Raw genomic sequence first — 57671 nt, 5'->3', positions numbered from 1 at the left:
TGGGTTGCCAGCTTGGCACGGTGCCAGCGGCGCGCTTCGGTCAACTGGCCTTCGGCGGCCCACATGCCAAACAACGTGTCGCAGGCGGTCGGTTGCGACTTGCCGACGTTCCAGAGCTTTTCGGCGGAGGCGAAACCTTCGGCGCGCAGGCCATGGCTGATCTGGTACTGGCCGTTCAGGCAATCGAGTTCGGTGAAGTTGAGCTTGGGATCGTAATATTTGACGAACGTTTCCCATTCGCCACGCTCGGCGAGCCAGCGCAACCAGCGCAGCTTCATCCAGTTGGCCTGGGGCAGGTCGCCATGGGCCGCGAGAAAACGCTCGATCTCCTGATTGCTTGCGCTTTTGAGACGGGCGGTCAACTCGTCGTACGCCAGGTAGGGCGTCAACGGGTAGTCGCTCAGGGCCTGGGCGTAACGCAGGTACGGGCCCTTGTCGCCCTTGGCCAGTGCACGCTTGGCTTCGTCGTAGTACTGGCGTTGCTGGCTGAGGTCGAGCGCTTGTGCCGAGCTGGCGGTAGCCGCGCTGAGCAACAGGCATGAAACAATTTGGAACAGGCGGCTGCGCATGATACGTCCGGGCAGTGGAATCATGAAAAGTGACGGCGAAGCCAGCACTGATGAGGTGGCATTGCCCTAGCTTAGCCGTTTGCCAGGCATGGATGAAGCGTTGTGCTTGTGTCGAGTTGTAATGTCATCGCGACAGGCGCAAAGCCTCAATGGGACAGTCGGCATAATGTGCTGGCCGGTCAAGTCGGGTAGAATGCGCCCCCGGTTTTTGGAGAAGATCATGACCCTGCTCAAATTAAGCGATGTGTCCCTTGCGTTCGGCGCGATGCCGCTGCTGGACAAGGTTTCCTGGCAGATCGCCCGTGGTGAGCGGGTGTGCATCATCGGCCGCAACGGTACTGGCAAGTCGAGCATGCTGCGCCTGGTCAAGGGTGAGCAGAAACCCGACGACGGCGAGATCTGGCGAGCCCCGGGCCTGAAGATTGGCGAGTTGCCGCAGGAACTCCCGGTGGCCGACGATCGCAGTGTCTTCGACGTCGTGGCCGAGGGCCTGGAGGGTGTAGGCGCGCTGCTTGCCGAATACCATCACCTGAGCCAGAACATCCAGGGCGATGAAGACCTGGACAAGCTCATGCACGTGCAGAGCGAACTCGAGGCCCGTGACGGCTGGCGCCTGCAGCAATTGGTCGACAGCACTCTCAGCCGTCTGCAGCTGCCTGCCGACAAGACCCTGGCCGAGCTTTCCGGAGGCTGGCGTCGCCGCGTGCTGCTGGCGCAGGCCTTGGTGTCCGAACCCGACCTGCTGCTGCTCGACGAGCCGACCAACCACCTGGACATCGGTGCCATCGCCTGGCTGGAAGACGCATTGAGCGGCTTCAATGGCGCCGTGCTGTTCATCACTCACGACCGCTCTTTCCTGCAGAACCTGGCGACGCGCATCCTCGAACTGGACCGTGGTGGCCTGATCGACTGGAACGGCGACTACGCCAGCTTCCTGGTGCACAAGGAAGCCATGCTGGCCGCCGAGGAAACCGCCAACGCGCTGTTCGACAAGCGCCTGGCCCAGGAAGAGGTCTGGATTCGCCAGGGCATCAAGGCCCGACGCACCCGTAACGAAGGCCGCGTTCGCGCCCTCAAGGCGTTGCGTGTGGAGCGTGGCGAGCGCCGCGAGCGCCAGGGCAAGGCGACCATCCAGCTGGATGTCGCGGAAAAGTCCGGCAAGCAGGTGATGCTGCTCGAGAACGTCAGTTTCGCCCACCCTGGTGGCCCGATGCTGGTCAAGGATTTTTCCATGGTCCTGCAGCGTCAGGACCGTATCGGCCTGCTGGGCGCGAACGGCACGGGCAAGACCACGCTGCTGAAGCTGATGCTGGGCGGTCTGCAACCGACCAGTGGTACCGTCGAAAGCGGTACCAAGCTGGAAGTCGCCTATTTCGACCAGTTGCGCCACCAGTTGGACCTGGAAAAGACGGTAATCGACAACATGGCCGAAGGCCGCGATTTCATCGAGATCGATGGCCAGAGCCGTCATGTCCTGAGCTACCTGGGTGATTTCCTGTTCAGTCCGCAGCGCGCTCGGACGCCGGTCAAGGCTCTTTCCGGGGGTGAGCGCGCGCGTCTGCTGCTGGCCAAGCTGTTCAGCAAGCCGGCCAACCTGCTGGTGCTCGACGAACCGACCAACGACCTTGATGTCGAGACCCTCGAATTGCTCGAGGAAGTGCTGTCTAACTTCAAGGGCACGGTGCTGATGGTCAGCCACGACCGGGCATTCCTCGACAACGTGGTCACCAGCACGCTGGTCTTCGAAGGGGAAGGCAAGGTCCGCGAGTACGTCGGTGGCTATCAGGACTGGATCCGCCAAGGCGGCTCGCCGAAGCTGCTGGGCGTGACCGAGAGCAAGTCCGGCAAATCGGGACTAAACAGTGCCGTGGTCGAGGCCGTCGAGCCGGTCGCGCCCGCGCCGACGGCAGCGGAACCCGCGAAGAAGAAACTCAGCTACAAGCTGCAGCGCGAGCTCGAGGCCTTGCCAGGCGAGATCGATGCCGTGGAGCAGAAGATGGCGGCCGTTCAGCAAGAGATTGCCGGTGCCGGGTTCTACCAGCGACCGATCGGCGAAACCTCGGCCGTGCTGGCGCAACTGGAAGCGCTGCAAGCCGAGCTGGACAAGCTGGTCGAGCGCTGGGCCGAACTGGAAGCGTAAGGCGACGCGGCCCGGCACCCAGGGTGACGGGCCGCCCGCTGTCATTCCTTCTTCTGCAGGCGCACGGCCAATACGTCGCAGGGCGCGCCATGCAGCACGTCATTGGCCGTGGAGCCCAGGAGCAGTGCTAGGCCGTGGCGTCCGTGGCTGCCCACCACGATCAGGTCGCAGCCTTGTTCTTTCGCCAGTTGGTGAATTTCCTGCCGAGGTTGCCCGTAGGTCAGGTGCGAGTCGCCACGCACGATATCCGGGTACTTGTTGAACAGTCGATCCATGCGCTCCTTGGCCTGGTCGAACTGCTGCTGTTGCAGTTGCGAAAGGTCCATGGGGACATCGCCTCCGAAGGCCATGGCCATGGGCTCGACGATGTGCACCAGGGACACCTTGGCGCCGTTGGGCGCGGCGATCTTCATCGCTCGCTTGATCACCGGGTCGCATTCTTCGGTCAGATCGACGGCGACCAGTAAATGTTCGTAGGACATGGGATGTACTCCTGACAATCGCAATGGTTCAAGTATGGTCGGTTTCCGGCTGGTCGCTGGGGAGCTCGGCTAACCCGCTCATTCGCAACGCTTTATGGGATTACAGATATGACGGTATGGCTAGTGGTGTCAATCCTTGCGCTGATTCTCAGCCCTCTCGCGTGGCTGCGTCCCTCGCGTCGACAGAGCGAGCAGATGAGCCTGAGGCTGGAAGGACGACGCATCGGTCTGGCCATGCAGCTGGCACCACAGGAGTGGCCGCACTGGCTGCCCAAGGAACCGCCCAGCCCCTGTCCACAGTATCACCAGGCACGCCGCAAGGGCCGCGAGGACAGCTGGTCGTATTGGCAGGTAACGCCGGGTATCTGGTGGAATCAGTGGCGTGAGCCTTGCGAAGACGAGCGTCTGGTCAAAGCTTTCGCACAGCTTCCGGAAACCGTCTACAAGGTCGAGGCCGATGGCCGGATGATAGCGCTGTACTGGAGCGAACGGGGCGATAGCGCAGTATTGCAGGATATTGCCAACGTGTTGAATGCCTTGGCCTGAATAAAAAAACCGCGGGGCAATCCCGCGGTTCAGGCAAAGCCGCAATCTGCCCGGACAGGCCTTTCAACGGTCTGATGCGGGCTGGTATCGAGTACCGACCACACCCTCCCGTGTTCGAACTTGCCGTGCAGTTGCGTTACAGGCCAGGCAGGCCGGGTAATTCAACTGCTCCGCAGTGTAGCTGTCTTTTGCCAGGGCGAGCATATTCATGCAGCTCTTCCTCTTCCCACAGTGTCTATCGCTGACATGAATGGCGGGCGATCCCCGTCATTGAAGTCATGGCCTTCGGCGCATCCGTGACTGGATAGTCGGATTTTTTCGGCGTATTTGCCTATTTGACAACGCCCGGCATTTCGGAGAATGTGTGCAGACCCAAATCAAACGGGCGTATGAATTGAGCGTTTGTTTGTCATCGCCTTCATACAAAATCCCGACTACCGTGTCGATGGGTGTGCCTGACGCAAGGCTCGACCAGCAACGGCCACATGGCCGTCCCGGGCTTGCGTCAGCGATCGGCGCGTACAGTTCAGCTTCCATATCGTGGAGATCAGTTGATGATTTACGAAGGTAAAGCCATCACGGTTAAGGCTCTTGAAAGCGGCATCGTCGAACTCGTCTTCGACCTCAAGGGTGAGTCCGTCAACAAATTCAACCGCCTCACCCTGAGCGAACTTCGGCAGGCCGTGGACATCCTCAAGGCCGACGCCTCTATCAAGGGCGTGATCGTCAGTAGCGGCAAGAGTGTGTTCATCGTCGGTGCGGATATCACCGAGTTTGTCGACAACTTCAAGCTGCCCGAGGCCGAACTGGTCGCCGGTAACCTGGAAGCCAATCGTATCTTCAGCGATTTCGAGGATCTTCCGGTACCGACCGTGGTCGCCATCAATGGCATCGCCCTGGGCGGCGGGCTGGAGATGTGCCTGGCCGCCGACTATCGCGTGATGTCCAGTACCGCCAAGATCGGCCTGCCGGAAGTCAAGCTGGGTATTTATCCGGGCTTCGGCGGCACCGTGCGCCTGCCGCGCCTGATCGGTGCCGACAACGCGATCGAATGGATCGCGGCCGGCAAGGAAAATCGCGCCGAAGAGGCCCTCAAGGTGAGCGCGGTGGACGCGGTGGTCGCCCCTGAGCTGCTGCGCGACGCGGCCCTGGACCTGATCAAGCACGCCATCGGCGGCGAGCTTGACTACAAGGCCAAGCGTCAGCCCAAGCTGGAAAAGCTCAAGCTCAATGCCATCGAGCAGATGATGGCGTTCGAGACCGCCAAAGGATTCGTCGCCGGTCAGGCAGGGCCTAACTACCCAGCCCCGGTCGAAGCCATCAAGACCATCCAGAAAGCCGCCAACTTCGGTCGTGACAAGGCCATCGAAGTAGAGGCCGCGGGATTCGCCAAGCTTGCCAGGACCTCGGTCGCCGAAAGCCTGATCGGTCTGTTCCTCAACGACCAGGAACTCAAGCGCAAGGCCAAGGCGCATGACGAGATCGCTCGTGACGTGAAGCAGGCCGCCGTGCTCGGCGCTGGCATCATGGGTGGCGGCATCGCCTACCAGTCGGCGGTCAAAGGCACTCCGATCCTGATGAAGGACATCCGCGAGGATGCCATCCAGCTGGGTCTGAACGAGGCGTCGAAGCTGCTGGGCAGCCGTGTCGAGAAGGGGCGCCTGACGCCGGCCAAGATGGCCGAAGCGCTCAATGCCATTCGCCCGACCCTGTCCTATGGCGATTTCGCCCATGTCGACATCGTCGTCGAAGCCGTGGTCGAAAACCCCAAGGTGAAGCAGGCCGTGCTGGCCGAGGTCGAAGGGCAGGTCAAGGACGATGCGATCCTGGCCTCCAATACCTCGACCATTTCCATCAACCTGTTGGCCAAGGCGCTCAAGCGTCCTGAAAACTTCGTCGGCATGCATTTCTTCAACCCGGTGCACATGATGCCGCTGGTGGAAGTGATTCGTGGCGAGAAGTCCAGCGAAGTTGCAGTCGCCACGACCGTGGCCTATGCCAAAAAGATGGGCAAGAACCCGATCGTGGTCAACGATTGCCCGGGCTTCCTCGTCAACCGTGTGCTGTTCCCGTACTTCGGCGGCTTTGCCAAGCTGATCGGCGCCGGCGTCGATTTTGTCCGGATCGACAAGGTCATGGAGCGCTTCGGCTGGCCGATGGGTCCGGCCTATCTGATGGATGTGGTCGGCATCGACACGGGCCACCATGGTCGCGACGTCATGGCCGAGGGCTTCCCGGACCGCATGAAGGATGACCGCCGCTCCGCGATCGACGCGCTCTACGAGGCCAAGCGTCTGGGCCAGAAGAACGGCAAGGGTTTCTATGCCTATGAAACCGACAAGCGCGGCAAACCGAAAAAGGTCGCCGATCCTTCGGTGCTCGATGTGCTCAAGCCGATCGTTTACGAACAGCGTGAAGTCACTGATGAAGACATCATCAACTGGATGATGATCCCGCTGTGCCTGGAGACCGTTCGTTGCCTCGAGGACGGTATCGTCGAGACCGCCGCCGAAGCCGACATGGGTCTGGTCTATGGCATCGGCTTCCCTCCCTTCCGTGGCGGGGCGCTGCGCTACATCGATTCGATCGGGGTAGCCGAGTTCGTTGCCCTGGCAGACCAGTATGCCGATCTGGGGCCGCTGTACCAGCCGACCGCGAAATTGCGTGAAATGGCCGCCAAGGGCGAGCGTTTCTTCGGTTGAGCGACCCAACGAGATAGAGCGAGAGAACAGTTATGAGCCTGAATCCAAGAGACGTGGTGATTGTCGACTTCGGTCGCACGCCCATGGGCCGCTCCAAAGGTGGCATGCACCGTAATACCCGTGCCGAGGACATGTCGGCACACCTGATCAGCAAGCTGCTGGAGCGCAATGCCAAGCTCGATCCGAAGGAAGTCGAGGACGTGATCTGGGGCTGCGTCAACCAGACCATGGAGCAGGGCTGGAACATCGCTCGCATGGCCTCGCTGATGACCCAGATCCCGCACACGGCGGCCGGCCAGACCGTCAGTCGTCTGTGCGGCTCGTCGATGAGCGCGTTGCACACCGCCGCCCAGGCGATCATGACCGGCAACGGTGATGTCTTCGTCGTTGGCGGAGTCGAGCACATGGGGCACGTGAGCATGATGCACGGCGTCGATCCCAACCCGCACATGTCCCTGCACGCCGCCAAGGCCTCCGGCATGATGGGCCTGACCGCGGAAATGCTGGGCAAGATGCACGGCATCACCCGTGAACAGCAGGATCTTTTCGCCTTGCGCTCGCACCAGCTTGCCCACAAGGCCACGGTCGAAGGCAAGTTCAAGGACGAGATCATTCCGATGCAAGGCTATGACGAGAATGGTTTCCTCAAGGTGTTCGGGCATGACGAAACCATTCGTCCGGAAACCACCCTGGAAGGCCTGGCGGCACTCAAGCCAGCGTTCAACCCCAAGGGTGGCACCGTGACCGCCGGCAGTTCGTCTCAGATCACCGACGGTGCTTCGTGCATGATCGTGATGTCGGCGCAGCGTGCCAAGGACCTGGGCATCCAGCCCATGGCCGTGATTCGCTCCATGGCCGTGGCCGGCGTGGACCCCGCGATCATGGGCTACGGTCCGGTGCCCGCCACGCACAAAGCGCTCAAGCGGGCAGGCCTGAACATCGCCGATATCGACTTCTTCGAGCTCAATGAAGCCTTCGCCGCGCAGGCCTTGCCAGTGCTGAAAGATCTGAAAGTGCTCGACAAGATGGATGAGAAGGTTAACCTGCACGGCGGCGCCATCGCCCTGGGTCATCCTTTCGGTTGCTCGGGCGCACGGATTTCCGGCACTCTGCTCAATGTCATGAAACAGAACGGCGGTACATTGGGGGTGTCTACCATGTGCGTCGGCCTGGGTCAGGGCATTACTACTGTCTTCGAACGCGTCTGATCGCATCGACGACAGCAGCCGGGGCCAAGTGCCCCGGTTTTTGTTTTTTCAGGATTCGTCAAAGAGGTAAGCGACATGCACATACAGCCAGGCGTATACCGGCATTACAAGGGGCCTGAGTATCGTGTGTTCGGTGTGGCACGACACTCCGAGACAGAGGAGTGGGTCGTGTTCTACCAGGCTCTCTACGGTGAATTCGGGCTCTGGGTACGGCCGCTGTCGATGTTCCTCGAGTCGATCGAGGTGGACGGCGAACAGGTGCCTCGCTTTGCCTTGGCCAGGGCCGAGGACGGGCTGTTCGGGCGCCCCGGTGAGGCCAGCGACTAGACAGCCGCCCTTGACCTCACCCTGTTGCCACTATATATAGCGGTGCCGCGTCAGGCACTGACGTATTTTTATCTTCAGATTCAGGAATACTCCGATCCATGGGCAAATCGCTGGTCATTGTGGAATCCCCGGCCAAGGCCAAGACCATCAACAAGTACCTGGGCAACCAGTACGTGGTGAAGTCGAGTATCGGCCATATCCGTGACCTCCCCACCAGCGGTTCCGCCAGCGGAACCAAGGAGCCGGTGGCCAAGCGTGGCAAGGCCGCGGGTGAGGCACCGGCCCTGTCGCCGAAAGAGAAGGCGCGCCGTCAGCTGGTGTCACGCATGGGTGTCGATCCGGACCATGGCTGGAAGGCCAAGTACGAGATCCTGCCCGGCAAGGAAAAGGTCATCGAAGAGCTTCGCCGCTTGGCGAAAGATGCCGATACCATCTATCTCGCAACCGACTTGGACCGCGAAGGGGAGGCCATTGCCTGGCACCTGCGCGAAGCCATCGGTGGTGACGATACCCGCTACAAGCGCGTGGTGTTCAACGAGATCACCAAGAAGGCGATCCAGGAGGCGTTCTCGCAACCGGGCGAACTGGATATCGATCGGGTCAATGCCCAGCAGGCCCGTCGCTTCCTCGACCGTGTCGTGGGCTACATGGTTTCGCCATTGCTGTGGTCCAAGATCGCCCGTGGGTTGTCCGCCGGTCGCGTGCAGTCGGTGGCCGTGAAGCTGGTTGTCGAGCGTGAGCGCGAGATCCGTGCTTTCGTTCCCGAAGAGTACTGGGAAGTCCACGCCGACCTGGGTACCGCCAAGAACGCCAAGGTGCGCTTCGAGGTGGCCCGTGAAAACGGTCAGGCGTTCAAGCCGCTGAACGAAGCCCAGGCCATGGCGGCGCTGGAAAAACTCAAGGCATCGAGCTACAGCGTTGCCAAGCGCGAGGACCGTCCGACCAGCAGCAAGCCGTCGGCGCCTTTCATCACTTCGACCTTGCAGCAGGCCGCCAGCAACCGCCTGGGCTTCGGCGTGAAAAAGACCATGATGATGGCCCAGCGCTTATACGAAGCGGGCTACATCACTTACATGCGTACCGACTCGACCAACCTGTCGACCGATGCCGTGGACATGGCCCGCAGCTATATCGAGAGCGAGTTCGGCAAGCAGTACCTACCGCCGGCGCCGATCGTGTATGGCAGCAAGGAAGGCGCGCAGGAGGCTCACGAAGCCATCCGCCCCTCCGACGTCAATACTCATCCGAGCAAGCTGGCCGGCATGGAACGCGATGCCGAGCGGCTGTACGAGCTCATCTGGCGCCAGTTCCTGGCTTGCCAGATGCCGCCTGCGCAGTATCTGTCCACCAGCGTCACCGTGACCGCCGGTGACTTCGAGCTGCGTGCCAAGGGCCGCATCCTGAAGTTCGACGGTTATACCCGAGTGCTGCCCCAGCAGAGCAAGCCGGGTGACGACGATGTGCTTCCGGAAATGGTCCAGGGCGAAGTGCTCAAGCTGATCCAGATCGATCCCAGCCAACATTTCACCAAGCCACCACCGCGCTTCACCGAAGCGAGCTTGGTCAAGGAAATGGAAAAGCGTGGCATCGGTCGCCCGTCGACCTATGCGGCGATCATTTCCACCATCCAGGACCGCGGTTACGTCACCTTGCACAATCGCCGGTTCTACTCCGAGAAGATGGGCGATATCGTCACCGAGCGGTTGTCCGAGAGTTTTTCCAATCTGATGGACTACGGTTTCACCGCGGGGATGGAAGAGAATCTCGATGACGTGGCTCACGGCGAGCGTGACTGGAAGAACGTGCTCGACGAGTTCTACGGCGATTTCAGCAAGAAACTGCAGCATGCCGAGTCTGCAGAAAACGGTATGCGTGCCAACCAGCCGACCCTGACCAGCATTGCCTGCAAGGAATGTGGTCGCCCGATGATGATCCGTACCGCATCCACGGGTGTGTTCCTGGGGTGCTCGGGCTACAGCCTGCCGCCCAAGGAGCGTTGTAAAGCCACGGTCAACCTGGTTCCGGGCGATGAGATCGCCGCCGACGACGAGGGCGAGTCCGAATCCCGGGTGCTGCGCGGCAAGCATCGTTGCCCGATCTGCTCGACGGCGATGGATGCCTATCTACTGGATGAGAAGCACAAGCTGCACATCTGCGGTAACAACCCGGATTGCGTCGGCTACGAGATCGAAGAGGGCAGCTATCGCATCAAGGGCTATGAAGGACCGAGCCTGGAGTGTGACAAGTGTGGCAGCGAGATGCAGCTCAAGACAGGTCGCTTCGGCAAGTTCTTCGGTTGTACCAATCCGGCGTGCAAGAACACCCGCAAGCTGCTCAAGAGCGGCGAAGCGGCGCCGCCGAAGATGGATGCGGTGAAGATGCCAGAGCTCAAGTGCGAGAAGGTCGATGACACCTACGTGCTGCGTGATGGCGCCTCGGGGCTGTTCCTGGCGGCCAGCCAGTTCCCCAAGAACCGTGAGACACGTGCGCCCCTGGTGATGGAGATCGTTCCACACAAGCACGAGATCGATCCTAAGTACCACTTCCTGTGTGACGCGCCGCAGAAAGACCCGGATGGTCGTCCGACCGTCATCCGCTACAGCCGCAAGACCAAGGAGCAGTACGTGCAATCCGAGGTCGAGGGCAAGCCGACGGGTTGGAAAGCGTTCTACGACGGCGGCAGCTGGAAGGTCGAAGACAAGCGCTGATCGAGCGCTGCCCAAGCCTGGTTTCGCGAATGCTCGCTCGACCAGTCTAGCGACCTGGCAATTGGCAAAGAGGGCAAGCTTCGGCTTGCCCTCTTTGCATTTGGCGATTGGGCTTGCGGGGAGCGAGGACTATCCGTGAAACTGACGTATCGCCTCGCAGCCGTTGGGAGGGCTCACACATGGCCCAGGAACTGTATACCCGCACCAACCAGAAACTTTTTTTCGCCGGCCTGGCCTTGGAGTCCATGGCGCAAGCCACGACCAGTCGAGCAATGAACGCCCAGGGCCTTATCCAGGCGGAGCGCGAATCTGCCCTGTTCCACCTGTATGGGGCTCTACTGGGGTTGTGCCACGAGATTGCCGGATTCTATCGACTGCCGCAGGCCAATGCCTCGCGCCCTGAACTGCTCTTCGGTAATGAAATGCAGGAAAGCATCGCTATTCCTGAAATGGCCGAGATGTTGGAATTGGCGCGCAACTCGGAGACCTGGCTAGCCAGGCTGTTAAGTGCTTATGCCGATTTGTTCCGACCGCCGGTCGTCAAGAAGGCTGCAAAAACCGACGTTACCCAGCCTCTGATTCAGGCGATAAGCCTTGATGAGCCCACGGTCGAGCCTCTATCTCGGCAGGAGTTGGAGAGCTGGCGGAGCGAATTGAAGGGGCTCGTGCGTCGTTTCCGTGAAGCGTTGAGTGAGTGCTGACAGCCGCCATGGCTGGTACAATGCCAGCCTTTCGTGGAGAACAGCCCCTTATGCCAACGTCCTTTCTTGAAATTGTCGAGTTGCCTGATGGCCGGATCGAGCTGCGCCGCGCCGAGGATGAAGGATCCCTGGTGACCCTGGATTTCTCCGAGGACGCCAAGGTTTTCCTGCAAGGACAGCATGTCGAAGTGGCCAAGGCCATGTTGAGCGTGGGCGTGCAAATGGCGGGTAAGCTTGTAGAAGGCGAGCTCGAGCGCGATGAAGGACCGCGCGTACTGCATTGATCGGCAGGTTCGCCTGCACAGTGGGCGGCAGGCGTTTACGCTATCAGGTATTCCAGGCAAAGCCTGAACGTCAGCCGAGGCGGACGTTCAGGCTTTGTGCGTTTCCGATCCCCGCGGCGCGAATCAATTGCTGGCGTGCGCTGGCATTCAAGCTCCCAAGCCAACTCACCACGGTATGACTGCGCCCCAGGCGCAGGGCTTCGCAGGCAAGCTGCAAGTTGCTTTGGCTGCCACGTGGATGCAACAGGAGAATACGCTCGCGGTTGAGTCCGGCGTCTCTCAACCAGGTCTGGGTAAGGCTGGTCGGCGGAGCGATGAGTGTCAGCCACCGAGCATCCTGCTCTTCGCTGAGGTTGCGCAGGACCGGCGCCAGCAGGCTTTGACAATGAAGCGGTGCCCCACGCAGGGACAGCTCGCTCAGAAGCTCGTGCTCGCCGAAGTGGCCGATGGCTTCACTGGCCTTGAGGCCAGGCAGAACAGGCAGGACAGGCTGGGCCAGAAAAGCTTCGAACAGAGGAAGCTGAGCTTGTTGAGGTGCGTGGGTGAACGGCTGCATTGGGGCCTCTCCTGTTAGCGGCGGATAACGCCGACACTCAAGCCTTCGATGATCAGATCCTGCGCTTTCAGGTCGACTTCGATCGGGGCGAATTCGGGGTTCTCTGCGATCAGCCAGACCTTGCTGCCTTCGCGCTTGAATCGCTTGACGGTCACCTCGTCGCCGATGCGGGCAACCACGATCTGACCGTTACGTGCTTCGCGACAGGTATGGATCGCCAGCAGGTCGCCGTCGAGAATGCCGACATCCTTCATGCTCATGCCGTGTACCCGGAGCAGGTAGTCGGCGCGGGGGCTGAAGAAGGCGGGATTGATGTTGCACGACTCCTCGATGTGCTGCTGGGCGAGGATAGGCGCGCCAGCGGCCACGCGACCGATGATCGGCAGGCTGCCGCTCTGCGGCTTGGTCTCGAGGCCGGGGATGCGGATCCCCCGGGAGGCGCCCGGAGTCATCTCGATGGCGCCCTTGCGTGCCAGGGCCTTGAGATGCTCTTCGGCGGCGTTCGGGGACTTGAAGCCCAGCTCTTGAGCGATTTCCGCCCGGGTCGGCGGGAAGCCGTTGTCTTCGAGGCAGCGTTTGATGAAGGCCAGAATTTCGGCTTGGCGTGGCGTCAGTTTCAACATGGCGGTCGCTCTGTCTTTTTGTACAGTGACTGGGATTATATACAGTAGTTGGCTGGCTGCAAGCATCATGCTGAACGAATGCATCGTTCCAGGAGGAGGAAAGCCTGCGATACGGCTTTTCTGGCGGACAGAATCGGCCTCTTGCCGCGCTGATGAACGTACCATTGCGGGTATGGTTTAATGCGACCGACCAGTCACAGGATCTTGACATATACAACCCTAAAACGTATGTTTCAAACAACTGTTTGTCAGGCGGAAAGGTCATGGCCCAATCGGAAACCGTTGAACGCATTCTCGATGCAGCCGAGCAGCTGTTCGCCGATCGGGGGTTCGCGGAAACGTCCCTGCGGCTCATTACCAGCAAGGCCGGGGTCAATCTGGCAGCCGTCAACTACCATTTCGGTTCCAAGAAGGCACTGATACAGGCAGTCTTCTCGCGTTTCCTCGGTCCCTTCTGCGCCAGCCTCGAACGTGAGCTCGAGCGTCGTCAGGCGCGTCCCGAGCACAAGCCGAGCCTGGAAGAACTGCTCGAAATGCTGGTGGAGCAGGCCCTCGTCGTACAGCCGCGCAGCAACAACGACCTGTCCATCTTCATGCGCCTCCTGGGCCTTGCCTTCAGCGAAAGCCAGGGGCATCTGCGTCGGTACCTCGAAGACATGTACGGCAAGGTATTCCGACGCTACATGCTGCTGGTCAACGAAGCCGCGCCACGCGTGCCGCCACTCGAGCTGTTCTGGCGCGTGCATTTCATGCTCGGTGCCGCCGCGTTCAGCATGTCGGGCATCAAGGCCTTGCGCGCCATCTCCGAAACCGATTTCGGCATCGACACCTCGATCGAGCAGGTGATGCGCCTGATGGTGCCATTCCTCGCGGCCGGCATGCGTGCCGACAGCGGTATCACCGATCAGGCCATGGCGTCAGCGCAACTGCGCCCGCGCGTCAAGACAGCCGGCTCGGCCATCCCGGCCAAGGCCTGAAGGCTGGGCGCGGCAGGCCGCTTCGGCTAAGCTAGCGCCCCATGCCACACCTCCATCCCCCTGCACGTTCTTCCATCGAAACGATTCCTTGCCGCCTCGACCTGGCAACAGGCCGGTTGGCCGTACGCATTGCCGTCGGCAGGGTCGGAAGGTGTGCAGATGCAATCGATCAAGCGGCCTGCTGCTGGCAGGCCTCAATACGCCATGAATGAAGGATTTTCCATGACCGCCAGCCTGCAAGGCTCCCTGATGGTGGATATCGCCGGTACCTGGCTGACCGCTGAAGACCGTCAACTCCTGCGCCAGCCGGAAGTGGCCGGCTTGATCCTTTTCGCCCGCAACATCCATACCCCTCGCCAGGTCCGTGAGCTCTGTGCGTCGATCCGGGCACTGCGACCGGACCTGATTCTCGCGGTCGATCAGGAGGGCGGGCGGGTCCAGCGCCTGCGCCAGGGCTTCGTGCGTCTGCCGGCCATGCGCGCGATCGCCGACAGCGCCGATGCCGATTACCTTGCCGAGCAGTGCGGCTGGTTGATGGCCACCGAGGTACTGGCGGTGGGCCTCGATCTGAGCTTCGCCCCTGTGCTGGATCTGGACCACCAGCGCAGCGCCGTGGTGGGCAGCCGCGCCTTCGAGGGCGATCCCGAGCGCGCCACGCAACTGGCCGGTGCATTCATACGTGGCATGAACGCCGCGGGCATGGCCGCTTGTGGCAAACATTTCCCGGGTCATGGTTGGGCCGAGGCCGACTCCCATGTGGCCATCCCCGTTGACGAACGCTCCCTGGATCAACTGCGCCAGGCGGATCTGCTGCCCTTCAGTCGTCTTGGCGGCCAGTTGGCGGCAGTGATGCCGGCCCATGTCATCTATCCGCAGGTGGACAACCAGCCGGCTGGTTTTTCCCGTCGCTGGCTGCAGGAAATCCTGCGCGGCGAGTTGGGCTTCAAGGGCGTGATCTTCAGTGATGATCTTTCCATGGCAGGCGCCCATGTGGTGGGCGATGCCGCCAGCCGGATCGAGGCGGCATTGACCGCCGGTTGCGACATGGGCCTGGTATGTAACGACCGTGCCGCCGCGGAACTGGCGCTGAGTGCGGCGCAACGTTTGAACGTCACCCCCTCGCCGCGGATCGCGCAGATGCGCGGCAAAGGATTCGCGCGAACCGATTATCGCCAGCAGCCACGGTGGCTGGCAGCCTTGGGAGCGCTGAGGGATGCGCAGCTGATCGACTGACCCGGCGCACGGCGCGCGCTTGATCGAAGTGTCGCCGCGCCAGTCCGCCTTCAGCTCGAGCGTAGTCGTTAGTCCCCGCTAGCGGCTACGCTTTCCAGGCAATGGCGCGAACAAGGCATCGATGTCTTCGTCGGTCATCCGCCATTGCCCAGTCTGTCCGCCGTCCAGCAGGCCCGCCGCCAAGGTCGCCTTTTTCTGCTGCAGTTGCTGGATCTTCTCTTCCACCGTACCGCGGGTGATCAGCTTGAAGACGAACACCGGCTTGTCCTGACCGATACGGTAGGCACGATCGGTAGCCTGGCTTTCGCTGGCTGGATTCCACCAGGGGTCGTAGTGGATTACCGTATCGGCGGCTGTCAGGTTGAGACCGGTACCGCCCGCCTTGAGACTGATCAGGAATACTTCGCTGTCACCGTTCTGGAACTGCTGCACCGGCGCGCGTCGATCGCGCGTATCGCCCGTCAGGACGCTATAGCGGATGCCGCGTTTCTCCAGTTCGCTCTCGATCAGGCTCAGCATCGACGTGAACTGCGAGAACAGCAGCACCCGGCGGCCCTCGCTGAGCAATTCCTCGAGCATTTCCAGCAGGCTTCCCAACTTGCCCTTGTCGCTCTGCGCGGTCTTGACGTCGGAGCCCTTGACCAGGCGCAGGTCGCAACATACCTGGCGTAGCTTGAGCAGGGCATCGAGGATGACGACTTGGCTGCGCGCGGCACCGTTGCGAGCGATTTCGTCGCGGACCTTCTGGTCCATGGCGATTCGCACGGTTTCATAAGTGTCACGTTGAGCGTCGCTGAGGTCGACCCAGTGGATCATCTCGGTCTTGGCGGGCAACTCGTGGGCAACTTGTTCCTTGGTGCGCCTGAGCAGGAAGGGCCGGATGCGGCTGACCAGGTGCGCCAAGCGCTCGCTGTCGCCATGGCGCTCGATCGGTGTGCGGTAATCCTGGGTGAAGCGCTTGCTGTCGCCGAGCCAGCCAGGCATCAGGAAGTGGAAGATCGACCACAGCTCGCCGAGGTTGTTTTCCATCGGCGTGCCCGTCAGGCACAAGCGCTGGCTTGCGCGCAGCTGGCGAACCGCGCCCGCGGCCTTGCTCCCGGCATTCTTGATGTTCTGCGCTTCGTCCAGGATCATCACATGCCAGGTCTGTGCCTGCAGGTGCTCAAGGTCGCGGGAAACCAGAGCGTAGGTGGTAAGCACCAGGTCGTAATCGCGCAGTGAGGCGAAATGTTTGCTGCGTCCGCTGCCGTGCAGGGCCAGCACGCGCAATTGCGGGGCAAATCGCTGCGCCTCGTCGAGCCAGTTGGGCACCAGGCTGGTAGGCATTACTGCCAGCGAAGGGTGCTGCGAGCGTCCAGCTTCTTTTTCATAGAGTAGGTGGGCCAAGGTCTGCAGGGTCTTGCCCAGGCCCATATCGTCACCGAGGATGCCGCCCACGCCCAGTTCGCGCATCGCCTGCAGCCAGTTCAAGCCTTGCTGCTGGTAGGGTCGCAGGGTGGCACCGAGGCCGGGCGGCGGGGTAACTTGCAGGTCGCGGCCATCGCGCAGCCGGCGAGCAAGATCGCGCACCTGTTCGCCGCCCTGCCAATGCAGAGGCACATCTTCGAGCTCGTTGAGGCGCGCCGCATCGGCGCGTTCCAGGCGTAGGGTGGGGCCCTCGGTATCGGCATGCAGGTACAGCCCGCCCAAGGTACCCATCACCGACTTGATGCGGCCGTAGGGCAGGGCCACGCGCAGGGCGGGGGCGTCGTGACGACCGCGCTCGAGCTCGATCAGCAGATGTTCCTCGTCATCGCGACGCGCCAGTTCGCTGGGTCGCAGGAGTTGCGGACTGTTGCGCAGCAGCTGCAGGACGATCGGCAGCAAGCTGTAGCGTTGGCCGTTGACGGTGATACCGAGCTCCAGGTCGAACCACTCATGGCCTGGAGCTTCCTCGATGTCTGCGTACCAACCTTCCACATCTTGCAGATTGAAGGCGAAATCGCGATGGATCTCGATGTCCCAGCCTGCCTCGCGAAGGCGCGGCAGGCCATCGCGAGCGAACTGCAGCCAGGCTTCGTCATCGACGAGCTGGAACATCTCGCCAGCGCTGTCCGGCAGCGCCTTGCTTTGCCGGGTTGCAGGCTTGAACCCCAGTTCGCGCAGCGTGTCACGCAGGGCCTGCTCCGCACGGGGTTGGCGGCGGATGCGCTGGCTGGTCTTGCCGGAGAGCCGGCTCAGGGGCTTGTCGTCCTTGCCGCTGGCGCGCAGGCCGTCATAGTCGAAGCTCAGCCCGGCGCGGTGCTGCATCTGGCGTTGCATGCGACCGGTCTTGGGCATGTAGGCACTGAACGCGAGGCTGCCCAGGGCCAGTCGCGCCGTGGGAAGGATGTCGTCGATCTCTTCGGTGCGCACCTGGGTGGGCGTCGGCACCTGGCGATTCAGGGCGTTGAGGCGATGACTCAATTGCACCACCAGATGTTCCGGCACGGTAGGGGCGCGTGCCAGCTGGCTGGCTATGAATGGGTCGAGATCGTGGCGCAGGTTACCGACCTGGCACGTCAAGCCGTCGACATAGCACAGAGGCTCCAGGGGCAACACCAGGGCCACCAGGCCATCATCGCTGTGCCAGGTGCCTCGGTAGCTGCCATTGTCCAGTCGGACCCAGCGGAATTCGGCGTGCCGATCCGCTCCTGCCTGCAGCGGGCTGTCATGCTCGCTGTACAGAAGTCGACCGCTGGCCAGCGCGTAGCCGAGCATTTCCGCGCCGGTCTTGCCTTCGATGAAGATGGTACCCGCGGGGCCTTTTCTCTCCTGGGCATCCATCAGTCGAAGCAGGCGCCCGTCTTCGGGGGTCACGTATCTGGGGGGATAGTAGATCAGCTCTGGCAGCGAGTTGACACGCGCCAGCGCTAGTTCGCCATCGTTCTGTAGGCTGCCTTTCAAAACTTTCAGGAAGCACAGGTCGGCGTCCATGCCGACTTGGTAGTAAAGCGCCCGGCCCTTGCGGTCCTGCCTGCCGGGGCTCTCCACAGCCAGTGGCGCTTCGAGTGTCTCGACCCAATTGTTCAGCTCGACCGAGAGCGCGTCGCCGCTCGCAGCCGGTGCGCCCGCTCCGGGCGCCTGCTGATCGCCCTCGGGATAGTCCCGGCCTCGCTGCAGCTCGTAGAGAACGGCAGCGCAGTGCTTGCAGTTTCGACCAACCGGGCACGTGCACCAGCCTGTCGCCTCGAGACCGTCTTCGGTAGGCTCGAGCTCGATCCGCTGGTTGTACCGCTCGCCTGCAGAGCCGACACAGGTGGCCTCGATGGCCAAATCATGAATCGAGACGATTTCGACCCGGCCGTCCAGGGCATAGGCCAGGCCCCGGTTCAGCGTTCGACCATCGAAAGCGAACGTCCAATGGTCCACCTCTCGGACGTACAGTTGGGCGGCATTCTCGCTCACGTCACTGCCCCATCATCTCTGGATCGAGCGTCGGCATCTTGCGAGCGCCTACGGGCGCGACCTTGAGCAGCAGGGCCAGATGCCCACCATCGAGGAACGTCAGCTGGCCATGCTTGACAGTACGGTTCTCCTGCTTGAACTGCTCGCTCTGCAGCAGGCTGCCATTGGCATCGAGCCGATTGATCCAGAAGTTGGCCTCGACCGCGACGAAGCGGTCTTGCATCAGGCCGATGCTGCCTTCGATCGGAAAGTGACCGAACTGCTCGTCACCCTCGGTCAGGGCCACGCGCGCCGGCTCGTTGCCTACCTGCTGTTCCCAGGCCTTGTGCATCAGCACGGTATAGCTTGGCGTCGCGCGTAGCCGCGTGACCACTTCCTCCAGCCTGGTCGGACGCAGCGCATCCTCGCTCAGCATCGGCACTGCGCCCCGCCAGTCCTCGGGAGCCCGCGGGCTGGTGGCGGGCGTCACGTCGTTCTGCTGCAGCAGGATCATTTCCACCTGATACAGGCCTTCAGCGAAGGCAACTGGCGTGAACAGCGCCAGCAACAGGGTCAGGCAACGAATGGCACGCATGGATCTTCCTTCAGGCAGGCGTTGGGGTAAGGCGCTCGAACAGCGCTTCAAGGGTATTGAAACGTTCATCGGCGCGCTCCATCGGCACCATGAAGCGGAACTGGGTCGCGCCTTCGAACTTGTAGCGCTTGGGTTGGCCCTGGATCAGCTTGATCAGCGTCAACGGGTCGACCGGCGTCTCGGCTTCGAAGTCGATCTTGCCGCCATTGGGGCCGGCGTCGACCTTCTTGATACCGAGCTTTTCCGCCTGAAGCTTCAGCAGGGTCAGGCGAACCAGGTTCTTGGTGGGCTCGGGCAGCAGGCCGAAGCGGTCGATCATTTCCACCTGCAAGTCCTTCAGGCCGTCCTCGTCCACCGCCGAGGCTATGCGCTTGTAGAGGATCAGGCGAGCATGGACATCGGGAAGGTAGTCTTCGGGAATCAGTGCCGGCAGGCGCAGGTTGATCTCCGGGCCGCCACCGAGGGGTTGGTCGAGGTTCGGCTGGGTACCCTTGCGAATCGCCTTGACCGCGCGTTCGAGCATCTCCATGTACAGGGTGAAGCCGACCGCCTGGATCTGCCCGCTCTGACCTTCGCCAAGCAGTTCGCCGGCACCGCGGATCTCAAGGTCGTTGGTGGCGAGCACGAAGCCTGCCCCCAGGTCCTGGGTGTTGGCGATGGCCTCCAGGCGCTTTTCCGCGTCCGCGCTGATCTGCTGACGCGGCGGCGTGAGCAGGTACGCGTAGGCCTGGTGGTGGCTGCGGCCGACCCGCCCACGCAACTGGTGCAGCTGGGCGAGGCCGAACTTGTCGGCGCGCTCGATGACGATGGTATTGGCGCTCGGCACGTCGATGCCGGTCTCGATGATGGTCGAGGCGATCAGCACGTTGAAGCGCTTGTGATAGAAGTCGCTCATCACCTGTTCCAGCTCGCGCTCGCGCATCTGCCCGTGACCGATGCCGATACGCGCTTCGGGAACCAGTTCGGCCAGGTCGGCGGCGCACTTCTCGATGCTCTTGACGTCATTGTGCAGGTAGTACACCTGGCCGCCGCGCAGCAGTTCGCGCAGCAGCGCTTCCTTGACGGTGCTCTTGTTCTGCTCCATGACGAAGGTGCGCACCGACAGTCGTCGCGCTGGCGGGGTGGCGATGATCGACAGGTCGCGCATGCCGGCCACCGCCATGTTCAAGGTGCGCGGGATCGGTGTCGCGGTCAGGGTCAGGATGTCCACTTCGCTGCGCAGCGCCTTGAGCTGTTCCTTCTGACGCACGCCGAAGCGGTGCTCCTCATCGATGATGACCAGGCCGAGGTCCTTGAAGCGCACGTCATCCTGCAGCAGCTTGTGGGTGCCGATGAGAATGTCGATCTTGCCTTCGGCGAGGTCCGCGGTCGCCGCGTTGATTTCCTTGGCCGACTTGAAGCGGCTCATTACCTCGACCGTCACCGGCCAGTCGGCGAAGCGGTCGCGGAAACTGTTGTAGTGCTGCTGGGCGAGCAGGGTGGTGGGCACCAGCAGGCCTACCTGACGCCCGCTGTGCACGGCGATGAAGGCGGCGCGCATGGCCACTTCGGTCTTGCCGAAGCCCACGTCGCCGCAGACCAGGCGATCCATCGGCTTGGCCGCGAGCATGTCTTCGCGCACCGCCTCGATGGCGGTCTGCTGGTCCGGCGTCTCCTCGAAGGGGAAGCCCGCGCTGAAGGTGGCATAGTCGGCGGCCGGATCGGCAAAGGCATAGCCCTTGCGCGCCGCTCGGCGAGCATAGATGTCGAGCAGTTCGGCGGCGACGTCCCGGACCTGCTCGGCAGCCTTGCGCTTGGCCTTCTGCCAGGCTTCCGAGCCAAGGCGGTGCAGCGGTGCCAGAGCATCGTCGCTCCCGGTGTAGCGGGCGATCAGATGCAGGTTGGCGACCGGGACGTAGAGCTTGGCGCCCTCGGCATATTCCAGGGTCAGGAATTCGGCCGCCTGGTTGTCGATTTCCAGGGTCGCCAGACCCAGGTAGCGCCCGACGCCATGGTCGATATGCACCACTGGTGCGCCTTCGCGCAGCTCGGTGAGGTTCTTGATCACGGCGTCGTTGGCCGCGTCGCCGCGTTTCTCGCGACGGCGACGTTGCATGACCCGCTGGCCGAACAGCGGGCTCTCGGCAATCAGGGCGATGGCCGGATCATCGAGCAGCAGGCCATCGTCCAGCGGGGCGATGGTGATCGCCAACCGATCCTTGCCGGTGATGAAGTCGGCCCATCCCTCGACGGTGCGCGGGCGCAGCTTCAGGCGCTCGAGCAGCTCCAGCAGTACCTCGCGCCGACCCGCCGACTCGGCGGTGAAGAGTACGCGCCCGGAGAACTGGTCAAGGAAGTTCGACAGCTCGGCCAGCGGCTGGTTGGCCTTGGCTTCGATGGCCAGGTTGGGCAGGGCGCGGGCAGGGAAGCGCTCGCGTCCGACGCCCGGGTCGACCGGTTCGCTGCTGACCACGACGCGCGGCCATTGCTTGAGCTTGGCGAAGCAGTCCTCGACCGGCAGGAACAGTTCGGCTGGCGGCAGTAGTGGACGCGTCAGGTCGCCGCGGCGCTCTTCGTAGCGGCCACGCACGTCGCTCCAGAAGTGCTCGGCGGCCTGCTCGACACCCGGCAGGGAAAATACCTGGGTGTCCTGGGGCAGGTAGTCGAACAAGGTCGAGGTTTCTTCGAAGAACAGCGGCAGGTAGTACTCGATACCCGCGGGAATGATGCCGCTGGCCAGGTCCTGGAAAATCGCGCTGCGACGGAAGTCGACGTCGAAGCGCTCGCGAAAGCGGGCCTTGAAGCGCGTGACCGCGTCTTTCTGCAAGGGGAACTCGCGCGCTGGCAGGAGGCGGACCGAGTCGACCTTGTCGATCGAGCGCTGGGTCTCCGGGTCGAAGGTGCGCAGGGTCTCGATCTCGTCGTCGAACAGGTCGATGCGGTAGGGCTGCTTGCTGCCCATGGGGTAGAGATCGATCAGCGCCCCGCGCACGGCGAATTCGCCGTGTTCGTAGACCGTATCGACGCAGCGGTAGCCGCTGGCCTCCAGGCGCGTGCGCATCTGCTCGACATCGATCTTCTGACCGATGTCCAGCACCAGGCTGCCGCCCAGCAGAAAGCGGGTGGGCGCCAGGCGGTGCAGGGCGGTGGTGATCGGTACCACGAGGATGCCGTGGTCCAGCTCGGGCAGTCGGTAGAGACTGGCGATACGCTGGGAGATGATGTCCTGGTGCGGCGAGAAAAGGTCGTAGGGCAATGTCTCCCAATCGGGAAACGGCAGCACCGGCAGGTCCGGCGCGAAGAAGCGCAGCTCCTGCTCGAGGCGATCCGCTGCCTGGCTGTCGGCGGTCAGCAGCAGGGTGAAGCGGCGGGCGCTGCTGGCAGCTTCGGCGATGGCCAGGCTGAGTGCGGCGCCGGGCAGGTTGCCCCAGGTTTGTTTGCCGGCGGTGGCCGGTAGATGCGGTAGGCGCAGAACAGACACGGGAGGTAGGACTCCAAGCGTTGCGGCAAAGCGCCAATTGTACCGGGGAGGGCGCGTGCTGTCAGGTTCGCGACAGGGTCTGGACGGTCGTTGTGCGTCGGCGATAGGCGCGCATTGCTCCAAGCGCCGTGGGAAGTCATAATGTAGCCCCTTTTTTCTGTCCCTACATGTGGAAGGTTCCCGTGACTCAGAAGCCCGACCAGTGTCTTGGTGAGTGGATTGACCGTGAAGCCCTTGCTGAAGCGATGATCCCGCTTATCGGTCAGCTCTACCGCAACAACAATGTGGTGAGCTCGATCTATGGCCGCAGCCTGATCAACCGTTCGGTGATCTCGATCCTCAAGGCGCACCGCTTTGCCCGTCACCGTCAGAGCGACGAGACCGAACTGTCCGTCCACGAGACGTTCCCTCTGCTCAAGGCCATGAGCGAACTGAAACTGGGCGCAGCTTCCGTCGACCTCGGCAAGCTGGCCAACAAGTTCAAGCAGGAAGGCAGTGGCCGTAGCGCCGAGCAGTTCGTGCGTGAAGAGCTGGCTGACGTGGTTGGTCAACAGAATGCCTCGCCGCGCAAGGGCACCGATGTCGTCCTTTACGGCTTCGGCCGTATCGGCCGTCTGCTGGCCCGCATCCTGATCGAGAAGACCGGTGGTGGCGACGGCCTGCGCCTGCGCGCCATCGTCGTGCGCAAGGGTGCCAGCAACGACCTGGTCAAGCGCGCCAGCCTGCTGCGTCGCGATTCGGTGCACGGTCCGTTCGATGGCACCATCACCATCGATGAAGAAAACAGCACCATCACCGCCAACGGCAACCTGATCCAGGTGATCTATGCCAAGGCGCCGAGCGAAGTCGACTACACCCAGTACGGCATCGACAACGCCCTGATCGTCGACAACACCGGTGTGTGGCGTGACGCCGAGGGCCTGGGGCAGCACCTGGCCTGCCCGGGCGCCGCCCGCGTGATCCTCACCGCGCCTGGCAAGGGCGCGCTGAAGAACATCGTCCATGGCATCAACCACCGGGACATCACCGAAGACGACAGGATCATCTCGGCCGCCTCCTGCACCACCAACGCCATCGTGCCGGTGCTCAAGGCGGTCAATGACAAGTACGGCATCATCAACGGCCATGTCGAAACCGTTCACTCGTTCACCAACGACCAGAACCTGATCGACAACTTCCACAAGGGCAGCCGTCGTGGTCGTGCCGCGCCGCTGAACATGGTCATCACCGAGACCGGTGCCGCCACTGCCGCTGCCAAGGCGCTGCCCGTGCTCAAGGGCAAGCTGACCGGCAACGCCATTCGCGTACCGACGCCGAACGTCTCGATGGCTATCCTGAACCTGAACCTGGACAAGGCCACGACTCGCGAGGAAATCAACGAGTACCTGCGCCAGACCGCCATGCATTCGGAACTGCACAAGCAGATCGACTATGTGAGCTCCCAGGAAGTGGTCTCCACCGACTTCGTCGGTTCGCGCCACGCTGGTGTGGTCGATGCCGAGGCCACCATCTGCAACGACAACCGCGTCGTTCTGTACGTCTGGTACGACAACGAGTTCGGTTATAGCTGCCAGGTAGTCCGCGTGATGGAAGACGTGGCCGGGGTCAACCCGCCTGCATTCCCACGCTGATTCATTGGCAGGGCGTTGTATGAACGGGGGCCTTCGGGTCCCCGTTTTTTGTTGGGCCAGTAGGTGCCTGTCGTTGGATTTTCAACGCCCTTGGGATCGAGCGCTGCCCGTGCGGCGCTTCGCGCTGTGCAGGTCATGGCATTTGTAGCGCTCTTGAGATCGAGCGCTGGCGGTGCGGCGCTTCGCGGGGTGCATGCCTTTGGATTTTTAGCGCCCTTGAGATCGAGCGCCGCCCGCGCGGCGCTTCGCGAGTGAACTCGCTCCCACATTTGTTGCACCGTGCCATGGCCTGTGAGAGAGGAGTTGTCAGTCTTTGGGGCTTGGCTGAAGATTGCATAAAGGCTGTTGCTACCCTCTCGATATCTTTGTCGTACACACAAGGCTAAGAACTCGGTCTATCAGGCCATGGCACGTTGCAACAAATGTGGGAGCGGCGGTTCGCCGATGCGATTTACCCGCGAAGCGCCGCGCGGGCGGCGCTCGATCTCAAGAGTGCTACAAAAGCCATGACCTGCACAGCGCGCAGCGCTCGATCTCAAGAGCGCTGAAGACTTAACGACATGCGCCTGCTAGCTATCTGCTATCCCACTCCCGGGTGACGAATGCCGTTGTTTCAGGGAGAATGACCGGCACCGTTCGCAAACCTCGGTCACTTGCAACGCCCGCCGCACCTGAAGGTGCACCGTGACATGTAGTGCACGCGAAAATAGCCTACGACGCGACCAAGGGTTAATGTGCGCGGCGTTCACGCTTGATTAGACTGCACCCGAATTTTTCATGGCGCTTCGGCGACATGATCGCCCCGCGGCCGCTGTGGTCCGTGGGCCAGTTCTGAAGGAGTACGCATGGCTGTCTACAACTACGACGTAGTGGTGCTGGGTTCCGGCCCGGCCGGAGAAGGTGCGGCAATGAATGCCGCCAAAGCAGGGCGCAAGGTCGCGATGGTCGACAGCCGCCGCCAGGTCGGCGGTAACTGCACCCACTTGGGCACCATCCCGTCAAAGGCGCTGCGTCACTCGGTGCGGCAGATCATGCAGTTCAACACCAACCCGATGTTCCGTGCCATCGGCGAGCCGCGCTGGTTCTCCTTCCCCGACGTACTCCAGAGCGCCGAAAAGGTGATCGCCAAGCAGGTCGCTTCGCGCACCGGCTACTACGCCCGCAATCGCGTGGATGTCTTCATCGGCACCGGCAGCTTCGCCGACGAGCAGACGGTCGAGGTGGTCTGTGCCAACGGCGTGGTCGAGAAGTTGGTGGCCAAGCACATCATCATCGCCACCGGTTCGCGTCCGTACCGTCCGGCCGACATCGACTTCAATCACCCGCGTATCTACGATAGCGACACCATCCTCAGCCTCGGCCACACCCCGCGCAAGCTGATCGTCTATGGTGCCGGCGTGATCGGTTGCGAATACGCTTCCATCTTCAGCGGCCTGGGCGTGCTGATCGAACTGGTGGACAACCGTGGCCAGCTGTTGAGCTTCCTCGACTCGGAAATCTCCCAGGCGCTGAGCTACCACTTCAGCAACAACAACATCACCGTGCGCCACAACGAAGAATACGAACGTGTCGAGGGCGTGGACAACGGTGTGATCCTGCACCTGAAGTCGGGCAAGAAGATCAAGGCCGATGCCTTGCTGTGGTGCAACGGCCGTACGGGCAACACCGACAAGCTGGGCCTGGAGAACATCGGCATCAAGGTCAACAGCCGTGGCCAGATCGAGGTCGACGAGGCCTACCGCACCGTGGTGCCGAACGTCTATGGCGCGGGTGACGTGATCGGCTGGCCGAGCCTGGCCAGCGCCGCCCACGACCAGGGCCGCTCCGCTGCCGGCAGCATCGTCGACAATGGCAGCTGGCGCTTCGTCAACGATGTGCCGACCGGGATCTACACCATTCCCGAGATCAGCTCCATCGGCAAGAACGAGCAGGAGCTGACCCAGGCCAAGGTCCCGTACGAAGTGGGCAAGGCGTTCTTCAAGAGCATGGCTCGCGCGCAGATCGCCGGCGAGCCACAAGGCATGCTGAAGATCCTGTTCCATCGCGAGACGTTGCAGATCCTGGGCGTGCACTGCTTCGGCTACCAGGCCTCGGAAATCGTCCACATCGGTCAGGCGATCATGGATCAGCCGGGTGAGCGCAATACCTTGAAGTATTTCGTCAACACCACCTTCAACTACCCGACCATGGCCGAAGCCTATCGGGTAGCGGCCTACGATGGTCTCAACCGGCTTTTTTGAGCGGCTCCGGCCGGTGGCCTGAGCCGGTCGGAGAGAGCGGTTTCAGCCCTTCCCAAGGGTGGTTCTGGCCAAACCGGGAAAGTCTGTAATCAGGCTGTCTACGCCAAAATCGGCGAGTCGGCGCATCAGCGCTGGCTCGTTGACCGTCCACACCGACACATGCAGACCCTGGCGCTGGGCCTTGGCCAGGCGTTCGGGCGTGCACAGCGTCCAGTTCAGCGCGAGCAGTTCGCACTGGTAGTTCTGCGCCACCTTCAACGGATCGAGCCAGGCGTATTCGGCCACCAGGCCCCGGGCGATATCCGGGGTCAGCTCGAGCGCGGCCCCCAATACTTCCCGTGAACTGGAAGTGATCATGACCTTGTCCAGCAGGCCGAAGCGTTGCGCCATCTCGCGAATGGCCAGCACGGTGGAAGCGGCGCGGGTGCGCGAAGCGCTCTTGACCTCAAGCTGCCAGTGCTCGAAAGGGCATTTCTCGAACAGTTCCTCCAGTCGCGGGATAGGGCAGGGCTGGACCCACTCGGGGCAGTTCTTGCGCGCGTCGTAGGTCGTCAGGTCGGCGGCGCTGTGCTCCCCCACCTTGCCGCGTCGGCCGGTAGTGCGCTTGAGCGTCGGGTCATGGATCACCATCAGCTCGTTGTCGGCCGACAGGTGCAGGTCGAGCTCGCACCGGTTGACGCCGTGCGACAGGCACTGCCTGAAGCTGTTGAGGGTATTCTCGGGGGCTTCGCCCTTGGCGCCGCGGTGGCCGTAGATCAGGGTCACGTTCGTTCCTTCAAGTGGGAGGACAGCTCAGGAGTCAGGGTCATTGCGTTCCAGTGCCTGGCGCCGTTGCTGTTGCTGGCGCTGCAGGATGTAACGGGCCAGTAGCTGGCGTTGGGCATCCGTCATGTCGACGAATTCCGTACCCACGTCATGCTCGCCGCTGGCAAGGCGATCGCAATGAATGACGCGACCGCGCAACATCAGCCCCAGGGCCTGTGGCGCCAGGACCATCTTCAAGGCGATCCGCGAGCCTGGGGCGATGGCCTGCGCCTGGGTGAATTCGATGCCACCTTCCGAGAGGATGACTCGACGTGGCGCGCCGATATGGCCGGTCAAGGTATGGGCGACTACCGCGCTGAGCAGATCGATCCGCTTGTTCTGCGCCTTGAGAAAGGCGGTCAGGGTGCGGTCCTTGTCGCTCAACTGGCGCAGCAGATGTTGCGATTCGAATTCGCACAGGTGCAATTCGCTGAGCAGGGTGAACAGTGGCGACGCATCTTGCAACACCTCTCCCTCAAGCGCTTCGGCCGCGCTCAAGGGGCTGATTTCCAGTGCGATGCGGTCTTCGATGCGGTAGTATTCGCGCCGATCTTCTTCGTCTAGTGTCGTCATGGCGAACCCATGGTAGCGGCGATGGTCTGAGTGTAAAGCTGCTGCTCAGGCCCCGCCATAAGCACGTTCCCTTTCATCCGAACAAGCCCCGACATGTTCAGACCTCTTTTCGTATTCATCGGTACGCGCTACACCCGTGCCAAGCGTCGCAACCATTTCGTCTCGTTCATTTCCCTGACCTCGATGATTGGCCTCGCCCTCGGCGTGGTCGTGATGATTGTGGTGCTCTCGGTCATGAACGGTTTCGACCATGAGATGCGCACCCGCGTGCTCGGCATGGTCCCCCACGCCACGCTGGAAACCGGTCAGCCGATCGATGACTGGTCCGCCCTTGCCCAGCAAGTAAAGCAGAATCCCCAGGTCGAGGCGGTCGCGCCCTTCACCCAGATGCAAGGCTTGCTGACCCATGACGGCAAGGTCTCGAAGGTGTTGCTCAACGGCATCGATCCGGCCCAGGAGCGCAAGGTGTCGATCATCGACAATTTCGTTCGCGAAGGTCGGCTCGATCAGCTCGCGCCAGGCGAGTGGGGCATCATGATCGGCGACAAGGCAGCGGCCAAGCTGGGGGTCGGAGTCGGTGACAAGGTCACCTTCGTCGCGCCCGAGGTCAGCGTGACGCCGGCCGGCATGTTCCCGCGAATGAAGCGCTTCACCGTGGTCGGTACCTTTCATGTCGGCGCAGGCGAGATCGACGGCTTCCTGGGCCTGACAAATCTCTCCGACCTGTCCCGCCTGCACCGCTGGAAGACCGACCAGGTCCAGGGCCTGCGTCTGAAGTTCGACGACCTCTTCCAGGCACCGCGCGCGGCATGGGACATCGCTCAGCGCCTCGGCGAGCAGGAGTTCTATGCGCGTGATTGGACCCGCACCCACGGCAACCTTTACCAGGCGATCCGCATGGAGAAGGCCATGATCGGCCTGCTCCTGTTGCTCATCGTCGCCGTGGCGGCGTTCAACATCATTTCGACGTTGGTCATGGTGGTCAACGACAAGAAGGGCGACATTGCCATCCTGCGTACCTTGGGCGCGACGCCTGGCCAGATCATGGCCATCTTCATGGTCCAGGGCACGGTGATCGGCGTGTTCGGCACCCTGATCGGTGCGGTGGTCGGTATTCTGGCGGCGCTCAATGTGAGTGCCGCGATCGCCGGTCTCGAGAAGCTGATCGGGCACAAGTTCCTCAACGCGGACGTGTACTTCATCGATTACCTGCCGTCGCAGATCATGGCCGAGGATGTCTGGATGGTCTGTGGCGCGGCGCTGGTCCTTAGTTTCTTCGCCACCCTGTATCCGGCCTGGCGTGCGGCACGCACCCAGCCTGCGGAAGCGTTACGTTATGAGTGAGTCGCGCATGAGTGATAAAGCCGTACTGAGTTGCCGCAACCTGGGCAAGTCCTACGAGGAAGGGCCGGAGTCGGTGCAGGTGCTTGCCAACCTGCAGCTGGAGCTGCTCCCCGGTGAGCGGGTGGCGATCGTAGGCAGCTCCGGCTCCGGCAAGAGCACCTTGCTCAACCTGCTGGGTGGGCTGGATACGCCGTCCCAGGGCAGTGTCTGGCTGGCGGGCGAAGAGTTGTCCGCGCTGGGCGAGCGTGCCCGTGGGTTGCTGCGCAACCGTGCGCTGGGTTTCGTCTATCAGTTCCACCATCTGCTACCCGAATTCACCGCCCTGGAGAACGTGTGCATGCCTCTGCTGATCGGCCGTACAGCCATCAGCGAGGCCCGCGAGCGTGCCGAGGCGCTGCTCAAGCGTGTCGGCCTGGGGCATCGGTTGAGCCACAAGCCGTCGGAGCTGTCCGGTGGCGAACGTCAGCGGGTGGCCATCGCGCGCGCGCTGGTCAATCGCCCTGGCCTGGTCATGCTCGACGAGCCGACCGGCAACCTCGATCACCACACCGCCCAAGGCATCCAGGAGTTGATGCGCGAGCTTTCCAGCGCCTCGCAGACCGCATTCCTGGTGGTGACGCATGACCTCAATCTGGCCCGCCAGATGGACCGCGTGCTGCGCCTGGAAGACGGTCATCTGGTCGCGATCTGAGTCGATTGCAGGGGGCGGTTCGCGCTGCCCCGATCCACTTCTTCATTGGGTGTCCCGTACATGTTCAGACCCTTGCCCTTGTTCATCGGCGCGCGTTACACCCGCGCCAAGCGCCGCAACCACTTCATCTCGTTCATCTCCATGACCTCGATGATCGGCCTGTCCCTGGGCGTGCTGGCGATGATCGTGGTGTTGTCGGTCATGAACGGCTTCCAGCGCGAAATGAGCTCGCGCATCCTCGGACTCGTGCCGCATGCCAGCATCCTCGGCGTGCAGCCTCTCGACGACTGGCACAAGGTGGCCGAAGCTGCCGAGCGGGATCCGGCGGTGATCGCCGCCGCACCGCTGACGGAAATGGAAGGCATGCTGTCGTACAAGGGTTCGATGCAGCCGATCCAGGTCAGCGGCATCGATCCGGCATTCGAGGACAAGGTCTCGATCGTCGGTCGGCACATCGTCCAGGGCCAGTTGCAGGATCTGGTCCCAGGCGAGTATGGCGTGGTGATCGGCGAGCTCACGGCACGGCGCTTTCGTCTCAATACGGGCGACAAGCTGACCCTGATCGTTCCGGAGATCAGCAAGGCGCCAGGTGGCATAACCCCGCGCATGCAACGCCTGACCGTGGTAGGCATCTTCAAGGTAGGGGCCGAGCTGGACGGCTCCCAGGCCTATATCCATGTCGCCGATGCCGGCGAGATGCAACGTTGGGCGCCAGGACAGGTGCAAGGCGTACGCCTGAAACTGCATGACCTGTATCAGGCGCCACAAGTATCCAAGGCCATTGTGGCCAGCCTGGGCGATGCCTATCGGGCCGATGATTGGTCGCATACCCAGGGCAGCCTGTTCAGTGCCATGAAGATGGAAAAGACCATGATCGGCCTGTTGCTGATGATGATCATCGCGGTGGCAGCGTTCAACATCATCGCCACGCTGGTCATGGTGGTGAACGACAAGGGGGCGGATATCGCCATCCTGCGGACCATCGGGGCCACTCCGGCGCAGATCATGGGTACCTTCATGGTCCAGGGCAGCCTGATCGGCATCGTCGGTACCTTGGTGGGCGGTGTGCTCGGAGTGATCGCCGCGCTCAACGTCAGCCAGATCGTCGGCTGGCTGGAGCGGATCAGTGGGCAGCACATCTTCACCTCCGACGTATACTTCATCAGCAGCCTGCCATCGCAACTGGAGTGGTCGGATGTCGCGCTGATCTGCGGTGCGGGCCTGGTGATGAGCTTCCTGGCGACCCTGTACCCCGCCTATCGGGCGTCGCAGGTACAGCCGGCCTATGCGTTGCGCTACGAATGAATCTGCCGCGGCCCCCTGTCATGCGGGGGGGCGCCGTGCGAGTTGACGGGTGCCTGTGTCGTTGTACAGTCATGCAAACCTTGTCCCTGGTGGAGTCCACATGAAGCACTTCCTCGTTGCCGCCCTGGCGTTGGCCTGCGTACCGGCGTTGGCCAATCCCTCCAAGAGCTTTCCCTTCGGCGAGCCGGCGCTTGCCTCCAAGGCCACGCGCACAGTCGAGGTGTTGCTCAAGGACATTGCCTTCGAGCCTGGCAGCCTGAAGGTCGAGGCAGGCGAGACCGTGCGCTTCGTGTTGATCAATGAAGGTCGGCTGCCGCACGAATTCAACCTCGGTGACAAGGCCATGCATGTCCAGCACCAGAAAGAGATGCTGAGCATGCAGGGGCAGATCTTCAATCCGACTGGCGGCCATGGAGGCATGGATCACGGTGCGCAGGGGCATGGCGGGGAGAATGCCCATGGCCACCATGGTGGGAACACGGTATTGCTGCAGCCCGGTCAGCAGGCGGAGTTGACCTGGACGTTCCGCAAGTCGACACCCATCGAGTTCGCGTGCAATGTGCCAGGCCATTACCAGGCAGGCATGGTCGGCCCTCTGACCATCGAGTGACATCGCCACCAAGGTGGGGTGCAAAACCGGTAGAATGGGCGCATTCGTTACTTCCAGGTCAGATCAATGCATCCCGCAGCCGAACACTCACCGCTGGGCAAAGCCAGCGAATACATCGCCACCTATACCCCGTCGCTGCTGTTCCCGATCCCACGGACTGCGAAATGGGCCGAACTGGGCGTCACTGCCCAGACCTTGCCATGGCAGGGTGTCGATTACTGGAACTGCTTCGAGTTGTCCTGGCTGCTGCCTTCCGGCAAACCGGTAGTCGCCATCGGTGAGTTCGCCATTCCAGCGGATTCGCCGAACATCATCGAGTCCAAGTCGTTCAAGCTCTACCTCAATTCGCTGAACCAGACGCCGTTCGAATCCCGCCAGGCGCTACAGGATTGCCTGGTGAAGGATCTTTCCGCGGCGGCCGGCAGGCCGGTGGCCGTGCGTATCCGTAGCCTTGCCGAAGTCGAGGTGCAGGGCATCGCGCCTTTGCCGGGGCGGTGCATCGATGAGCTGGATGTGAGTGTCAGCAACTACGAGCGGCCGCAGCCCGAGCTGCTGCGTCGCGATGCCACGCGCGTGATCGAAGAGACTCTGCACAGCCATCTGCTCAAATCCAACTGCCCGGTCACCGGTCAGCCGGACTGGGGGAGTGTGGTCGTGCAGTATCGGGGCGCTGCTCTCGATCCCGCCAGCCTGCTGGCCTACCTGGTGAGCTTCCGTCAGCATGCGGACTTCCACGAGCAATGCGTGGAGCGTATCTATCTCGATCTCAAGCGTCTGCTCGATCCCGAGCATCTGACCGTGTACGCGCGTTACGTACGCCGTGGGGGGCTGGATATCAACCCCTATCGCAGTACCGGGTCGGTGGATGCGGAAAATCGTCGGCTGGTTCGTCAGTAAGCAAAAAGCCCCGCGCCATGCGGGGCTTTTGCCAGGCACTGCGGTCAGATACCCATGCTGTGCAGATGGGTAGCGATATTGCGCAGGGTGGCGGTCAGGTCGGGGTGGGCGACTTCGAAGCGCTCCACCGCCAGGTTGACGCCGTCGACAACATTGTTTTCATGGGTGGCTTCCTCGAGCCTGATCTTTGCTTCGATCTGCGACATCAGGGTGTGCAGTTGCTCGCGCTCTTCCTCCGTGATAGGCGGATTCTGCTCCAGTTGCTCGCGCAGGCTATCGAGTTGCTCTTGCAGTTCGCGGGCAGGCATGGGTGTTCTCCCTCTATGAATAGGCTAAGGCATGGACCTCGGCACCTGGCCAAAGGTTCTGACCTGTCTCAAGAGTAATGCACACGCAGGCCCTCTGCATGATCCGCATCAATGGCATCGTGTCAGGGTTTTTCGCCTTTGCGCCGCCGCTGGGCAATATCCAGCAGGCAGGTGTCGAGAGCTTCGAGATGGTCGATCACCGAATGTACGCCCAGGCTGAAGAGTTCCAGCGTGGCCTTGCCGCGCACCTTGTCCTGTTCATGCGGATCCATGGCCTGCCATTCGCTGGACAACAGGTCGCATGAAGGACTGCAGGCGGCCAGCCCGACTGTCCAGAGGCCGGCATTGAGCCCCGATTGAAGCAGGCGAGGCTCCCCACTTACCAGGACGCAACCATCCAGTCGCTCGCTGTTCAGGTTCATCAAGGCCAGCCAGCAGGCATGCGGCGCTGGCCATGGGGGAGAGTTCTGGGTTTGCCCTGGCAACCAGTTGGGTAGCACGCTGGCCAGCTGCTTGTCTTGGGAGGCGTTCAGCTCATCCAGCCAGATGCACGGTACTTGCCGGCGATGCAGGCTATCCAGCGCATTCAAGGCGCCAGGGGCGGGCTGAAGGGTACCGTCGACGGCACGAACGAGACAGCCGCGCAGACCGAACAGCAAAGCGGTGAAGGCAGGCGCATCCGGCATGGCATCTTCCCTGAAATAGCTCGCAGATTACCGAGGGATTGTGAACTTCAAGTGACAACGCGATGCCTACGTGCAATCGACATCTGTCTTGTGCCAGGCTGCGTCCTGACGGTCGAGCCTTTATACTGATGCCTTATTCGCAGCGCGCCATTGGCGCCTGCTACGGTGAAATCCGATGGAGAAACCTTGTATGCGTAGGATTGGTGCCGGTGTGATCGAACGACTCACCCAGGCCTGTGTCTGTGCCGGCTTGCTGGCCATGCCGATGGCAGCCACCCAGGCGGCCACCGAAGACGACCCCTGGGAAGTGGTCAACCGACCCATCTTCAGGTTCAACGACACCCTGGATACCTATGCCCTCAAGCCGTTGGCCAAAGGGTACCAGGCCATCACCCCGCAGTTTCTCGAAGACGGCATCCACAATGTCTTCCGCAACCTGGGTGACGTGACCAACCTGGCCAACAACGTGTTGCAACTCAAGCCGCACGACGCGGGCGTCGATACCGCGCGGCTGATCGTCAATACCACGTTCGGACTGGGCGGTTTCTTCGATGTAGGCACCAAGATGGGCCTGCAGCGCAGCGATGAGGACTTCGGCCAGACATTGGGCTACTGGGGCGTCGGCAGCGGCCCGTACGTGGTCATCCCGTTGCTGGGTCCAAGCACCGTGCGCGATGCCCTGGCCAAGTATCCAGATACCTACACCCGGCCTTATCGCTATGTCGACCATGTGCCGACACGCAACTCCATCTTCGCGCTGGACGTAATCGATACCCGCGCCAACCTGCTGTCGGCTGAAAAGCTCATCAGCGGTGACAAGTACATTTTCGTCCGCAACGCCTATCTGCAGAACCGCGAGTTCCGGGTGAAGGATGGGGAAGTCGAGGACGATTTCTGAGTTGAGCGATCACCTCGCAAGCGACGCTCGATAGAGTTCCGTCATGCTAGAGAGCCGCTGGAAACAGCGGCTCTCTGTTTGCGCGATCAGTGCATCGCCAGGATTCGCAGGCCGAATTTCTGCTGGTCATTTGGCTGGTCGGCAATCCACACCACTTCGGTACTGGCATGCAGCCCCGAAAGGGCGGGGTGGTCCGAATCGATCCGCGCCTCGATCCTGTCGCCTACCTGGTACTGGCGTGGCGCCTGTACCTGCATGCCACTGCTGGATAAATCCAGACACAGGGCCGCGACTACCTGATCGGCATGCAGCAAGGTCACCTCTGTATCGATACGCATGCGAATGAAGTCGCGCTTCTCGCTGTAGTTCGGGGGCGGTTGTTGCATGCCTGCATCCTTTCATCGGGTTGCGGTTGGAGGCTTTCTTATAACGCTTGGCGATTTGCCCTGTAAAGTGGCGCCCGCTGCACCTTCCTACGCTTGAAACGCCCTGCGGATGGGAGTACCGTCAGCGCCTTAGAGGGCACCTCTACTATTTGACGGGCGGACTTGCCGTCCTGTACCCGGATAGAGAGTGGCTAGAGAGAATTCCAGTAGCCGACAGTCGGTCTTGCCGCAGCCGCTACGCCAACCTATTTCTGGCGCCGTTTGCCCACATGCAGAAACCCAGTGCAACGCTGCTGATCATCGACGACGACGACGTGGTTCGTGCAAGCCTCGCCGCCTATCTGGAAGACAGTGGTTTCAGTGTCCTTCAGGCCAGCAATGGCCAGCAGGGTCTCCAGGTTTTCGAAGAACGCCTCCCCGATCTTGTCATCTGCGACCTGCGCATGCCGCAGATGGGTGGCCTCGAGCTTATCCGCCAGGTCAGCGAGCGGGCGCCACAGGTTCCTGTGATCGTCGTCTCCGGGGCAGGGGTGATGAGCGATGCCGTCGAGGCGTTGCGTCTGGGCGCGGCCGATTACCTGATCAAGCCGCTCGAAGACTTGGCCGTGCTCGAACACTCGGTGCGCCGGGCCTTGGAGCGCGCGCGGCTGGTCCAGGAAAACCAGCGTTACCGGGACAAGCTCGAGACCGCCAACCGTGAACTGGAAGCCAGCCTGCACTTGTTGCAGGAGGACCAGACCGCAGGGCGACAGGTGCAGATGAACATGCTGCCGGAAAGCCCCTGGCATGTCGGCGAGCTGGCGTTCGAGCATCAGATCATCCCGTCGCTGTACCTGTCGGGAGATTTCGTCGACTACTTCCGGGTCGATAACCGGCGGATTGCCTTTTACCTGGCCGATGTGTCCGGTCATGGTGCTTCATCGGCCTTCGTCACTGTCCTGTTGAAGTTCATGACGACCCGTCTGCTGTTCGAATTCAAGCGCAATGGCAAGATGCGGGATTTCAAGCCCTCCGAGGTGCTCGGTCATATCAACCGGGGGCTGATCAACTGCAAACTGGGCAAGCACGTGACCATGGTAGGCGGAGTGATCGATGAGGATACCGGGTTGATGACCTATGCCGTGGGCGGCCACTTGCCGTTGCCTGTGCTCTATACCCCAGGGCACGCCCGCTACCTCGAGGGTAGAGGTCTGCCGGTGGGGCTGTTCGACGAGGCGTCCTACCAGGACCAGGTCATGGAGCTGCCCGCGCGGTTCAGCCTGAGCCTGATGTCCGATGGCATCCTGGACCTTTTGCCAGGAGGTACACTCAAAGATAAAGAAGCTTCCCTGCCGGAAATCGTCCAGGAAGCAGGGGGCAGCCTGGATGGGCTGCGCCAACGATTCGGATTGGCTACGCTTGGGGAGATGCCGGATGATATCGCCCTATTGGTGTTGAGCAGGAACCTTGAATGAGTACCGGTAGAATCCAGTTTGCAGAGCAGAGTGGCACTTTCGTTCTCAAATTCGTCGGTGAAGTGCGTCTGACCCTGTGTTCGGCGCTGGATGCGACGATCGAAAAGATCTTCACCGCCTTGAACTTCTCGGCCATCGTCATCGACCTGACCGAAACCGAGAGCATCGACAGCACCACGCTCGGCCTGCTGGCGAAGCTGTCGATCCTGTCTCGTCAGAAGATTGGCTTGTTGCCCACGGTGGTCACTACCAACCCGGATATCTCCCGGTTGTTGCAATCGATGGGCTTCGAGCAGGTATTCAATATCGTCGATCATCCGATTCCTTGTACCGAATGCCTGACCGATCTGCCTTCCCAGGACCAGAACGAAGAGGTCGTGCGCTCCAAGGTGCTGGAGGCGCACAGGATCCTCATGGGCCTCAATGATTCCAATCGCGAAGCCTTCCATGACTTGGTCCACGCGCTGGAGCGCACCTGACTCTACGCGTCCTGTTCATTCCGAGGAAAGCCAGCCGCCGGTGTGCCGTCGGCGTTGTGCTGCAGAACGCGCTCCGGCTGCCCTTGCTCATTGAAGAACACCTGTCCTAGCCCCGCGCTGTTCCACAGACGCTCGCCAGCCTGGCTGCGCGTGGGCGTGCGAGGCAACACCTTCATCTGGCGACGCTTGGTAAACCAGTTCAAGGGCGAGCGAGGCGCGTAGAGCCAGCGATTGAGACGATCGAAGAGGTCCAGCAAGCGCTTGGGAAACTGGTTTTTGATACCGCTGCTGGTGATCTGCCACAAATGCGGGCTGCCCCGCCGATGGCGAATGCGCACTTCGTAGACGAAGGAGTAGTGCACGTCACCGGACAGGATCACGTAGTGCCCTGGCGTGCGCGAATGGCGAAAGATGTTGAGGATCACCTGTGCCGCTCCACGATGAGCCATCCAATTTTCCGCGTCCACCAGCAGGGCGAAACCGAGCCAGCTGAAGACACGCTGCACCGTTTCGATCAGCTTGACGCCGAAGATCGGCGCGGGCGAGACGATGATCGCCGACGGATGATCGAGCAGGGCCTGTTGCAGTTCGCACAACCCTTCCCAGTCGAGCAGGCCTGAAGGCCTTTTCAGGCTGGTTTCGCTGCGCCAGCGTCGCGTGCGGGTATCGAGCACCAGAAGCGGCGGATTGCTGCGCAGCTCGAACTGCCAACCCTGGAAACGCAGGAGCTCATCGATCAGTTCGTCCTGCGCCTGGCAGTCCATCATGTTTCCGGGCGCTCGCTTGCCCAGTACGCAGCTTCGCTCGATCAAGGCATGGCAGCGCTCGGGATCGTTGCCCCAGCCTTGGCACAGCAGGTAGCCCAGTAGGGCATTGCCGATGATTCGCTTGGAGAACGGGTGGCCGTAGGCGGTTTCTTCCCACTGCGCCGAGAGATTCCAGTCATCGGTGATGTCGTGGTCATCGAAGATCATCAGGCTGGGCAGATGTGCCAATACGCGCGCTACCTGACCCAGCCCGGCGGCGAAGTCCTCGATCAAGGGGGCCTCCGCGCGAAAACGCTCCTGACGCTTGGCGGTCAGGCCCTCGGGCAGGGTGATGGCAACCAGGCCCCAGGGTACCGGCGACCAGACAAGCATGTACATGGCCATCACTTCGGCAAAGGTCACCAAGTGGTTATCGGCATTGCTGCTGGTGAAGATCGGCTTGCGGGTGCCGCCGAAGAAGCGCGCGCGCAGGCTTTCGTTGGCTTCCAGCGCTGGAAGCAGGTCGGCGCGGTGGTAATAGCACGCGGGATGGCGGTACAGCGCGGGACTGTCCTCGACCACTGCGCCCTCGAGGTGCTCATCGAACAGCTCCAGACGTTCGATCAGGGCGTGGATCGCACGTAGCATCGGCCCTGCGACATCATCGGCGTAGACCTGGTCGCCGCTCATCATCAGCACAGCTGGACGTTGCTCGGGGGCTGGACACTCCTGCAGGAGGCGATCGGCGCAAAGCAGACCGTCGGCGGCGGGATGATGGGGCTTGCGACAGGAACCATGAAGCAGTTGTTCCAGTCGCCCACGCAAGACGAAATTCGGACGCTGGGCGCCTGGATAGAGCAGGTGAGGAGCCCACTCGGCAATTCCTCGGGCATGTTGGCCGTCATGCACAAGCAGGTCATAGTCGAGCTGAGTGTCGCGAGGCAGCGAGGTATCGAAGTGTATGTCGAGCAAGTGCACGAAGGCCTGTCGACCGACGGGGACGATCGTGATTTCCAGGCGACTGCCAATGCCCGGATGTTCCAGCAGAAACTCCAGTTGCAGAGGCTTCGAGCCGATCAGCCAGATGGCCAGGCGTTCAGGTTCTAGGCGGCGCAGGACTGGGCCGGCAAGCACGGGGGGGAGCGGGGGGGTATCCGACATCGGCGACTCAAGTGTGGAAGGATGCCATCGCGGTTCAGGCTGGATAAGACACGACGTGCGAACACAGGTCGGCGTGTTGCCTTGGTCTTGACCTGTCATTGCAATGGGCCAGGGTGCGGGCGTGGTCCATGCGGTGAGAGCTTACACCGCGCAAGGATTTCTCATACAAAAAACGGGTGAAGAATGCTGAGCATCGATCACCCGTCTTGCAACCTTGTTTTGTATCAGGCCTTTTCAGCCATTACCGCTTCCAGCTTTTCCTGGTCGCGCGCGAATTGACGGATACCTTCGGCCAATTTCTCGGTGGCCATCGCATCTTCGTTCATTTCCCAGCGGAATTGGCTTTCGTTCAACACCTTGCGCGCCTCTCCCGCGTTGCCCGGCTCGAGCACGCGTGGCAGGTCGCCCTGGTCATCGCTCAACTGCTGCAGCAGTTCCGGGCTGATGGTCAGCCGGTCGCAGCCAGCCAGTTGCTCGATCTGACCGATGTTGCGGAAGCTCGCGCCCATCACGACCGTGTTGTAGCCGTTGGTCTTGTAATAGTCGTAGATACGCGTCACCGATTGCACGCCCGGATCCTCGGCGCCCGCGAACTCCTTGCCGGTACTCTTCTTGTACCAGTCATAGATACGGCCCACGAATGGCGAGATCAGGAAGACCCCAGCGTCGGCGCAGGCCTGGGCCTGGGCGAAGGAGAACAGCAGGGTCAGGTTGGTTTGAATGCCTTCGCGCTCCAGTTGCTCCGCGGCGCGAATACCTTCCCAGGTGGACGCCAGCTTGATCAGCACGCGGTCGCGGCCGACGCCCGCCTTTTCATACAGCTCGATCAATTGACGCGCCTTGGCCAGCAACGCCTGCTCGTCGAACGACAACCGAGCATCGACCTCGGTGGAGATACGCCCTGGAATGACCTTCAGGATGCCCGTGCCGACCGCCACGGAAAACGCGTCGCAGGCAAGGCCGATATCGCCCTTGGCGTCTGTTCTTACCTTGTCCAGCAGATCGGCATAGCCAGTGATCGCCGCGGCCTTTAGCAGCAGGGAAGGGTTGGTGGTGGCATCGACCGGCTTGAGACGGGTGATCGCATCGAGGTCACCGGTATCGGCAACGACGGTGGTGAACTGCTTGAGTTGTTCCAGCTTGGAAGTCATGGGCGTGCTCTGTCCTGTGCGATGACTCGACATTACCCGAGCCCCGGCAGCCACTCAAGGGCTGGCGGAGGCAGACGGGCAAATGGGTGATGATTCGAGTCTGGCGCGCGCCCAGGGTTCCGTTTCAGCGGCCCTGCAGCAGCTCGGCGGCCTGGTCGAGGATGGCCAGGGGCTCCTTGCTCTTGTGAATGTCCGCCGAGAGCAGCTGGCGGAAGCGCCGCGCGCCCGGGAAACCCTGGCCCAACCCGAGAATATGGCGCGTGACATGGTGCATGGCGCCACCGCTTTCCATGTGCGCGACGATGTACGGCCGCAACTTGGCCAGCGCTTCGCTGCGGCTGATCACCCGCGCCTGGCTACCGAACAGCTGTTGGTCCACTTCGGCCAGCAGGTAGGGATTGTGATAGGCCTCCCGGCCCAGCATCACCCCGTCGAAGGTCTGCAGATGCGCCTGGCATTCGGGCAAGGTCTTGATGCCGCCATTGAGTACCAGTTCCAGATCCGGGAAGTCCGCCTTCAGCCGCGCCGCCACGTCATAGCGCAGAGGAGGCACCTCGCGGTTTTCCTTCGGCGACAGGCCTTCGAGGATTGCGATCCGCGCATGCACGGTAAAGCTGCGGCAACCCGCATCGCGTACCTGGCCCACGAAATCGCACAGCTCGGCATAGCTGTCCCGGCCGTTGATCCCGATGCGGTGCTTGACCGTCACCGGGATGGCGACCGCATCGCGCATCGCCTTGACACAGTCGGCCACCAGCGCGGGGTGCGCCATCAGGCAGGCGCCGATCATGTTGTTCTGCACCCGATCGCTGGGGCAGCCCACGTTCAGGTTGACCTCATCGTAGCCGGCCTGCTCGGCCAGCCGCGCGCAGGCTGCCAGGTCGGCAGGCACACTGCCGCCGAGCTGCAACGCGAGCGGATGCTCCGCCTCGTCATGGCGCAGGAAACGCTCGGGGTCGCCGTGCAGCAAGGCGCCGGTGGTGACCATTTCGGTGTAGAGCAGAGTGTGGCGCGAGAGCAGGCGAAGGAAGAAGCGGCAGTGGCGGTCTGTCCAGTCCATCATGGGCGCAACGGAGAAGCGTCGCGACAGCTCGGGGCGCGTAGTTTGTGGCTTTGAGGCGGATTCTAGGGGCATTCTGGGCTACGCATTTTTGTACCATTTGACGAGGGTTTGAGCGTTTTCAATGTGACAGTGGTACGAGGTACCACTGCCAGCCACGCTTGTACCGCCGGCAATCATGGCAACGGTCAGAGCAAAGGCTGATGGAACGGTTAGCTACACCGTCCAAATCCGCCTCAAGAAAAAGGATGTCGTAGTCTACCAAGAGTCCTGGACATTCGCCTGCAAGCAAGTTGCCCCGGCCTAGTCGAAACGACGCAACCGAGTTGGCGGAGCCTGGTGCGATCAAGCGGCCAGCCGTGGCGGACACACCGTCACGGATCTGCTTGCTGAGGCTCATCGTGGATGGCCGCAACGCTGGCTGTGGCAGGCCAACGACTATGAACGACAACGGGCCGAGCAGGGCCAGCAGCACATCCAAGAATGCAGGAAGACCACTACAACCGCACTTGCTGCAGTGCAGGCAAAAAAGGCCAGACGCGGCGCCCCTGGAAGCTTGATCTAAAAATAGGTCGGAGAATCTCGACCACCAAGCTCAGGTCTGCCCAAGCTGCCGAATCAACCCGGCTCCCTGGTTCCGGACATTGGCCACCGCCTTGTCGACGGGGTACCACTTGAAGTCGCCTGCGGGCCTGTCGTGGCTCCGTATGATCTGCGCAGCTCGCTCGCTCGACGTGTCAGGGTCTATCCACTCCCGTGCCACCTCGGGTGTCAGGACCAGCGGCTTGCGATCATGGATGTCGATCAGTCCCTGGTCGGCGGCGGCCGTGATGATCACGAAGCCATCCCGCTCGTCGGGTTCGATGCCGCGGTGCACCTCGGCCAGCGCGGCGAAGAACAGCGGCTCCCCGCTGGCCGACGTGATGTAGTAGGGCTGCTTGCGCTTCGGGTCGTCGGGATCCGGAATCCATTCGAACCATCCATTCGCCGGAGCCAAGGCACGGCCACCTGGCCACAAGCCTTTGAAGAACTTACCGGTCATCACCGTTTCGGCCCGGGCATTGATGGGATCTGGCCGCTTTCCCTTCGCCCAGAAGGGCGACCATCCCCACTTCACGCGATCGATGCTCAGCCCTCCCTCGACTGGCCGGATCACCTCGACACGGGTCGACGGCGCGACGTTGTAGCGGCTGATCGGCTCATGGTCGTAGCCATTGATAACCACCAGGTCCAGCGAAAGTTGCTTCAGGTAGTAATCCATGGATTCATAAATCGAGTAGCGTCCACACATTTCCCCACCTCTCTTCTCTGTCGAAATCCACCCGGCAAGGTTGACCAGTCGTCGAATGCCTAGTTAACTGTATATGCATACAGTTTGCATCGGATCTCTATAACATGACCGTTACCCTTCTAGGTACGCCGATTGGCGGCACCGAGCTTTTTCCGCTCTACTCGTTCCACGTTCCCGCGGGGTTTCCATCCCCGGCCGCCGACCATCTGGAGGGGGCATATCTCCCTCGATGAGTTATTCGACATCCGCGCGCCTCAGGTGTATCTGGTAAAAGTCGAGGGCGACAGTAGGCAGGGGGCGGGGATCTATTCCGGGGATCTGGTCATCGTGGACCGTGGCCGGGAAGCCGAGCACGGCGACATCGTCATCGCAACGGTCAATGCCGAGCCGGTTTGCAAGCGCCTGTATCGTCGTGACGGCCTGGTGACCCTAGACTTGAAACGTTCATCGAAGAATTGCTGCTTCGAGGGCAGGCGCACCGAAGCGAAGGTATCGCCAGGTCGGTTGGAAAAGTCTCTCATGGCCTAGCTGCGATGGGCATCTTGGCGAAACCGTTGCGTATGCGCGGCTATGCCAGCTGGCGCGAAAAGAGTATCGACGGTATTGATCCTGTCTGGGTCAAATGGTGTCGTCGTTGGCGAGATACCTCAACCTTACGTCCTCGGACGCGCGAAAGTAACTACAGTTTCATCTTAAGAACGGGTATTTGGTTAGCACGAGAGCAGCCATGGGTCGGCTGCCCGGTCGACTGGAGCATGTCCACCTGCGCGGTATTTATCGCGGCGGTTGAGCGGATGACGGTCGGGGAATGGGCGCTGGAATCAGCCCGTGGTACGAAGTTTAAGGGACTTGGTCAACCGATCGCGCCGAATTCGAAGCGCAGTTTTCTACACGCTGTACGACGTTTTTTATCGATTCGAAAGCTAGATAATAGCAGGACGCCCATTGAGATTGATGCGGGCAAGGGGCGGTCATAAGATGTGACCTAGCCGCGACCTGACGGTCGAATGGCCGAAATTATCCGATTCTGTTGAAAAAGTCGGCCATGGTTTTCGCAGCTGAAAAGTACGCGTCCGAGATTGAAATTTTTACCTTTGGTCGAGGCTTCCAGACGCAGATTTCACACAGCAGTGTGCAAAAAAGGCGTTTTCACCAGTCAATGATTAAGCCGTTTGGGATAACCTAATTTTTCAACAGAATCATCCCAAAGCTGACATTGTCCCCAATCAGCTCCAAGTCTTCTCTCGATCCATTAGGTTGTGGGCTATTCAGCGGCGCCATGATCCCTCGGGCAATTCGACCTGCCGATGGGCCGCAGCCAAGGCAACCTTCAACCCCTCTTTATCCAGCGGTATGCAGTAGGCGGGTTTAGCCCGTTCGAATCGCCAGCTTTCATCAAGGCTGCCCGCATCTGCCGCGTCGAATCCAATTTCGTCCAGCAACTTGATCACCAGCGCTTTCGCCGCTGGATCATCCGCAGCGATCGGCAGTGCGCGTCGGTCGGGCGCTGCTTTCGGGCGCGAGTCCTGCACCAGGTCTTGGGCGAGGATTGCATTGAACACCTTGACCACGCTGGAGTGGGGCAGATGCTCTGCGAGCAGGCGGCTGGTGGTGGTTTCGAATCGGTCGAGAGCGGCAATATGACCGTCACGCTCAGGATAGTAATTGTTGGCATCCAGTACGGTTTTGCCCTCTAGCCACTTGGCCGGCACGCTTCGGTATTGCCCAAGAGGAATTGCCACGAGTACAACTTCGCCAAATTGTGTGGCGTCCTCGATAGTGCCGACCTGACTGCCAGGAATGCCGCTGAGCACGCTTTTCATGGTCTGTGGCCCACGTGAATTGCTGAGCATCGCCTCGTGCCCAGCTGCGATGACCAATTGCGCCACTGCACGTCCGATGAAGCCCGCACCAATAATGCCGATACGCATGTCCTTGCTCCGTTGATTGACAAGAAAAATTCAGGATGATTGCCAACCAGGAGAAGATAAATAATCATCGGCTATTTAGTCTCGTTACCAGGAGTGTTGAATGATGGATCGCCTGACGAGCATGGGAGCGTTTGTGATGGCGGCGGAATCCGGCTCCTATGCCAGCGCTGCTGAGCGATTGGGCCTGTCGCCCCAGATGGTGGCCAAGCATGTTGCCGCGCTTGAGCAGCGGCTAGGTGCGCGGCTACTGAACCGTACCACCCGACGCCAGAGCCTGACTGAGTTGGGTAGCGCTTACTACGAACGCTGTAAGCTCATTTTGAGCGAGGCTCAGGCTGCCGATTCCCTAGCGCAGATCATGAACGACACCCCGCGCGGCAAACTAAAAATCAGCGCTCCCATAACTTTCGGCTCCTATAGCCTCATGCCCTTTGTGACGGATTTTTTGCGTCAACACCCTGAAGTCGAAATCGATCTGCATTTGACTGATCGCTTCGTCGATCTAGTGGAGGAGGGTTATGAAGTGACTTTCAGGATTGGCCCATTGGCCGCGTCCAGTTTGACCGCCAGGCCGTTGGCGCCTTATCGATTGGTAGCCTGTGCGGCACCGAGCTATCTGAGCGACCGGGGAGTGCCGCAAATACCGGATGATCTGAAGAACCATGAGTGCCTGGGGTATGCCTATTGGTCCAGGCCGGCCGACCGTGAATGGGTATTCTACAAAGGCTCCGCAGTTGAACGGGTACAAGTCGCCAGTCGATTACAGGTCAACGAGAGCAAAGCACTGCTGTCGGCAGCGTTGGACGGGTTCGGGATTGTCCTTGGCCCCAAAGACTTTCTTGAGCCCGCGTTGTGCAGCGGCGAGTTAGTTCGACTGTTACCTGATTACGAAGCACCGAGCCGACAAATGCATTTGCTCTACACGGCCAATCGTCAGAGAACAGCCAAACTCCGACGATTTATCGATGCTACGCTCGCCCGCTTTGGTGCTCCTTGAGCAGGCTATTGACTGGCTGCTTTTGGCCGATTCTGTTGAAAAGGTCGGCCATGGTTCTCCCAGCTGAAAAGAACGCGTCCGAGATTGAAAACTTTACTTTCGGTCGAGGCTTCCAGACGCAGATTTCACGCAGCAGCGTGCAAAAAAGCGTTTTCACCAGTCAATGATTAGGCCGTTTGGGATGACCGAGTTTTTCAACAGAATCGGCCGAGAGCGGAGACTCACGACCCAAGGGCTAATGGTATTCAGTCAGACCCAGAGATCGTTCTTGGCTGTTCGCTCGCCACCTTCATGCCCTGTGTTCAAAATGCCTCGTGGCTCGATCATCATCACTTTCGCTTCACCTTGGGCTGCTGTTCTGTGCTCTACGCCACGTGGCACGACGTAAAGTTCACCGGCATTCACATGGACGCAGCCATCCGGCAGGTCGATGCGCAGGGTACCTTCGAGCACGAGGAAGGCTTCGTCGGTCTCAGGGTGCGAATGCCAGATGAATTCGCCTTCAATTCGCACGACCTTGAACTGGTAGTCGTTCATTTCCGCGACGACTCTGGGGCTCCATTGTTGCTCGATCAGCGAAGCCTTCTGGGCCAGATTCACGGGGGGCGATGCGTGTTGGTGATGGGTCTCGGACATGACAGATCCTCTGTAATTGGAGCTGTCAGCCTACCGAACGGAAAGAGCATTGCTCTTGTACGATCCTGCAAGTCAGCGGGCGGGCCGCAAACGTTCCAGCCAGCGCAAAGGCGGTACCCCGAAGCAGCGCGTGAAGTGTCGGGTCATGTGGCTCTGATCGTGAAAGCCAGCAGCGAGAGCGGCATCCACCAGCGTGAAACCATCCAGGATCAGGCTGCGAAAGCAGTCCAGGCGACGGAGCGTGACGAAGCGGTAGGGGCTAGTGCCGTAGAGCGTTCTGAAATCCCGTGACAAGCTCCACCGCTCGCGCCCGCTAGCATGCTCGAGCATCTCCAGGGTGATACCCTGGTGAAGGTGCTCCATGATGAACGCCCTGGCGCGCTCGGCCGAGCAGTAATCCAGGCGTTTACGACCGCGCGGCTTGCCGCCGACGGTACGCAAAGCTATCGCCAGGTCATACAGGGCGTCCTGTTCCTCCAGCATTTCCAGAGGGTGATCCACCGCCTGCACGAATGCTTCACTGGCACGGTACAGGCGCGGATCGGTCGACAGCCCACCGGCGATGAAGGGCAGCGGTTCGCCACCAAGAACGTTTTGAATGAGCGAAGGGTCGATGTAGGCCATGCGGTAGCGGAAGCCCGCGTCGGTGCCGGCCATTCCGTCATGTACTTCGTCAGGGTGAAGTACGAGTGTATTGCCCGGCACGCCGTGGCGCAGCGAGCCTTTGTAGTGAAAACTCTGTACGCCGGCGAGGGTGCGGCCTATCGAGTAGGTGTCGTGACGGTGTGGGTCGTAGCCATGACTGCCAAACCACGCTTCGATACGTTCCACGCTGCCCGATTGAGCGCTGCGGATTACCCAGTCGGAGGTAACTGACCGGCTTGCCTTGCAGTCCATGACTGGTGTTTTCCCGATAGTGCGGCGCCTGGCGGGATCCGCCTGCCAATCCTGTGAATATACAAGCCCCCGTGTTCGAATGTCTGCTATCGGACGATAGTGTTGAAAAAGTCGACCCGGCCTGGCTACCCATGCATAGAGCGATGAAAAGGCATTTTTGCACGCTGCTACGCTAAATCTAGGGTCGCACTGTCTGCGGGAAATACAGATTTCAATCTCAGACGCATACTTTTCTGCCGTGGAATCCGAAACCCTACGAGCAAGCACTCAAGCCACTAGGGATAACGTTAATGATGAGCATTGAGGCCGATCCTCCTCAATCGAAGCCTCGGCGACTGGGGTTCGGTTCCGCAGGAAAGCCATTTCTCTGGCTGCACGACGCTTCCGTCCCGAGCCACGGGGCGCATATAGCGCTGATCGCGCAGAGTCGTGAGGCGGTCGACGCGTTCCATGCGGCTGCCATGGCCGCTGGCGGAAAGGACAACGGGGCGCCCGGAATCAGACCGCATTACCACACCGGTTATTACGCAGCCTATGTACTGGCCCCTGACGGAGTGAATCTGGAGGCTGTTTGCCAAATAGTGGCTTGAGCGCCAGGGTTCGCATCAGTCCCATCCGGGCAACTGTCGCGACGATCTCCGTCAATATGCGTTGCGACCAGCCAGTGCAGCTGCCGCCTCGCAAGCGGGGCCGTGGGTGTACGCCTTGGCGCAGCTACTCGAACCCGAGTGCCGTCCCAGCGTCGCCGCGCTGGCCGGGGTCGACCACATCCTGGCGGCACTGGATCGCATTGCCCAAGGCAGCGTCGACGATGTCCATCACCAGCGCTACCCCTGCAGGCGCAAACCCTTTCATTCACCCCAGTGACTAAAACCGGTTCCAAATCCCCGTCCGCTCAGGGACTATAGGCGCCATTTACTCGCGCCCCTCGTGGCGACGAGCGCAGGCCGTTCTAGGAGTCCATGCATGAGTATCACGATCGAGGCGCTGATCGCGCGCAAGATTGGTTTCGCTTCCCACCAGAATGCCGTCCCTCTGGTCCGTGAGCTGAGCGTCTCGAACCAGGGCGAGCAAGCCCTCCAGGACCTTGTACTGGCCCTGAGCACCGACCCTGCCTTCGTCGAAACCCGTACCTGGACGATCGATCGCCTCAACCCCGGCGATCAGTTGAGCGTCACCGAGCGCGATATCAGGCTCAATGCCGGCTACCTGGCGGGTCTGAGCGAAAGCCTGGGCGCCGAGGTCGTGCTGCGCTTGTCGCAAGGTGACGACCTGCTCGCCGAGCGACGCTTCCCGACGGAGCTCCTGGCTCGCATGGAGTGGGGCGGCTTGAGTGCCATGCCTGAGTTGCTGGCAGCCTTCTGCATGCCCAACGATCCGGCGGTCGATCGTGTGCTCAAGGCCGCGTCGCAGGTGCTGCGTCGCGCCGGCAAGAAAGACGGCATCGATGGCTACGAGGGCAAGTCACGGAGCCGTACCTGGGAACTAACGTCGGCCATCTGGTCGGCCGTCTGCGGTTTCAAGCTGAGCTACGCGGTGCCGCCCGCCAGTTTCGAGCAGCAGGGACAGAAGATCCGCGCGCCCGGGGCGATCCTCGACAACGGCATCGCGACTTGTCTGGACACTGCGCTGCTGTTTGCCGCGGCGCTCGAGCAAGCTGGGCTCAATGCCTTGCTGATCATGACCAAGGGGCATGCCTTCGTGGGTGTCTGGCTGCAGCCTCAGGAGTTCTCGCAACTGCTGACCGATGACGCCTCGGCAGTACGCAAGCGCGTGGACCTGCAAGAGATGCTGGTCTTCGAAACCACCCTGGCGACCCAGGCGCCGGCCCCTGGCTTCAGTCAGGCAATCGCCGCGGCACAGCGCCAGCTCGACGACGAGCAATTCATCATGGCCATCGATCTGCACCGCGCGCGGATGCAGAAGATCCGTCCGCTCGCGCTCGCGGCGGCCCCAGGTACGGCCGAGGCGCAGGATGCTCCAGCGGCCGTCGAAAGCCTGGAGGAAGCGCCCGCGCTGCCTGGCTTCGATGTCGAGATCAACGAGGCCGGTACGGATCCCGCGGGCAAGCTGACGCTATGGCAGCGCAAGCTCCTCGACCTCACGACTCGCAATCGTTTGCTGCACCTGCCGGACAGTGCCAAGGGCGTGCGCCTGGTCTGCGCGGATCCGGCCGCGCTGGAGGACACGCTTTCCAATGGTCAACGCATCCGCGTGGTACCGGTGCCCGACCTGAAGGGCGGTGGCCGCGATCCTGCGCTCTATGAACAGCAGAACAGCGAAAGCCTGCTCGATGAAGTCGCGCGCCAGGCCTTGTCGCGTGGTGAAGTATTGGCCACCCTGGAAAAGATCAAGCTCGAAGCCACCTTGATCGAGCTGTACCGCAAGGCACGCACCGATCTGGAGGAGGGCGGCGCCAACACGCTGTTCCTGGCGATCGGTTTCCTGAAATGGAAGAAGACTGCCGAAGATCCCAAGACCTATTCCGCGCCGCTGATCCTGGTGCCGGTCAAGCTGGAGCGCAAGAGTGCCTTGTCGGGTGTGACGCTCAGCCTGCTGGACGAAGAGCCGCGCTTCAACCTGACCCTCCTGGAGCTGCTGCGCCACGACTTCGAACTGACGATTCCGGGGCTGGAAGGCGATCTGCCCGGCGACGAGAGCGGCATCGACGTCCTGGGCATCTGGAACATGGTGCGCCGGGCCGTTCGTGACGTGCCAGGGTTCGAGGTCAGTACCGAGGTGGTACTGGGCACTTTCTCCTTCGCCAAATACCTGATGTGGAAGGACCTGGCCGCCAACGCGGCGCAATTGCTGCAAAGCCCGTTGGTCAAGCATTTGATCGAGCGCGATCCGGCCGGGGCCGGCTTTGCCAGCTCGGGCGAATTTCCACGGCCCGAGCGGCTCGATGCCACGGTGACGCCGGCGCAGCTGTTCACTCCGTTGCCTGCCGATTCCTCCCAGCTCTCGGCCGTGGTGGCGTCGGCGCAGCAGCACAGCTTCGTGCTCGATGGGCCGCCAGGCACGGGCAAGTCGCAGACCATCGCCAACATGATCGCGCACAATCTGGCGCTGGGGCGGCGCGTCCTGTTCGTCGCGGAAAAGCGCGCCGCGCTGGATGTCGTCTATCGGCGTCTGGCCGAGCAGGGGCTCGGCGAGTTCTGCCTGGAGCTGCATTCGAGCAAGGCATCCAAGGTCGAAGTGCTCAAGCAGCTGGACCGTGCCTGGGAGGTTCGCGATGCCTTGAGCGCCGAGGACTGGGCACGCGAAGCAAGTCGCCTGCAGACGTTGCGTTCGCGGCTCAACCAGGTGGTAGAGGTGCTGCACCGGCGCTGGCGCAACGGGCTGTCCCTGCACCAGGCCATTGGTCGGGTCGTGCGCGATCACACCTGCGCCACCCCGCGCCTGCTTTGGCCAGTGGGCACCGAACACGATGCCACCGAGTATGCCAACCTGCTGGACCTGGCACGGCGACTGGGACTCAACGGCGATGCCGCGCGAAACCTGTCGGCGAGCTTCGGCGCGTTGGCGCAGCCGCAATGGTCCAACGCCTGGCAGGCGCAGATCGCCAGCCGTGCGCGAGAATTGCCGCAGGCGCTCGACGCGTTGCAAGCCGCCAGCGAGCGTTTGTTGTCCCTGATCCATCTGCCGCTTGCGCTGGCGGAAGTGACGAACGTGCAGCACTTGAGCGAAGTGACCGCGCTCTTGTGCGAGACCCACGGATCGGATTTCTCGTTTGCCTTTACCGCCAATGCCACTGCCCGCATCAAGGCCGCACGACGAGCGTGCGAACTCATCGACAGCTACCTGCACCTGCGGCAGGACCTTTCGCTGGACTACGCCGACGAGGCCTGCCGTCGCATACCGTTCGACAGCCTCCGTCAGCAATGGCAGGAAGCCGAGGGCAAGTTCTGGTTCTTCGCCACCTTTGCCAAGAAGAAGGTGGCCCGTGAACTCGCTTCCCTGGGCGGCGCCACGGGTCTGCCCGATACCTTGAAGGATCTCGCCACCCTCGAACGTCTGCAGGGCCTGTTGCTCGAGCTGGACGGCCTGGCCGGCGATGTGCGGGCGATCCCTGGATGGCAAGGACTCGCCAGTGACCGGCCACGCCTGCTGCGGGCGGTGACGCTGGCGGAGCGCTTGCGTGGCAGTCTTATCGCGCTGGCCGACTCCCCCGAACATCTGATCGCACTGCGCGCCGCGGTGGCTCGGGTGGTGGTCGAAGCCAACGACATGCTGGCGGCCGGCGGCCAGATCGCGACGGCGCTGACGGCATTGCAGCAGGCCTTGTCGCGATACGGTGAGGTGGCCCGCCAGTTCGCCGAGCTGGCCGCGACCGATGAGCAGGCGCCGACCGTTGCCACATTGCGTGCCACCGCCTTGTCGATCCAGCAGCAGGAAGAACAGCTCAAGGCCTGGTGTGACTGGTGTCGGGTACGCGCGCAGGCCGCTGAAGCCGGCTTGGCGCCACTGGCCGAGGCGCTGGAGCAGGGCACCCTGCCGGCAGCGGCGACCGAGGAGACATTCACCACCGCCTATGCGCACTGGTTCGCGACCCATGGCATCGACAGCGAGCCGTTGCTGCGCAATTTCGTCGCGGCCGAGCACATGAGCGACATCGCCATGTTCAATCGCCTGGACGATGAACTGGCGAAACTCACGGTGCGTTACATCCGCGCACGCTTGTGCGGCCTGATCCCGTCCAAGAACGATATCGCCAAGAACAGCGGTTTCGCGATTCTCAAGCATGAACTGCAGAAATCCCGTCGGCACAAGCCGGTTCGCCAACTGGCGATCGAGATGGGCGATGCCATGAGCCGTCTGGCCCCGTGCATGCTCATGAGCCCGCTGTCGATCGCCCAGTTTCTGCCTGCGGATCAGCCGCCCTTTGACCTGGTGATCTTCGACGAAGCGTCGCAGATCGCGCCCTGGGATGCGATCGGTTCCATTGCCCGCGGCAAGCAGGTGGTGATCGCCGGCGACCCACGGCAGATGCCGCCGACCAACTTCTTCAATCGCAGCGCCAGTGCCGACGATGACGACACCGCCGAAGACATGGAAAGCATTCTCGATGAGTGCCTGGGCGCGGGTGTGCCCAGCCACAGCCTCAGCTGGCACTATCGCAGCCGTCACGAGAGCCTGATCGCCTTCTCCAACCACCGTTACTACGACAGCAACCTGATCACTTTCCCGGCGGCCGAAACCCGTGCCAGCGCGGTCGAGTGGCGACGTGTCGAAGGGGTGTATGCCAAGGGCCGTGGCCGCTTCAACCAGGCCGAGGCGGAGGCCATCGTCAACGAGACGGTCAAGCGGCTCACCGATCCCGCGTTCATCGCGGCAGGGCATTCCATCGGCATCATTACCTTGAACGCCGACCAACAGAAGCTGGTCAGCGACCTGCTGGACGTGGCCCGTCAGCAGTACCCGCAGATCGAGCCCTTCTTCCAGGACAGCCAGACTGAGCCGGTAGTGGTGAAAAACCTGGAAACCGTGCAGGGCGACGAGCGCGACCTGATCATGCTGGGTATCGGCTACGGCCCGACCGAGCCCGGTGCTGCGGTCATGTCGATGAACTTCGGTCCGCTCAACAAGGAAGGTGGCTGGCGCCGCCTGAATGTGGCGATCACGCGGTCACGCAGGGAGATGCTGGTATTCTCGTCCTTCGACCCCTCCATGATCGACCTCAACCGTACCAACGCCCGCGCAGTGCGGGACCTCAAGCACTTCATCGAGTTTGCCCAGCGGGGACCGAAGGCGCTGGCCGAGGCTGTGCAGGGGTCGGTGGGTGGATACGATTCGCCGTTCGAGGAAGCCGTGGCCCAAGGGCTGCGTCGCCTGGGCTGGCAGGTGGTGCCGCAGATCGGCGTGTCGCGGTTTCGTATCGACCTTGGCATCGTCCATCCGGACCGGCCCGGGGATTACCTTGCCGGTGTCGAGTGCGACGGGGCGACCTATCATAGCGCCGCGACGGCGCGCGATCGCGACAAGGTACGCGGGGCGATCCTGCGAGGGCTGGGCTGGAAGCTGGTGCGGTTGTGGTCCACCGACTGGTGGGTCGACAAGGAGGGCGCCCTGCAACGCCTGCATGGTGCCTTGAACGAGCTGCTCGAGTACTCCAGGGCCGTGCCGGTGGTGGCGCAGGACGCCGAGCCAGCTGCCGTGAAAGTCGATTTTTCTCGGCAAGCGCAAGGCGAGGAAGCCGTGTCGCAGGTGCCTGAGGCCACGCCGGATGACATCGTGGTCGATGACCCTGAACCGGTCGCCGCCGGGTTGACCGACCCTTCAGGCATTATCGGTCCGCAGCGCAGCGCCTACCGAATTGCCGACCTGTCGTCCCTGCAGGGGCAGATCGACGGCGAGCGCTTCCATGCGCCGGAGTACGCGTCGACACTGCGCCAGGTCATTGACCAGGTACTGCGTCAGGAAGCGCCCATTCTCGATAGCCTGCTGGTCCAGCGCATCGCTCGCGCCCATGGCTTCCAGCGCACCGGCCGACTGATCCGCGATCGCGTTCTGGAACTCGCCGACTCGCATCATTATGTGCAGGACGCCGGCCATGGCGAGGTCTTCGTCTGGCATGCCAAGGACGATGTGCGGGCATGGTCGACATTCCGCATACCGGCCTCGGCCAATGACGCGCGTTCGATCGAAGAAATCGCTGCCGAGGAGTTGCGGGTGGCGGCGGCGATCATCGATGCGGGCGACCCCGCGCTGGAAGTGGCGCGGCTGTTGGGCATCAAGCGGCTCACCGGCGCCGCGCGCGAGCGTATCGACCGGATACTGGGTGCCCAGCGCGGCGGTTTGACATAGGCGTTCGAAGGATTTTCTGGGTGGGGCGAGGCCTGCCCAGGATCGACCTTGGCGAAGGAGCAGGATGCCGCAATGACACCATCCGGGGAGGGGTAGGAAAAGTCGCCTATCTGTCGGGGAAATATCCTGGCAACAATTCGGTCCATGCCGTGGCGAAATCTCGTTAGAATCCGGGGCTTGGCGTGTGCTGCGTGCGCCCGGGTCTGTCCCGAATACGGAGAACATTCATTTGTTTTCCGTAGGAAGCAGCATGACGTCAGCAATTTCCATTTTCCTGGGCCCAAGCGGTCCGGATGTCGATAGGGCCGGTCCATACCGGGCCTCACTTCCCTCCCTTGCCTTTGCCGAACTGACCCGCGTGCCACGGCGTCATGGCGTTGCCATGCCTGCCTTGGGCTGTTTCGTGGGCGGTTACTTGATCAAGGAGAATCAAGCATGAGTTCCAACAGTTCCCATCGCGCCGGTGGCCATGGCTCCGTCCTGCGCCGGTTCCTGGCCAGCGAGGCGGCGGGCGGCGTCGTCCTGATGCTGGCTGCCGCGATCGCGATCCTGATCGCCAACTCACCCTGGGGAGGCCTCTACCATGATGTGCTGCATGCCTCCACCGGCCCGACCCTGAGTGAAAAGCTCGGGCCCATGACCCTGCATCTATGGATCAACGATGGCCTGATGAGCATCTTCTTCCTGCTGGTCGGCATGGAGATCAGGCGCGAACTGGTCGACGGCCACCTGGCGACCTGGGAGCAGCGCCGCTTGCCGGCCTTGCCCGCGATGCTGGGCATGGCTTTTCCCGCCCTGATCTACCTGGCCATCACCCGCGACGTCCCGTCGCTGGGCAACGGATGGGCGATTCCAGCTGCCACCGACATCGCCTTCGCCATCGGCGCCCTGGCACTGATGGGCCGCCATGCGCCTTTGTCACTCAAGCTGATGCTGGTGGCCGTGGCGATCCTGGATGACATGGGCGCGGTCGCGATCATCGCCATTTTCTATACCTCGGCGCTCAACCTGACAGCGCTGGCCGCCGCGGCGGGTATCGTCGCGGTCCTGCTGCTGTTGAATCGCTGCCGGGTCACGGCGCTGTGGCCCTACCTGATCGGCCTGGTGGCGCTGTGGTTCGCCACGCTGCTGTCGGGCGTACACGCGACGGTGGCCGGGGTGGTGGGGGCGTTCCTGATTCCCTATGCCAGCGGTGTCGGCGCGGCCCATGAGGCCCACTCACCCTTGCATCGCCTGGAAGGCGCGCTGTCACCCTGGGTCGCCTTCCTCATCGTGCCACTGTTCGGCTTCGCCAACGCCGGGCTCTCGCTGGGGAATCTGTCCTGGGCGGATCTCTTTGCGCCCTTGCCGCTGGGTATCGCCCTGGGCCTGTTCCTGGGCAAGCAACTGGGGGTGTTCGCCGGCGTGGTACTGGCGGTCAAGAGCGGGCTTGCCGTCAAGCCGCGCGGGGTCACCTGGGCACAGCTCTATGCCGTGTCCATGCTGTGCGGCATCGGCTTCACCATGAGCCTGTTCATCAGCGGATTGGCATTCCCGACGCACCCCGAACTGATGGAGGAAGCGAAGATCGGCATCATGCTCGGCTCGCTGGTTTCCGCGATCCTGGCCTGCATCCTTCTGCGCGTGGTGCCCAAGGCTCGTGATGAGGACCCAGATGCCTCCAGCACAAAGCCCGCAGGCCTGTCCTGATCAGTCAGGCGGCGCTTGCGTTGGTAACGCGACGATCAGTTCGGCAACGTCATCGCGTACGTTGCCGACCGCCTTGCTCACCGCGAACCCTTTGAAATCGCCGACCAGCAGGTTTTTGCTCGACATTGCAGGTGAAAGACTCTCCAGGCGAGCATTGCATCAATGATGAGCCAGCGCTCTACGGCCAGGCCGATGAGCTGTGGACGGTCTCGTGCAAAGCAGTGGACGGGGTAGGTCCATCAAATCGCTCACAGCGCCCTGATCAACGCCGCAACGACGATGCCGGCGGCGATCGCTGGCAACGGCTTCTTGACCAGCAGCATGACGACTGCCGTGGTGGCCAGGGCTGCTCGTGCGCCGTTGTCGCCGGCCAGGGCCAGGGGCGCAAGCACCGCGATCAGAACCGAGCCAGACATGGCGCCGATGAATTGCTGTACCCGATAGCTGATGGGCACGAACGACATCACGTAGATGCCGCCCCAGCGTGTAGCCAGGGTCACCACTGCCATTATCAGGATGATGATCAGTGTGCCGTGGCCGGCGGTTTCAATGTTCATCGTTCTTTTCCATCCATACCGCGCCCAGGATGCCGCCTGCGAGCGCGCCGACGACCACATGGCTGTTCTCGGGTAGATATCGGTACGCCAACAGCGACGAGCCACCCGCCAGTGTCCAGATGACCAGCATCCGCAGGTTCTTTTTTCCGCCGACCACCATGGCCAGCAGGAAACAGCCCATGACCATGTCCAGGCCCAGGCTGACCGGGTCCTGGATCGCATTGCCGAAGGACAGACCCAGCCAGCTGCCCGCCGCCCATGCCAGCCAGAGCGCGATGCCACCTCCCAGGAGAAGCCCGAGGCCCGGCGCGCCTCGGTTGAATGCCTGTTGGGAGAGTGCCCAGTTGGCGTCCGACACCACCAGCATCACGCCGTAGCGCTTGGCAGGCGGCAGTTCGCGAAGCCAGGGATACAGGGTTGCTCCCATCAGCAGGTGGCGAGCGTTGATGGCGAACACCGTGACCACCAGCGGCACCAGCGGCACTTGTTCACCCCACAGATCGAGGACGGCGAATTGCGCGGCCCCGGCAAATACCAGGCTGCTCATGAGCATGATCGAGGTTCCTTCCAGCCCTGCCTGGGCGGCAGCAAGGCCGAAGGCAAGCCCGAAGATGACGACGAACAGGGAGATCGGTGCGAGTTGTCTGAAGCCATCCCAGACCTCGCCCCACTCGATCCCGACCGGGGGTTTATCGATGACGTGCAAACCATGGTCTCCTCATGGGCAGCTTGGCTGTTTCCTGGCCGTTGTAAGACAGGTGCAAGACTGCTGGTTGTGAAGGGCGCTTACCTGCGCATGCCGCGGGGTTTCGGCGGCGCTACTATGGCTCATGCAACAGGAAGTCGAAAAGCGCATAATTCATCTGACTGTTATCAGCTTAACGAATACATGAGTGCACCATGAATCAGCAGGACCTCCAGCTCGACTGGCTCAAATGCTTCGTCGCCGTGGTCGATACCGGGTCATTGTCGCGTGCGGCTTCCGAGGTTCATCGATCACAGCCGGCGGTCAGCATGCAGCTCAAGAAACTTGAAGCGGCGGTAGGTCGGCAGCTGCTCGTGCGCGATGCCCGACGTCACCAGCTGACGCCGGACGGCCAGGTACTCCTGGGCTATGCCCGGCGAATCCTGGACCTTCATGCCGATGCGCAGACAGCGTTTCATGGAGACGAGCTGGCCGGCCGGATTCGTCTGGGTGTCCCGGACGACTATGCAGCCAAGTACCTGACCCCTGTGCTCAAGCGGTTTGCCCCGCGTCATGGTGCGGTCGACATCGAACTCGATTGCGAACAGTCGACCTCGCTGATTCCGCGAATCGAGCGAGGAGAACTCGATCTGGCGCTGGTCTCGCGAGACCATGCCAGGCGGGGCACCTTGCTGTTCCATGAACCCATGGTCTGGGTCGGCTCGCCTCAGTTCGATGTCTGGAGGCGAGACCCTCTACCTATTGCGACCTATGAAGAAACCAGCCTTGCGAGGCGTTGCGCCATTCATTCCCTGGCTTTGCAAGGGCGTCGCTATCGCGTGGTCTACAACAGCTCGAGCCTGGCGGGGCAGATAGCGGCTGTCGAAAGCGGTCTGGCGATCGCGGTCCTGACTCGCTGCAGTGCACCCGAGCATCTCGAGATTCTCGGCGAAGCGCACGGGCTGGGACCCTTGCAGCCGATGGAAGTGGCGGTGTACCGCAGTCGCGCTTCCCGGGGGTCCAAGCCTGTCGACAACCTGTATAGCCTGCTGGTGAAGACGTTGAGAATCTCGGCGGCACCTTGAACAGGCGGGCCGCCTCGCGGCCTATCATTGCTTGAGGGCTGGGCGATTCGGATCGACGGGGTTATTGCTCTTGTTTAGAAAGACGGGAGCGCGTCAGGAGCGCATCGAGCACGATTTCACAGGCGGCTCCCCAGGTAGCGCTGACAGGCTGATGCG

General features: G+C 61.8%; 49 protein-coding genes and 2 pseudogenes (2 of these 51 cut by a window edge). 28 read left to right on the top strand and 23 right to left on the bottom strand.

Annotated elements, in window-relative coordinates; all coding sequences use genetic code 11:
• Positions 1-569, bottom strand: partial view of a transglycosylase SLT domain-containing protein gene (locus G7009_RS09960; RefSeq protein WP_181129826.1) — the 5' end (the start) only. 1360 nt of this gene lie to the left of the window's left edge; the window shows 569 of its 1929 coding nt (coding positions 1-569); the start codon lies at positions 567-569; its stop codon lies beyond the left edge, outside the window.
• 220 nt (positions 570-789) lie between these two features.
• Between G7009_RS09960 and G7009_RS09955 the strand changes: the two genes are divergently transcribed.
• Positions 790-2709: an ATP-binding cassette domain-containing protein gene (locus tag G7009_RS09955; protein WP_181129825.1), complete on the top strand. Its 1920-nt coding sequence runs from the start codon at positions 790-792 to the stop codon at positions 2707-2709.
• A gap of 41 nt (positions 2710-2750) precedes the next feature.
• Here G7009_RS09955 and G7009_RS09950 read toward each other — a convergent pair whose 3' ends face one another.
• Complete coding sequence (locus G7009_RS09950; RefSeq protein ID WP_181129824.1) at positions 2751-3191, bottom strand: universal stress protein; 441 nt, start codon at positions 3189-3191, stop codon at positions 2751-2753.
• A gap of 108 nt (positions 3192-3299) precedes the next feature.
• On the opposite strand from G7009_RS09950, the gene G7009_RS09945 reads away from it, so the two are divergent.
• From G7009_RS09945 to G7009_RS09915, 7 genes are all read left to right on the top strand, one after another.
• Positions 3300-3737, top strand: a complete 438-nt coding sequence (locus G7009_RS09945; protein WP_181129823.1) for a hypothetical protein — start codon at positions 3300-3302, stop codon at positions 3735-3737.
• Positions 3738-4291: 554 nt separating this feature from the next.
• Positions 4292-6439 (top strand): fatty acid oxidation complex subunit alpha FadB, encoded by a 2148-nt coding sequence (gene fadB, locus G7009_RS09940; RefSeq protein ID WP_181129822.1) that lies wholly within the window; start codon positions 4292-4294, stop codon positions 6437-6439.
• Positions 6440-6471: 32 nt separating this feature from the next.
• Positions 6472-7647 (top strand): acetyl-CoA C-acyltransferase FadA, encoded by a 1176-nt coding sequence (gene fadA / locus G7009_RS09935; RefSeq protein WP_181129821.1) that lies wholly within the window; start codon positions 6472-6474, stop codon positions 7645-7647.
• Positions 7648-7722: 75 nt separating this feature from the next.
• Positions 7723-7974, top strand: a complete 252-nt coding sequence (locus G7009_RS09930) for a DUF1653 domain-containing protein (RefSeq protein WP_181129820.1) — start codon at positions 7723-7725, stop codon at positions 7972-7974.
• Positions 7975-8072: 98 nt separating this feature from the next.
• A complete protein-coding gene (gene topA / locus G7009_RS09925; protein WP_181129819.1) occupies positions 8073-10682 on the top strand; it encodes a type I DNA topoisomerase in 2610 nt (869 codons plus the stop codon).
• Positions 10683-10861: 179 nt separating this feature from the next.
• Positions 10862-11383, top strand: a complete 522-nt coding sequence (locus G7009_RS09920) for a DUF6586 family protein (RefSeq protein WP_181129818.1) — start codon at positions 10862-10864, stop codon at positions 11381-11383.
• 50 nt (positions 11384-11433) lie between these two features.
• Positions 11434-11667, top strand: coding sequence for a hypothetical protein (locus tag G7009_RS09915; RefSeq protein WP_181129817.1), 234 nt, complete (start codon positions 11434-11436; stop codon positions 11665-11667).
• 70 nt (positions 11668-11737) lie between these two features.
• Here G7009_RS09915 and sulA read toward each other — a convergent pair whose 3' ends face one another.
• Together sulA and lexA are read right to left on the bottom strand one after the other, a co-directional pair.
• On the bottom strand, positions 11738-12223 hold the full coding sequence (gene sulA / locus G7009_RS09910; RefSeq protein WP_181129816.1) for an SOS-induced cell division inhibitor SulA: 486 nt from the start codon (positions 12221-12223) through the stop codon (positions 11738-11740).
• A 14-nt stretch (positions 12224-12237) separates the two neighbouring features.
• Complete coding sequence (lexA, locus tag G7009_RS09905; protein ID WP_181129815.1) at positions 12238-12846, bottom strand: transcriptional repressor LexA; 609 nt, start codon at positions 12844-12846, stop codon at positions 12238-12240.
• Between the two features lie 263 nt (positions 12847-13109).
• Here lexA and G7009_RS09900 point away from each other — a divergent pair, with 263 nt between their 5' ends.
• Positions 13110-13823 (top strand): TetR/AcrR family transcriptional regulator, encoded by a 714-nt coding sequence (locus tag G7009_RS09900; protein ID WP_181129814.1) that lies wholly within the window; start codon positions 13110-13112, stop codon positions 13821-13823.
• Positions 13824-14057: 234 nt separating this feature from the next.
• Positions 14058-15056 (top strand): beta-N-acetylhexosaminidase, encoded by a 999-nt coding sequence (gene nagZ, locus G7009_RS09895; RefSeq protein WP_181129939.1) that lies wholly within the window; start codon positions 14058-14060, stop codon positions 15054-15056.
• Between the two features lie 78 nt (positions 15057-15134).
• Here the strand turns inward: nagZ and G7009_RS09890 are convergent, their stop codons facing one another.
• The 3 genes from G7009_RS09890 to mfd are packed head-to-tail and all read right to left on the bottom strand — an operon-like array spanning position 15135 to position 22516.
• On the bottom strand, positions 15135-18482 hold the full coding sequence (locus G7009_RS09890) for a DEAD/DEAH box helicase (protein WP_181129813.1): 3348 nt from the start codon (positions 18480-18482) through the stop codon (positions 15135-15137).
• 1 nt (position 18483) lies between these two features.
• Positions 18484-19056 carry a CsiV family protein gene (locus G7009_RS09885; protein ID WP_181129812.1) on the bottom strand — a complete coding sequence of 191 codons (573 nt, stop codon included), beginning with the start codon at positions 19054-19056 and terminating at the stop codon, positions 18484-18486.
• Between the two features lie 10 nt (positions 19057-19066).
• Positions 19067-22516, bottom strand: a complete 3450-nt coding sequence (gene mfd, locus G7009_RS09880; protein ID WP_181129811.1) for a transcription-repair coupling factor — start codon at positions 22514-22516, stop codon at positions 19067-19069.
• 167 nt (positions 22517-22683) lie between these two features.
• Here mfd and G7009_RS09875 point away from each other — a divergent pair, with 167 nt between their 5' ends.
• The gene (locus tag G7009_RS09875) at positions 22684-24147 is read left to right on the top strand and encodes a glyceraldehyde-3-phosphate dehydrogenase (protein WP_181129810.1); all 1464 of its coding nucleotides are present in this window, start codon (positions 22684-22686) and stop codon (positions 24145-24147) included.
• Positions 24148-24992: 845 nt separating this feature from the next.
• Complete coding sequence (gene sthA / locus G7009_RS09870; RefSeq protein ID WP_181129809.1) at positions 24993-26387, top strand: Si-specific NAD(P)(+) transhydrogenase; 1395 nt, start codon at positions 24993-24995, stop codon at positions 26385-26387.
• Positions 26388-26429: 42 nt separating this feature from the next.
• Here sthA and G7009_RS09865 read toward each other — a convergent pair whose 3' ends face one another.
• The gene (locus tag G7009_RS09865) at positions 26430-27152 is read right to left on the bottom strand and encodes a glycerophosphodiester phosphodiesterase (protein ID WP_181129808.1); all 723 of its coding nucleotides are present in this window, start codon (positions 27150-27152) and stop codon (positions 26430-26432) included.
• A 27-nt stretch (positions 27153-27179) separates the two neighbouring features.
• Positions 27180-27764 (bottom strand): PilZ domain-containing protein, encoded by a 585-nt coding sequence (locus G7009_RS09860; protein WP_181129807.1) that lies wholly within the window; start codon positions 27762-27764, stop codon positions 27180-27182.
• Between the two features lie 93 nt (positions 27765-27857).
• Here G7009_RS09860 and G7009_RS09855 point away from each other — a divergent pair, with 93 nt between their 5' ends.
• The 5 genes from G7009_RS09855 to queF all read left to right on the top strand — a co-directional run bounded on the left by G7009_RS09855 (position 27858) and on the right by queF (position 32611).
• Positions 27858-29108, top strand: coding sequence for a lipoprotein-releasing ABC transporter permease subunit (locus G7009_RS09855; RefSeq protein ID WP_181129806.1), 1251 nt, complete (start codon positions 27858-27860; stop codon positions 29106-29108).
• Between the two features lie 7 nt (positions 29109-29115).
• Positions 29116-29799: a lipoprotein-releasing ABC transporter ATP-binding protein LolD gene (gene lolD, locus G7009_RS09850; RefSeq protein WP_181129805.1), complete on the top strand. Its 684-nt coding sequence runs from the start codon at positions 29116-29118 to the stop codon at positions 29797-29799.
• A 60-nt stretch (positions 29800-29859) separates the two neighbouring features.
• Positions 29860-31104, top strand: coding sequence for a lipoprotein-releasing ABC transporter permease subunit (locus G7009_RS09845; RefSeq protein WP_181129804.1), 1245 nt, complete (start codon positions 29860-29862; stop codon positions 31102-31104).
• 100 nt (positions 31105-31204) lie between these two features.
• Entirely contained in the window at positions 31205-31714 is a 510-nt protein-coding gene (locus G7009_RS09840) for a cupredoxin domain-containing protein (protein WP_181129803.1), read from the top strand.
• A 66-nt stretch (positions 31715-31780) separates the two neighbouring features.
• On the top strand, positions 31781-32611 hold the full coding sequence (gene queF, locus G7009_RS09835) for an NADPH-dependent 7-cyano-7-deazaguanine reductase QueF (protein WP_181129802.1): 831 nt from the start codon (positions 31781-31783) through the stop codon (positions 32609-32611).
• Positions 32612-32655: 44 nt separating this feature from the next.
• Here queF and G7009_RS09830 read toward each other — a convergent pair whose 3' ends face one another.
• Positions 32656-32919, bottom strand: a complete 264-nt coding sequence (locus G7009_RS09830; RefSeq protein ID WP_181129801.1) for a DUF4404 family protein — start codon at positions 32917-32919, stop codon at positions 32656-32658.
• A 122-nt stretch (positions 32920-33041) separates the two neighbouring features.
• Positions 33042-33605: a phosphonoacetaldehyde phosphonohydrolase-related protein gene (locus tag G7009_RS09825; protein WP_181129800.1), complete on the bottom strand. Its 564-nt coding sequence runs from the start codon at positions 33603-33605 to the stop codon at positions 33042-33044.
• Between the two features lie 190 nt (positions 33606-33795).
• On the opposite strand from G7009_RS09825, the gene G7009_RS09820 reads away from it, so the two are divergent.
• Positions 33796-34503: an MlaA family lipoprotein gene (locus tag G7009_RS09820; protein ID WP_181129799.1), complete on the top strand. Its 708-nt coding sequence runs from the start codon at positions 33796-33798 to the stop codon at positions 34501-34503.
• 86 nt (positions 34504-34589) lie between these two features.
• Here the strand turns inward: G7009_RS09820 and G7009_RS09815 are convergent, their stop codons facing one another.
• Entirely contained in the window at positions 34590-34889 is a 300-nt protein-coding gene (locus G7009_RS09815; protein ID WP_181129798.1) for a PilZ domain-containing protein, read from the bottom strand.
• Between the two features lie 269 nt (positions 34890-35158).
• Between G7009_RS09815 and rssB the strand changes: the two genes are divergently transcribed.
• Together rssB and rssC are read left to right on the top strand one after the other, a co-directional pair.
• Positions 35159-36343 carry a two-component system response regulator RssB gene (gene rssB / locus G7009_RS09810; RefSeq protein ID WP_181129797.1) on the top strand — a complete coding sequence of 395 codons (1185 nt, stop codon included), beginning with the start codon at positions 35159-35161 and terminating at the stop codon, positions 36341-36343.
• Positions 36340-36822: an anti-sigma factor antagonist RssC gene (rssC, locus tag G7009_RS09805; protein WP_181129796.1), complete on the top strand. Its 483-nt coding sequence runs from the start codon at positions 36340-36342 to the stop codon at positions 36820-36822. Before rssB ends, rssC begins: the two co-directional genes overlap by 4 nt.
• Positions 36823-36824: 2 nt before the next feature.
• Here the strand turns inward: rssC and G7009_RS09800 are convergent, their stop codons facing one another.
• The 4 genes from G7009_RS09800 to G7009_RS09785 form a co-directional block, all read right to left on the bottom strand.
• Positions 36825-38729: an alkaline phosphatase D family protein gene (locus G7009_RS09800; RefSeq protein WP_181129795.1), complete on the bottom strand. Its 1905-nt coding sequence runs from the start codon at positions 38727-38729 to the stop codon at positions 36825-36827.
• A gap of 224 nt (positions 38730-38953) precedes the next feature.
• Complete coding sequence (gene tal, locus G7009_RS09795) at positions 38954-39880, bottom strand: transaldolase (RefSeq protein ID WP_181129794.1); 927 nt, start codon at positions 39878-39880, stop codon at positions 38954-38956.
• 124 nt (positions 39881-40004) lie between these two features.
• Positions 40005-41015, bottom strand: a complete 1011-nt coding sequence (gene dusA / locus G7009_RS09790; protein ID WP_181129793.1) for a tRNA dihydrouridine(20/20a) synthase DusA — start codon at positions 41013-41015, stop codon at positions 40005-40007.
• 520 nt (positions 41016-41535) lie between these two features.
• A complete protein-coding gene (locus G7009_RS09785; RefSeq protein ID WP_181129792.1) occupies positions 41536-42231 on the bottom strand; it encodes an SOS response-associated peptidase family protein in 696 nt (231 codons plus the stop codon).
• 104 nt (positions 42232-42335) lie between these two features.
• Here G7009_RS09785 and G7009_RS09780 point away from each other — a divergent pair.
• Positions 42336-42663: pseudogene (locus G7009_RS09780) on the top strand (LexA family protein); the annotation flags it as partial.
• Positions 42654-43139, top strand: a pseudogene (locus G7009_RS27725) (tyrosine-type recombinase/integrase); the annotation flags it as partial. The pseudogenes G7009_RS09780 and G7009_RS27725, both read left to right, overlap by 10 nt.
• A 360-nt stretch (positions 43140-43499) precedes the next feature.
• Here G7009_RS27725 and G7009_RS09775 read toward each other — a convergent pair.
• Entirely contained in the window at positions 43500-44162 is a 663-nt protein-coding gene (locus G7009_RS09775) for an NADPH-dependent F420 reductase (protein ID WP_181129791.1), read from the bottom strand.
• 100 nt (positions 44163-44262) lie between these two features.
• Between G7009_RS09775 and G7009_RS09770 the strand changes: the two genes are divergently transcribed.
• Positions 44263-45159, top strand: coding sequence for a LysR family transcriptional regulator (locus G7009_RS09770; RefSeq protein ID WP_181129790.1), 897 nt, complete (start codon positions 44263-44265; stop codon positions 45157-45159).
• Positions 45160-45408: 249 nt separating this feature from the next.
• On the opposite strand, the gene G7009_RS09765 is transcribed toward G7009_RS09770, so the two are convergent.
• Positions 45409-45795: a cupin domain-containing protein gene (locus G7009_RS09765; RefSeq protein ID WP_181129789.1), complete on the bottom strand. Its 387-nt coding sequence runs from the start codon at positions 45793-45795 to the stop codon at positions 45409-45411.
• A 72-nt stretch (positions 45796-45867) separates the two neighbouring features.
• Positions 45868-46692: an AraC family transcriptional regulator gene (locus tag G7009_RS09760; RefSeq protein WP_181129788.1), complete on the bottom strand. Its 825-nt coding sequence runs from the start codon at positions 46690-46692 to the stop codon at positions 45868-45870.
• Positions 46693-46982: 290 nt separating this feature from the next.
• Between G7009_RS09760 and G7009_RS09755 the strand changes: the two genes are divergently transcribed.
• The 4 genes from G7009_RS09755 (at position 46983) to nhaA (ending at position 55188) form a co-directional block, all read left to right on the top strand.
• On the top strand, positions 46983-47282 hold the full coding sequence (locus tag G7009_RS09755) for a VOC family protein (RefSeq protein ID WP_181129787.1): 300 nt from the start codon (positions 46983-46985) through the stop codon (positions 47280-47282).
• A gap of 115 nt (positions 47283-47397) precedes the next feature.
• Positions 47398-47559 carry a hypothetical protein gene (locus G7009_RS09750; protein WP_181129951.1) on the top strand — a complete coding sequence of 54 codons (162 nt, stop codon included), beginning with the start codon at positions 47398-47400 and terminating at the stop codon, positions 47557-47559.
• Between the two features lie 99 nt (positions 47560-47658).
• Positions 47659-53499: a DUF3320 domain-containing protein gene (locus G7009_RS09745; RefSeq protein WP_181129786.1), complete on the top strand. Its 5841-nt coding sequence runs from the start codon at positions 47659-47661 to the stop codon at positions 53497-53499.
• Positions 53500-53934: 435 nt separating this feature from the next.
• Positions 53935-55188 carry a Na+/H+ antiporter NhaA gene (gene nhaA / locus G7009_RS09740; RefSeq protein ID WP_181129785.1) on the top strand — a complete coding sequence of 418 codons (1254 nt, stop codon included), beginning with the start codon at positions 53935-53937 and terminating at the stop codon, positions 55186-55188.
• Here the strand turns inward: nhaA and G7009_RS27720 are convergent, their stop codons facing one another.
• The 3 genes from G7009_RS27720 to G7009_RS09730 form a co-directional block, all read right to left on the bottom strand.
• Positions 55189-55314 carry a hypothetical protein gene (locus G7009_RS27720; RefSeq protein ID WP_258197903.1) on the bottom strand — a complete coding sequence of 42 codons (126 nt, stop codon included), beginning with the start codon at positions 55312-55314 and terminating at the stop codon, positions 55189-55191.
• A gap of 122 nt (positions 55315-55436) precedes the next feature.
• A complete protein-coding gene (locus G7009_RS09735) occupies positions 55437-55745 on the bottom strand; it encodes an AzlD family protein (protein ID WP_181129784.1) in 309 nt (102 codons plus the stop codon).
• Positions 55735-56451 carry an AzlC family ABC transporter permease gene (locus G7009_RS09730; protein ID WP_181129783.1) on the bottom strand — a complete coding sequence of 239 codons (717 nt, stop codon included), beginning with the start codon at positions 56449-56451 and terminating at the stop codon, positions 55735-55737. Before G7009_RS09730 ends, G7009_RS09735 begins: the two co-directional genes overlap by 11 nt.
• A gap of 194 nt (positions 56452-56645) precedes the next feature.
• Here G7009_RS09730 and G7009_RS09725 point away from each other — a divergent pair, with 194 nt between their 5' ends.
• A complete protein-coding gene (locus G7009_RS09725) occupies positions 56646-57515 on the top strand; it encodes a LysR family transcriptional regulator (protein ID WP_181129782.1) in 870 nt (289 codons plus the stop codon).
• Between the two features lie 61 nt (positions 57516-57576).
• Here the strand turns inward: G7009_RS09725 and G7009_RS09720 are convergent, their stop codons facing one another.
• Positions 57577-57671, bottom strand: partial view of an NAD(P)-binding domain-containing protein gene (locus G7009_RS09720; RefSeq protein ID WP_181129781.1) — the end only. It continues 694 nt past the right edge of the window; the window shows 95 of its 789 coding nt (coding positions 695-789); its start codon lies beyond the right edge, outside the window — the gene reads right to left on this strand; its stop codon occupies positions 57577-57579.

Source organism: Pseudomonas capeferrum (assembly GCF_013523055.1).
Lineage (GTDB): Bacteria > Pseudomonadota > Gammaproteobacteria > Pseudomonadales > Pseudomonadaceae > Aquipseudomonas > Aquipseudomonas capeferrum_A.
The sequence above is the reverse complement of the archived record's forward strand: the minus strand, read 5'-3'. Positions and strand labels throughout refer to the sequence as shown.

Coding starts and splice junctions, on each gene's coding strand:
- G7009_RS09825 (WP_181129800.1), bottom strand. CDS start 33,605: ATGCCGGATGCGCCTGCCTTCACCGCTTTGCTGTTCGGTCTGCGCGGC.
- fadA (WP_181129821.1), top strand. CDS start 6,472: ATGAGCCTGAATCCAAGAGACGTGGTGATTGTCGACTTCGGTCGCACG.
- G7009_RS09840 (WP_181129803.1), top strand. CDS start 31,205: ATGAAGCACTTCCTCGTTGCCGCCCTGGCGTTGGCCTGCGTACCGGCG.
- G7009_RS09860 (WP_181129807.1), bottom strand. CDS start 27,764: ATGACGACACTAGACGAAGAAGATCGGCGCGAATACTACCGCATCGAA.
- G7009_RS09765 (WP_181129789.1), bottom strand. CDS start 45,795: ATGTCCGAGACCCATCACCAACACGCATCGCCCCCCGTGAATCTGGCC.
- lolD (WP_181129805.1), top strand. CDS start 29,116: ATGAGTGATAAAGCCGTACTGAGTTGCCGCAACCTGGGCAAGTCCTAC.
- G7009_RS09745 (WP_181129786.1), top strand. CDS start 47,659: ATGAGTATCACGATCGAGGCGCTGATCGCGCGCAAGATTGGTTTCGCT.
- queF (WP_181129802.1), top strand. CDS start 31,781: ATGCATCCCGCAGCCGAACACTCACCGCTGGGCAAAGCCAGCGAATAC.
- dusA (WP_181129793.1), bottom strand. CDS start 41,015: ATGCCCCTAGAATCCGCCTCAAAGCCACAAACTACGCGCCCCGAGCTG.
- rssB (WP_181129797.1), top strand. CDS start 35,159: ATGCAGAAACCCAGTGCAACGCTGCTGATCATCGACGACGACGACGTG.
- lexA (WP_181129815.1), bottom strand. CDS start 12,846: ATGTTGAAACTGACGCCACGCCAAGCCGAAATTCTGGCCTTCATCAAA.
- tal (WP_181129794.1), bottom strand. CDS start 39,880: ATGACTTCCAAGCTGGAACAACTCAAGCAGTTCACCACCGTCGTTGCC.
- G7009_RS09930 (WP_181129820.1), top strand. CDS start 7,723: ATGCACATACAGCCAGGCGTATACCGGCATTACAAGGGGCCTGAGTAT.
- sulA (WP_181129816.1), bottom strand. CDS start 12,223: ATGCAGCCGTTCACCCACGCACCTCAACAAGCTCAGCTTCCTCTGTTC.
- G7009_RS09845 (WP_181129804.1), top strand. CDS start 29,860: ATGTTCAGACCCTTGCCCTTGTTCATCGGCGCGCGTTACACCCGCGCC.
- nhaA (WP_181129785.1), top strand. CDS start 53,935: ATGAGTTCCAACAGTTCCCATCGCGCCGGTGGCCATGGCTCCGTCCTG.
- G7009_RS09950 (WP_181129824.1), bottom strand. CDS start 3,191: ATGTCCTACGAACATTTACTGGTCGCCGTCGATCTGACCGAAGAATGC.
- G7009_RS09885 (WP_181129812.1), bottom strand. CDS start 19,056: ATGCGTGCCATTCGTTGCCTGACCCTGTTGCTGGCGCTGTTCACGCCA.
- G7009_RS09785 (WP_181129792.1), bottom strand. CDS start 42,231: ATGTGTGGACGCTACTCGATTTATGAATCCATGGATTACTACCTGAAG.
- rssC (WP_181129796.1), top strand. CDS start 36,340: ATGAGTACCGGTAGAATCCAGTTTGCAGAGCAGAGTGGCACTTTCGTT.
- G7009_RS09920 (WP_181129818.1), top strand. CDS start 10,862: ATGGCCCAGGAACTGTATACCCGCACCAACCAGAAACTTTTTTTCGCC.
- G7009_RS09770 (WP_181129790.1), top strand. CDS start 44,263: ATGATGGATCGCCTGACGAGCATGGGAGCGTTTGTGATGGCGGCGGAA.
- G7009_RS09815 (WP_181129798.1), bottom strand. CDS start 34,889: ATGCAACAACCGCCCCCGAACTACAGCGAGAAGCGCGACTTCATTCGC.
- G7009_RS09820 (WP_181129799.1), top strand. CDS start 33,796: ATGCGTAGGATTGGTGCCGGTGTGATCGAACGACTCACCCAGGCCTGT.
- G7009_RS09945 (WP_181129823.1), top strand. CDS start 3,300: ATGACGGTATGGCTAGTGGTGTCAATCCTTGCGCTGATTCTCAGCCCT.
- G7009_RS09735 (WP_181129784.1), bottom strand. CDS start 55,745: ATGAACATTGAAACCGCCGGCCACGGCACACTGATCATCATCCTGATA.
- G7009_RS09760 (WP_181129788.1), bottom strand. CDS start 46,692: ATGGACTGCAAGGCAAGCCGGTCAGTTACCTCCGACTGGGTAATCCGC.
- G7009_RS09755 (WP_181129787.1), top strand. CDS start 46,983: ATGATGAGCATTGAGGCCGATCCTCCTCAATCGAAGCCTCGGCGACTG.
- G7009_RS09830 (WP_181129801.1), bottom strand. CDS start 32,919: ATGCCTGCCCGCGAACTGCAAGAGCAACTCGATAGCCTGCGCGAGCAA.
- G7009_RS09900 (WP_181129814.1), top strand. CDS start 13,110: ATGGCCCAATCGGAAACCGTTGAACGCATTCTCGATGCAGCCGAGCAG.
- topA (WP_181129819.1), top strand. CDS start 8,073: ATGGGCAAATCGCTGGTCATTGTGGAATCCCCGGCCAAGGCCAAGACC.
- G7009_RS09800 (WP_181129795.1), bottom strand. CDS start 38,729: ATGTCGGATACCCCCCCGCTCCCCCCCGTGCTTGCCGGCCCAGTCCTG.
- G7009_RS27720 (WP_258197903.1), bottom strand. CDS start 55,314: ATGTCGAGCAAAAACCTGCTGGTCGGCGATTTCAAAGGGTTCGCGGTG.
- G7009_RS09875 (WP_181129810.1), top strand. CDS start 22,684: ATGTGGAAGGTTCCCGTGACTCAGAAGCCCGACCAGTGTCTTGGTGAG.
- G7009_RS09725 (WP_181129782.1), top strand. CDS start 56,646: ATGAATCAGCAGGACCTCCAGCTCGACTGGCTCAAATGCTTCGTCGCC.
- sthA (WP_181129809.1), top strand. CDS start 24,993: ATGGCTGTCTACAACTACGACGTAGTGGTGCTGGGTTCCGGCCCGGCC.
- G7009_RS09915 (WP_181129817.1), top strand. CDS start 11,434: ATGCCAACGTCCTTTCTTGAAATTGTCGAGTTGCCTGATGGCCGGATC.
- fadB (WP_181129822.1), top strand. CDS start 4,292: ATGATTTACGAAGGTAAAGCCATCACGGTTAAGGCTCTTGAAAGCGGC.
- G7009_RS09955 (WP_181129825.1), top strand. CDS start 790: ATGACCCTGCTCAAATTAAGCGATGTGTCCCTTGCGTTCGGCGCGATG.
- G7009_RS09775 (WP_181129791.1), bottom strand. CDS start 44,162: ATGCGTATCGGCATTATTGGTGCGGGCTTCATCGGACGTGCAGTGGCG.
- G7009_RS09855 (WP_181129806.1), top strand. CDS start 27,858: ATGTTCAGACCTCTTTTCGTATTCATCGGTACGCGCTACACCCGTGCC.